Source organism: Vreelandella arctica, assembly GCF_037070215.1.
GTDB classification, from domain to species: Bacteria; Pseudomonadota; Gammaproteobacteria; order Pseudomonadales; family Halomonadaceae; genus Vreelandella; species Vreelandella arctica.
In genome coordinates this window covers 114,462-172,132 of sequence record NZ_JBANSN010000003.1, presented here as the reverse complement: position 1 = coordinate 172,132, position 57,671 = coordinate 114,462, and the positions used below count along the sequence as shown (strand labels likewise).

Below are 57,671 nucleotides of genomic sequence, written 5' to 3'. Positions count from 1 at the left end.
GGCTAACGTTGAAAAGATGCTGGAGTTGGTCGGCCTGCCCAAGCGAGCTGCCCAGCAATACCCAGGACAGATGTCAGGCGGTCAGCGCCAGAGGGTAGCGATTGCCCGAGCGCTGATTATGCGCCCTGACCTGGTGATTTGTGATGAACCCACTTCCGCGTTGGATGTGTCGGTTCAAGCCCAGATTCTCAACCTGCTGCTCGACCTGAAAGATGAGTTTGGCCTTACCTACCTATTTATTAGCCACGACCTCGCCGTGGTTGAGCATCTAGCAGACCGCTTGGCGGTAATGTACCTGGGCCAGATTGTCGAAGAGGGTACGCGTGAACAAATCTTCTCAGCCCCGCGCCACCCTTATACCCAAGCGCTACTCGCTTCCGCGTTGACGCCGGAGCCAGGTTTAGGCGTGCCCGACATTGGCCTGGGGGCAGGCCAGCCCGACCCCACCCAGCCACCCTCAGGCTGCGCTTTTCACCCACGCTGCCCAATCGCTCAACCGCAATGCTCAGAGCAGACACCAAAGCTAAGCGCTATTACTCATGCTCCCAATCAGGCTTCTGGACACAGCAACCAGGCGCGTGTCGCCTGCCATCTTGCCTAAATACATTTAACGTTAAAAAGGAATGCTTATGTCGCGCCAACACGCCTTAGACAATGCCAAATCTTACTTTGATAGCGGTGAATTTTATCAGCAGCTTGCGCCGCGCATTGCCATCCGTAGCGAAAGTCAGGAATCGAATAGGCAGGAAGAGCTTCACCGCTACCTTACCGAACAGATTATCCCAGATATCGAGCAGCTCGGTTTCACGTGGGAAATTGTCGATAATCCCGTGACAGGATTTGGGCCTTTTCTGCTCGCTGAACGCCTTGAGCCTGAGGCTACGTTCAGTGTATTAACCTATGGCCATGGCGATGTGATACGCGGCTATGACGACCAGTGGGCCGACGGGCTGTCACCTTGGCAAATTACCCAGCGGGGGGACCGCTGGTATGGGCGTGGCACCGCTGACAACAAAGGCCAGCACACGATTAACCTAGCCGCACTGGGCTGTGTGTTGAAAGCCAGCAACGGGCGCCTGGGTTATAACGTTAAACTGGTGTTGGAGATGGGCGAAGAGACCGGATCACCGGGGCTAAAAGAGGTCTGCCATCGCTATCGCGAGCGTTTAGCGGCCGACGTGTTCATTGGGTCAGATGGCCCCCGTTTGAACGCTGACTCGCCCACCCTGTTTTTAGGCTCACGAGGTTCATTCAATTTTGACCTTAAACTGCAGGCCCGGGAAGGGGCCCACCATTCAGGTAACTGGGGCGGCGTTTTAAAAAACCCGGCTGTACGGTTAACTAATGCGCTGGCCACGCTGGTGGATGCCAACGGCGTGATTCAGATACAGGGCTTACGCCCGGAACCTATTCCTGACGCCGTTCGCAACGCCCTGGCCTCACTCGAGGTGGGCGTCGGTGACAATGCACCGACGATTGATACGGACTGGGGTGAGCCAGGACTCTCCCCCGCTGAACGGTTATTCGGCTGGAATACCTTAGAAGTGCTCGCCATGAAGGCTGGAAACCCGGACGCTCCGGCCAATGCGATTCCGCCCCACGCCTACGCCCACTGCCAACTGCGCTATGTCGTAGGCAGCGATCAGGATAATTTTCTTGCTCATTTGCGCCGCCACCTGGATCAACACGGCTTTAGCGATATTGAGGTGAGCGCGGCGCGCATGTCTCAGATGAATGCTACGCGGCTGGATCCTGAGGATCCTTGGGTGGGCTGGGCGTTAACCTCAATACAACTGACGACGAATAAAACGCCAACGCTGTTACCTAACTTAGGCGGATCATTACCCAATGATGTATTTGCCGAGACACTGGGCTTACCCACACTATGGATCCCCCACTCCTATCCCTCATGTTCGCAACACGCCCCCGATGAACACTTGTTGGGTAGCATTGCCTCAGAAGCGCTTATATTAATGGCGGGGCTATTCTGGGATTTGACTGCCCAAGGTGCAGAGATTCATAAGGAGCGCGCTGCATGCAAGACCCACTAATACAACAAGCGTGTCATTGGCTAGAGGGGCAGCAGCAGGCGATGATTGCTTGCTTGGAGGCCCTGGTTAATATCGACTCCAACAGCTACGACAAAGCGGGCACAGATGCGGTTGCCGACCTGATTACCCAGTGGCTTGAGCAGGATGGAATCACGGTCATACGACACCCACGCCCAGACTCAGGCGATATTTTAGAAGCACAGCTGGGGGAAGCAGACCAAGGCCATGCGCTACTCATGGGCCACAGGGATACGGTTTTTCCTACCGGCACAGTGAAGAGTCGAGGCTATACGCAAAAAGAGAATCTAGGCTTTGGTCCAGGCGTAGCCGATATGAAAAGCGGTTTGGTGATGAACTGCTTTGTTCTGCGTGCGTTAAGCCGTTTGCCCGACTGCCCCCTACCCGTTCGCGCCCTGTTTACCGCCGATGAGGAGATTGGCTCGCCGAATGGCCGAGCCTTCATTGAAGCCGCTGCCCAAGGGGCTCGCGCCGTCTTGAACGTCGAGCCTGGGCGCGTCAGCGGCAATGTGGTCACTGGCCGAAAAGGAGGTGCTGGTTTTTTGATCAACGTTACCGGTAAAGCCGCCCACTCCGGCGTTAGCCATGCCGATGGCGCCAGCGCAATCGAAACACTCGCCCGCAAGATCATCAAGCTGCATGCGTTGACCGATTATGAGGCAGGGATCACCACCAATGTGGGCACCATCACCGGTGGGGTTTCACGCAACACTGTCGCGCCTTTCGCGTCTGCTCAGTTGGATATTCGCTTTGTAACGACAGCACAGCGTGACCAGCTGTATAAAGCCATTGAAACCATTATTGCCGAACCCGATATTCCCGACACCCAGGCAACCATCGAACAGACATCGGAGTTCTATCCTCTCGAAGAGTGTATGAGCAGCAAACTGTTTGCTCTCTACCACTCCCAGGCTAAAAACGTTGGTTTTGAAGTTGACGGTGAATTCACCGGCGGCTGTTCTGATGCTGGCTGGACGGCCAGCTTGGGCATTCCCACTCTGTGTGGACTTGGCCCGGTCGGCGCCAAAATGCACACTGATGAAGAGTACTGCTTACTGGATACGCTGGTACCACGTACTCAAGCACTCGCGGCTACTTTATTAAGCTTAAAAGATTGAATTTAAAAAGAGTGCTTTTACATCACATAACAGCTGCTTATGAGTAGCCGGGTGGCGAAGTACCTGCTCGGCAGCTACCTTAAATAAGCAACGCTGCTACAGCGTTTCCATGGATTCGGAAGGAGAAAACTCTATGCGCTATTCAACACCACTTACTGCTATTGCTGCCTCATTACTGCTCGCCACATCGGCGGCCCAGGCCAATGAAACCCTTGATGTGGAGATGCATAAAGTCAGCACCGAAGGAAGTGAAGAGTCTATTGGCACCGTATCACTTGAGCATACGGATCACGGTTTATTGCTGACACCCTCGCTGTCGGATCTTGAGCCCGGCGTTTACGGCTTTCACGTTCACCAGAACGCCAGCTGCGACCCAGCCGAGAATGACGATGGCGAGATGACTGCCGCCCAGGCAGCAGGTGGCCACTATGATCCTGAGGAAACCGGCACCCACCAGGGACCTTATGGTGAAGGCCACTTGGGTGATCTACCGGTGTTAACAGTGAATGAAGATGGTGAAGCGAATCTGCCTGTTCTTGCTCCACGCTTAAGCATGGAAGATATGCCTGGCCGCAGTATCATGATTCATGAAGGTGGTGATACCTACGAGGATGAGCCTCATCTTGGTGGTGGCGGCACTCGTATGGCCTGTGGTGTCGTGGAATCTTAATACCAGCACTCACGTAGAGCAGTAAAACGGGCGGCCGATGGGTTGCCCGTTTTTATTGATTGATTACCAACTAAAGTCTAGCTGTGCTGATCAGCCCTTATCTGTACATTCGATCCGGCTAAAAAAGTGCCTACTTTTGTGTTACTGGCACACTCGCCACTCTTGGCTAATCCCCTTCACTGCTCTAGGTACCTTCGATGATCACCTTTATTGTATCGATCCTGCTGCTGATTGCGGGCTACTTTACCTATGGGAAGTTCGTTGAGCGCGTGTTTGTGACTGACCGCAAACGACGTACGCCAGCATTCACCATGCGCGACAACATCGACTACGTGCCGATGAACACCACGCGTAACTCGCTTATTCAGTTACTCAATATTGCCGGTGTCGGCCCCATTTTCGGCCCCATTCTAGGGGCACTGTATGGTCCAGTGGCGTTTATTTGGATTGTGGTCGGCTGCATTTTTGCTGGTGCGGTGCACGATTACCTGACCGGCATGATCTCGATTCGCAACCACGGCGCCCACCTGCCGCAGTTAGCGGGCAAGTTTCTCGGCAAAGCAATGAAGCACGTGGTGAATGGCTTCGCAATTCTGCTGCTGCTTCTGGTGGGTACGGTCTTCGTGACTTCACCCGCAGCGCTGCTGGCCAATATGACGTCGCTGTCGTTAACGCTCATCATTGTCGCTATCTTTATTTACTACCTGATCGCCACCCTGCTGCCGATTGATAAAGTCATCGGCCGTATCTATCCCTATTTCGGTGCGCTACTACTGTTCAGCGCGGCGGGTATCGGTATTGGCTTGATTGTGACGGGCGCGCCCATCCCCGAGCTCTCCTTTCAAAACATGCACCCTGAAGCAGCCCCCATTTTTCCGCTGCTGTTTTTAACCATCTCCTGCGGCGCACTTTCCGGCTTCCACGCCACCCAAACGCCGATTATTTCGCGTACGACTGAAAATGAAACCAATGGGCGTAAAATCTTTTACGGCATGATGATCACCGAAGGCATCATTGCGATGATTTGGGCGGCGGCGGCGATGAGCCTGTTCTACGGCGACCAGTCACTCGCCGATGTGCTGGCGGCGGGTGGCCCTGCTGCAGTGGTGAGTGAGGTGTCTACCACCATGCTCGGCGCTGTCGGCGGCACCCTGGCCATACTCGGCGTTATTGTGTTGCCGATCACCTCTGGCGATACCGCTTTCCGCAGCGCACGAATGATCATTGCTGACTACATCAAGATCGACCAAAAGCCAATTATGAAGCGCGTGATGGTGGCTCTACCGCTGTTTGTAGTGTCCTATGCATTAACCCATATGGACTTCACGCTACTGTGGCGTTACTTCTCATGGGCGAACCAAACCACCGCCGTTATCGCGCTATGGGTAGGTACCATGTACTTGGTGTTGTCGCGTAAACCTCACTTAATCACATCAATCCCAGCCACCTTTATGACCATGGCTACCTTTACCTACTTGGCCTATGCCCCTATCGGTTTTGGTCTACCGCTGCACTTGAGCTATGTGGTAGCGGCACTGGGTACACTTATCTGCATCGCGCTATTTATGAAGCGTGTACGCCGTTTGAGCCGCACGACCTTTGCGGTTGATGAACCTGCAGAACAGGCGCTTGGTACAGGCAAGGCGGGCGATACGCTAGCCACCAGCTCATAGCGTGATTGAGAGGAAATACTAGCAATAGAAAACGGGCAGCCAAGTGGCTGCCCGTTTTCTATTCTGCACGTTTAGCTGAACTAAAAAGCCAACCAAACAGACTTGGCTAGAGAGATCACTCTTCGCCAGCCATCTGCATTTGGCGCTGCAGGTAGTTCTGAATACCGACCTGTTCGATTAGCTTCAGCTCAGTTTCGATGTGGTCAATATGACCCTCTTCATCGGCGAGCAAGTCACGCAGCATATCGCGGGTAACGTAATCTTTAACGCTCTCGCAGTAGGTGATGGCTTCGATGTAGTCATTGCGGCCGTCGTGCTCGATTTTCAGATCGCTTTCGAGCATCTCTTTGACGTTTTCGCCGATGTGTAGCTTGCCAAGATCTTGCAGGTTGGGGATGCCCTCTAGAAACAGGATGCGCTCAATGATCTTGTCAGCGTGCTGCATCTCTTCGATGGATTCATCGTATTCCCACTTAGCCAGCGCTTTCAGACCCCAATCCTTGTACATTTTGGCATGTAAAAAGTACTGATTAATCGCAACCAGTTCGTTGCCGAGCGCCTTATTGAGATGCTCAAGAACTTTAGTATCACCTTTCATGACGTCACCTTTTCTACTGTAATGCTAATGTATATGCCAATGGTTAAGTTGGCCTTTAATAACGCGATCAAGCAGTTACGTTTGGAGAGAGGTATAGGCGCACATAGCTATACTCCCAGCTTTCCTGAGAGTATAGATAAGGTATTTAAAAGTTCAAGCAAATCATATATTTGCTAAAGGCAACCCTAACAATAGTGATTCGCGTCACACGGCGTAGGCAAGGCCCATATCGGCTTCTTGGCGTGCTTCTTGTACGGCGTCGCGGGTAATAGATTTAGCATAGCACGCGCACTTACCGCACTGCGTTGCGCAGCCGGTTGCCTCGCGTACTTCTCGCCAGCTGCGCGCTCCGTCGCTAACGTGCTGGCGAATCTGATGGTCGGTTACTCCCTTGCACACACAAACGTACATGGCGACACCTCATAAAAGTCATGAGGTGAATGTAAATGATTCGCATAGGTCTTTTCAAGTAGAAATGACTGCTTGTTGGTATCTATTCGTCTTAAAGAATAACAAAAGCACGATAACCTATTGGCTTAGCAATGTTTTCTACCTTCATAAGGCATATCGCAAATGGCCATTATTTTTTCGGCAAAACCACCGTTTGCGTGTTGGAAGCAATATCTGGCCAGCTGCGCCGCTGTTTATCGAACAGTACCCACAAGTAGCCCAAACCAAATGCCAGCAGTGAGAGCCACGCCACTGCGCAGCGAATGAGGCATTGCCTCAAATTCAGCGAATAGCCATCCAGTGTTTGCACCCGCAACCGCCACGCCTGCATGCCCAAGGTCATTCCCCCACGCGACCAGGAGAAAACGAAAAACAGGGTGACAAAAAACAGCAGCAAGAGACGCAGGCTCCAGATATCACCGGCCGTAGTGCCAATCTCTTCTGGCTGCTGACCAAGCACATAGCGGAAAAAAACCATATGCGCGACGGTCACGGCTATCCAGATCGCGGTGACCAGAAAGCCGTCATAGAGCATGGCACCCAGGCGGCGTCCAAGACCCGCTGGCCATACGCTGTCCAACTGAGCAAAGCGTCGTATTCGCATAGTTCTCTCTTATTAGTTCTTGCTTGCCACTTGGCGGTGATGAAATTTTTTGGCTTAGCAAACTACGCCTAACCGTTGCGACGTAGAAAGTAGATCCCTACCCCGGCACACGCCAATGTTGGCACCAGCACGGCCCACACGGGGGAAAAACCAAAGATTGTCGAGGCGGGCGCCAGCAGATCTTGTACATACTTGAAGCTCAGCCCGGTGACCACGCCGTAAAACACGCGCGTACCTGCGGCCACGGTGCGCAACGGGCCAAACACAAAGGAAGCTGCAATCAGCACTAGCGAACCCATGGTGAGCGGCATCAGCATCTTCTGCCAAAAATACAGCAGCGCCTGGTCATTCTGCAGGTTCTGTTCCTCAAGGAACTGGGCATAGGCCCAAAGCTCGCTGGGTGCCTGGCTCTCAATATCGCGCAGCAATCGCTCCAGTTGGGTGGGGGTAAACGCAGTGTCCCAATCCATGCTGGCCGCCTGGTCCGACTCAGTGTGATCGTCGAAAATGCGCGTGGTAGCCACATTTTCCAACCGCCACGCATCGCCTTCCCAACGGGCACGCTGTGCGTAGGTGGCTTCGACTAGCTGGCGATCATCAAAGCGATAACGGGTTAAATCAAGCACCACGTTATCCGCACGGATCGCCCCAAAACGGTAGACACTATCACCCTCGATCTGCCAGCCGCTGCGGCTGGTCAGCATGGCGCCTTCGCCTTGGAGTTTTTCCAAGCGCCACGCTTCGGCGTATTGCTCGGTACGCGGGCTAACATACTCGGCGACCAGCAGCACCACGACCACCACCACTAGCACCGGCTTCATCACGCCCCAAACAATGCGCGCCAGCGAGCGCCCAGCGGCACGCATAACGGTGAGCTCATTGCTCGACGCCATGCTGCCCAAACCGATCAGCGCCCCAATCAACACCGCCACGGGGGCATACTGATAAAAACGCCAGGGCATGCGCATTAGCAGGTACAGCAACGCATCCAGAGCAGTGTAGCCTGCCTGTACATCGCCTAAGTCATCAATATAGGCAATGGTAATATCCAAACCGAGCAGCACAAACTGAACGACGACAATGGCCGCCAACACGTTGCGGGCGATATAACGATCGAGACGGTCAAGCACCATTAGCGCATCCCCTTACGTTGCGAGCGCCACAGCATTAGCAGGCCCAATCCCAAGAACAGCCCGTGTACCGGCCACACACCCAGCATACTGGACCAAGTACCGCTGCCAATCGCATCGACCACCGCCAGCAGCAGGCTGAGATACGCAACATATAAAAAGACCGCAGGCAGTAGTTTGCCGAAGCGCCCCTGGCGGGGATTGACACGTGAAAGCGGCTGCGCCATCAAAGCCAGCACAAACACCATTAAGGGTAGGCCCGCACGCCACTGCCACTGGGCCTGAGCACGGGGACTTGGATTATTCCATAGCTCAAGCGTGGTCGCGTACTCCAGAGAATCAAGCTCCTGCCGGTCGCGACTTAATCCCAGGCGCAGGGTATAGCGCTCAAACGTGAGCCGCTCGGCGCTCTGCTCACCTGGCGTCACCCCGTAGCGTTCACCATCATCCAGCACTAAAAAGCGGCTCCCCGTTTCGAGTCGGGTTTCCTGATAGCCCGAGACAGCGCGGGTAACGAAGTCGTGGGTTCCTTCGTCGCCCTGCTGGTTCTGTTCGTGCACCAGCACGTCTCGCATTTCCGTTCCGTCGCTGGAGAAGCCACCTATATACGCGGTACGACCACCCCCAAACTCCTGAAAGCGCCCCGGCGCCAACACGGAAACATCCAGGCGGCTACGCTGCTCTTCCAGCGCAGTTTCCGTTTGCAGCGCGCCATAAGGGGTCAGCCATAGGCTACAGATGCCTACCAACACCGCTACCACGCTGGCGGGTAGCAGGGTCACTTTCAACAGCCGCGTAGGGCTCATCCCGCAGGCGACCATCACGGTAATTTCGCTATTCATGTAGAGCTGCCCATAGGCCAGCAGGATGCCCAGAAAAAAAGACAGCGGTAAAATCAGTTCCATAAAGCCGGGCAGGTGAAACATCATGAGGCTGCCTAACATGGTGACCGGAATATCGCCTTCCGCTGCGTCCGAAAAGTAGCGGATAAAGCGGCTGCCCATGATCACCAGCAACAGGATGCCAGCGACCGCCGACATGGTGAGTAACACTTCGCGAGTTAGATATCGAAATAAAATCAACGCGCTCTCCGGCTAGTCGTGCAGGATGCCATGCAATAAGCGAATGGCTTGGGTACACTAAACAAATTATTCTCAGTCCCTTTTCACAATCAAAAGCAACGGGGCATTATCCCGATTCCCTCGCTGCTTGTCTTGTTGGAGCCGTCATGGAATTTTCCGTTCAGACTGCGAACCCGGCCAAAACCGAAACGGCCTGCCTTTTGGTACCGGTTTTCAAAGGTAGCGATCTTCTGCCCACCGTTGCCAAACTGGACGACGCCAGCGAGCGCCTGATTGGCCAATTGCTGGAACGCGGTGACTTTGACGCCGCGCTGGGCAATGTGCAATTGGTGCCCTTTGCACCGGGCCTGGGCGCTGAGCGCATCTTGCTAGTGGGCTTGGGTGAGCGCGAAAAATGCCAGGAAGCCGCCTTCATCAAGGCGCTGGATGCGGCCATGGCAGCGTTAGTCAAACTGCCTATCGATGAAGCGAGCGTGGTATTCGGCGATGTGCCACTCGCCGACCGCGACCCGGCCTGGAAAGCGCGCAAGGTGATGGAAGCGGCTGAGCGGGCCATTTATCGCTTTGATCAGTTCAAATCATCGCCCGCCCCGGCCCTCAGCCTAGCCAAGCTGACGTTAATGATCAGCGATGCCGACGCGGTTTCGCAGGTTAAGCAGGGCGCCTTAATAGGCAACGCGATTGGTCAGGGCATCAATTACACGCGCACCTTGGGCAACCTGCCTGCCAATATCTGCACGCCTCGCTATTTAGCCGATCAGGCAGAGCAGCTGGGCCGCGATTCAAAGGGCGCCCTTGAGGTCGACATTCTTGATGAAGAAGCGCTGGAAGCCCTGGGTGCAGGCTCGCTGCTTTCTGTAGGGCGCGGCAGTAAGGAACCGACACGCCTGATCGTTATGAAGTACCAAGGCGCCGACAACGTCGATGAAGCCCCACATGTGCTGATCGGCAAAGGCATAACCTTTGATACCGGCGGTATTTCGCTCAAGCCCGGCGAAGGCATGGACGAAATGAAATTCGACATGTGCGGCGCTGCCAGCGTATTCGGCACCGTCAAAGCAGTGTTGGATATCAAGCCGAAGCTCAATCTGGTGTTTATCGTCGCCGCCGCCGAAAACATGCCCGACGGCCGCGCCACCAAGCCCGGCGATATCATCAAAACGCTAAAAGGGCTGACCGTCGAAGTACTCAATACCGACGCCGAAGGCCGTCTGGTACTGTGCGACGCGCTGACCTACGCCGAGCGCTTTACTCCCGCCAGCGTGGTCGATATCGCCACTCTTACCGGCGCAGTAATTGTCGGCCTGGGCCATCACGCCACCGGCCTGCTCTCCAACGACGACGACCTAGCGCTGGATCTACTGGATGCAGGCGAAGGGGCATGGGATCGCGCCTGGCACCTGCCGCTGTGGGATGAATACCAAGACCAGTTGGATTCCAACTTTGCCGATCTGACCAACATTGGCGGCCGCCCCGCAGGTACGATTACCGCCGCGTGCTTTTTATCGCGCTTTGCCGATCATTTCCCCTGGGCACACCTGGATATCGCCGGTACCGCCTGGCACTCAGGCAAGCAAAAAGGCGCCACCGGTCGCCCCGTTGGGCTGTTAACCCAGTACCTGCTGGACCGTGAAACCGATGCCCAGGTAGAAAATAGCGACGACTAATATCACCACTCGGCATCACGATCCCTCGTTCAACGGTTGCCTTTCAGCGCGGCAACCGTTAAACCTGAACACATAAGCGTGCGCCCTGCCCTTGGGCACACGCTGTACTACACACATTGCTTACTTTTGCCCTTCGGGGTCTGGCTCTAGCGGAGACAACACGCCGTGCCCACAGCTTCAGATAACCAGTCAGAATCGCGTTTTGAAATACTGCCGTCCAACCAGCCGACGGCCGATGAGATCCGTGAAAATATCCTTAAAAACCCCGGTTTTGGTCGCTACTTTACCGACCACATGGCCCATATTCGTTGGACTGTGGACGCCGACTGGCACGGCCATCAGGTGCGCCCTTACGGCCCATTAACGCTCGATCCCGCCTCCTCAGTGCTGCATTACGGCCAGGAGATTTTTGAGGGCATCAAAGCCTACCGTCATGCTGACGGCTCGATTTGGACGTTCCGCCCCGAGAAAAACGCCGAGCGCTTCCGCCGCAGCGCCCGCCGATTAGCGCTGCCGGAACTGTCCGATGAGGATTTCATCGGCTCGCTGAAAGCGCTGCTCGCCCAGGATCAGGCTTGGGTACCTACGCCTGCCAGCGCGTCTGATGAATGTAGTCTCTACCTGCGTCCGTTCATGATCGCCTCGGAAGCCTTCCTGGGCGTACGTCCGTCACAGGAAGTCGACTACTATGTGATCGCCTCCCCGGCGGCAGCTTATTTCAAAGGCGGCATTGCCCCGGTGTCGATCTGGCTCTCCTCGAACTACAAGCGTGCAGCCGCAGGCGGCACCGGCTTTGCTAAATGTGGCGGTAACTATGCGGCCTCATTAGCCGCGCAGAAAGAGGCCGAAGCTCATCAGTGTGGTCAGGTTGCGTTTCTCGATGCCGCTGAAAACAAGTGGGTGGAAGAGCTGGGCGGCATGAACCTGTTCTTCGTCTTCAAAGACGGCCGTTTGGTGACCCCGCGCCTGACCGACACCATTCTCGAAGGCGTGACGCGCAACTCCATTCTCACGTTGGCCAAAGATGAAGGTCTAACGCCGGAAGAGCGCGCTATTAGTATTGACGAGTGGCGCGAAGGCGCGGCGTCCGGCGAGATCACCGAAGTGTTTGCCTGCGGTACCGCCGCGGTCATCACGCCGGTCGGTGAACTGGTCACTGAAAACGAGCGTATCAAGCTCACCGCGGGCGGCAACAATGAAATCGCCATGCGCATCCGTACCAAACTGCTCGACCTGCAGTACGGCCGCAGTGAAGATAAGTACGGCTGGCTAACCCAGCTGGTTTAAGCGGGTTTAAAACCCACGCTTCACCGTTCAACGCCGCCGCCACGTTTGCGGCGGCGCTGTTTGTAAGTAATACATTTATCTGCAATCGCTGGAGCCGCCGATGGCACGTATTGATTTCTATATTCTGCCCGATACGACCTTGGAGGCGCGCTTGCAGTTTGCCTGCAAACTGGCCGAGACCATCTGGCGTAAAGGCTACCGCCTGCATCTACACTGCGAAGACAGAGCCCTCGCCGAGCAGGCCGATAGCGCGCTGTGGAATTTTCGCCCGGATGCTTATTTACCCCACGCCCTGGAAGATAGCGAAATGGCCACCAGCGTACCGATCACGCTAGGCTGGCAGCAGCTGCCGGTGCCCACGGAAGAAACCGCCCTGCTTAATCTACACCCCGATATTCCCGAAGGTGTAGAACGCTACGCGCGAATCGCCGAGATCATTAATCAGCACCAACAAGTGCTGGTCGCCAAACGCGCCTGCTGGCAGCGCTATAAAGAAATGGGCCATGAGGTCGTGCCACATAAGCTGGGGTAAATGGCTGGGGAGACCATATACCATAAAGACGTGACCCCGCACTTGGCGGGGCCATCAACAGCATTAGGCAATCGCGGTCAGTGCGGCCAGGCGGTCAGCCTGACCTGCTCTCCATCACTGCTCTCGATTACCTGCAAGGCGTCTTCGCCTTAGCCGCCCTGTTGCTGCATCTGCTGCATCTGTTGTTGCATTTGCTCCTGCTGCTGAGCTATGGCCTCATCCGGTTGTTCACGCTGCTCCTGGGTGAATACACCTTCGATCTGAGACTGTATGATGGCGCTATCAGCGGTCATCTCGGCCGTTAGGTCACCAAGACGCTGCGCGTCCGCACGAATGGAAGCTTCATCGTAATCGGGCTTAACCTGCTCGCTGAGTTGCTGTTGAAGTTGCTGGGCTTCCTGCTCCTTGCCACTGATTTCATCTTGCATCTGGGTCAAGAGGTTGCTCATCTCTTCTTTCTGGCCTTCATCCAGATCCACCATTTCGTCGAGTTGATTAACTTGGTCATCGACGCTTGGGGTGCCGCCACCCATTTGCTGGGCCATGGCGGGGACACTGAATGCCAGTGCTGCGACTGCCGGAACGAAAAGCTTAGCTACGTGCATAAAGACTCCAATTACTTACAAATTTGTATTTCCTGCCCGACGAAATCCTGACGGGTCTTGTGGTCCGACAATGCTATTTTCAAAAAATTCGTCGTAACGGCAAATTGTTGATTACCATAAGCGGGGCCTTGCCGCGCTATTCGCATCCATGGAGACGTCAACGTGCTCACGCGCTACCCTTTAGCCGTTATTGTTATCGCCCAACTGTTTGGCACCTCACTGTGGTTTAGCGTTAATGGCGTTGGCTTAGCACTTCAGGAGGCCGTGGGCCTCAGCGAAAGCGATTTAGGTCTGCTCACTATCGCCGTTCAGGCCGGGTTTATTAGCGGCACGCTGCTGATCGCCACCACCGGCCTTGCTGACAGAATTCGTGCCAGCCACCTGTTTGCGATTTCTGCCGTGCTCGGCGCGCTGATCAACGCCGCCTTTATCGGCGTCGCAGAGAGCGTCACGCTGGCAGCCGTGGCGCGCTTTGCGACCGGCCTATGCCTGGCGGGCATCTACCCGCTCGGCATGAAATTGGTGGTGAGCTGGACCCCCCGCCACGCCGGGGCAGCGCTGGGTTGGCTGGTGGGCATGCTGACCTTGGGCATTGCCTCACCGCACCTGCTACGCGGGTTAACGCTGCACCTGCCCTGGCAGTGGCCGCTGCTGCTGGCCTCATTGTTGGCGCTGGTCGCCGCGCTAATGATTTTCAAACTGGGTGTTGGCCCGCACCTCCCGGCCACCGCCAAAAGCGGGCGCCCCTGGGCAGGGCTAGCCGCGTTTAAACAGCCGCGCTTTCGCGCCGCCGCGCTAGGTTATTTCGGCCATTGTTGGGAGCTGTATGCGCTGTGGGCGCTGGTGCCGTTTCTGGTCGCTAGGGAGCTGGAACGTCTTGGCGCTGCCAACGGCGCCCAGCCATGGCTAAGCTTTGCCGTGATTGCGTTGGGCTTGCCCGGCTGCGTACTTGCGGGCAAATGGAGCCGTCACATTGGCAGCGACCGCGTGGCCTGCGTGGCGTTAGCAACCTCTGGTGCGCTGTGTTTGGTATATCCGCTTTTGGGCAGCGCATCGCCCTGGCTGCTGCTGGCGCTTCTCGGCGTATGGGGCGTTAGCGTGATTGCCGATTCTGCTCAGTTTTCAGCGCTGGCATCGGCCACCGCCCCAGCCGAGCGACTGGGGGCAGCGCTGGCGATGATGAACGCTATCGGCTTCGGGCTCACCATTCCTTCGATTGCGCTGGTTACCTCGCTGTGGTCGAGCCAGTCTCTGGCGGTGATCTGGTGGTTATTGCCGGGTCCTATCCTGGGGCTCATCGCCATGCGCGGTTTTTCTTCGCATCAGCACCTTGCAAAGACGGTGCGAGGCAACCGTTAACATTAACAACGCGCGTGAGTAGCACCTGACGCCCCCGGCACTCACGCTGTATACTCTCGCGCTATACAATTTCACATTTTTTGCCAGCCGTGAGCCGACTCTCCATGGAAAAGACCTACCAACCCGAACAGATCGAAACCCGCTGGTACGAGCGCTGGGAGGCCGACAACCGTTTCGCCCCTTCCGGCCAGGGCGAGCCCTTTTCGATCATGATTCCACCGCCCAACGTGACCGGCAGCCTGCACATGGGTCACGCGTTCCAGGACACCATTATGGACACCCTGACGCGCTGGAAGCGGATGCAGGGCAACAACACCCTGTGGCAGGTAGGCACCGACCACGCCGGTATCGCCACGCAGATGCTGGTGGAGCGTAAAATTGCCGCCGAAGAGGGCAAAACCCGCCACGACCTCGGCCGCGATGCGTTTATCGATAAAGTGTGGGAGTGGAAAGAAGAGTCTGGGGGCCATATCACCCGCCAGCTGCGCCGCATGGGCGCCAGCGTGGATTGGAGCCGCGAGCGCTTCACCATGGACGACGGCTTCTATAAAGCGGTGCAGGAAGTGTTCGTGCGCCTGCACGAAGAAAAGCTGGTCTACCGCGGCAAGCGCTTGGTGAACTGGGACCCTACCCTGCATACCGCCATTTCCGACCTGGAAGTGGAAAACAAAGAGCAGCAGGGCAGCTTCTGGCACTTCCGCTACCCGCTGGCCGACGGCGTCAAAACCGACGACGGCAAGGATTACGTGGTGGTCGCCACCACCCGCCCGGAAACCCTGCTGGGCGATACCGGCGTGGCGGTTAACCCGGAAGACCCGCGCTACGCCTCCTTGGTGGGCAAATTCATTGAACTGCCGCTGGTGGGTCGCCGCATTCCTATCGTGGCGGACGAGCACGCCGATATGGAGAAAGGCTCCGGCTGCGTGAAGATCACCCCGGCCCACGACTTTAACGACTACGAAGTCGGCAAGCGCCAGAACCATCTGCTGATCAACGTCTTCACCAAAGATGCGACGATTCTTGAGCAGGCGGAAATTTTCGACCTGAAAGGTCAGCCGCAGCCCGATGAAGATGCCAGCCTGCCGGCCAAATACGCGGGCTTGGATCGTTTCGAAGCGCGCAAACAGATCGTCGCGGATATGGATGCCCTCGGCCTGCTGGTGCAGGTAGAGAGCGTTAACAACACCCTGCCCTACGGCGACCGCTCCGGCGATGTCATCGAGCCGCTGCTCACCGATCAGTGGTTCGTGGCCGTAGAGAGCCTCGCCAAGCCCGCCATCGAGGCGGTGGAGAACGGCGACATTCAGTTCGTGCCAAAGAACTACGAGAACATGTACTTCGCCTGGATGCGTGACCTGCAGGACTGGTGTATTTCTCGCCAGCTGTGGTGGGGCCACCGCATTCCGGCTTGGTACGACGCCGACGGCAATGTCTACGTGGCCAGAAGCGAAGAGGAAGCCCGCGAGAAGCATGGCCTGGGCGCTGACGTGGCGCTGACCCAGGACGAAGACGTGCTGGACACCTGGTTCAGCTCGGGCCTGTGGACATTTGGCACCCTGGGCTGGCCGGAAAAAACCCCAGAGCTGGAAACCTTCCACCCCTCCAGCGTACTGGTGACGGGGTTTGACATCATCTTCTTCTGGGTCGCCCGGATGATCATGATGACGCTGAAATTCACTGGCGAAGTGCCCTTCAAAACCGTTTACGTACACGGCCTGGTGCGCGACGGTCAGGGCCAGAAGATGTCCAAATCCAAGGGCAACGTGCTGGACCCTATCGACCTGATCGATGGCATCACGCTGGATGACCTGCTGGAAAAACGCACCGGCAACATGATGCAGCCCAAGCAGGCCAAGGCGATTGCCAAAGCCACCAAAGAGGAATTTAAAGACGGCATCGAAGCCCACGGCACCGATGCGCTGCGCTTTACGTTCCTTTCCCAGGCCACCACCGGGCGCGATATCAAGTTCGATATGAACCGCCTGGACGGCTACCGCAACTTCTGTAACAAGCTGTGGAACGCCTCGCGCTATGTGCTGATGAATGCCGAAGGCGAAGATTGCGGCACCAGCGGCGAAGAAGTGGAGCTGTCGCTAGCCGATCGCTGGATCATCTCCCAGCTACAGAAAACCGAAGCGCAAGTCACCAAAGCCATGGACGAGTACCGCTTCGACCACGCGTCCCAAGCGCTGTACGAGTTCGTTTGGAACGAGTACTGCGACTGGTATTTGGAACTATCCAAGCCCGTACTGTGGGACGAAAATGCGACGGCCGAAGCCAAACGCGGCACTCGCCGCACGTTGGTGCGCGTATTAGAAGCTATCCTGCGCTTGGCCCATCCGATGATGCCCTACATCACCGAAGAGATCTGGCAACGCGTCTCGCCGCTGGCAGGTGTGTTTATGGGTGACGACGCATCGATCATGCTGCAAGCTTGGCCAGAAGCCGATGAGAGCAAAATCGATGAGCAGGCCAGCCTGGATATCGAGTGGCTCAAAGGCGTCATTATCGCCGTGCGTAACATCCGCGCCGAAATGAACATCGCCCCTGGCAAACCCCTCGACGTGCTGCTGACCAAAGGTAAGCCCGAAGACGCCGAGCGCCTAGAGAGCAACCGCCACTTCCTTTCCAAACTCGCCAAGCTGGAAAGCGTCACTTGGCTTGAAAACCCAGACGACGCCCCGCTCTCAGCCACGCAGTTGGTAGGCGATATGGAAGTATTGGTGCCGATGGCAGATCTCATCGACAAAGACGCCGAAATCGCTCGCCTTAGTAAAGAGATCGACAAACAGGACAAGCTGATCGGCGGCATCGAGAAAAAACTCAGCAACGATGGCTTTATCGCCAAAGCACCAGTTGCGGTGGTGGATAAAGAGCGCGGCAAGCTGGCCGAGTTCCAAGCTGCCAAACAGTTGTTGGAAGAGCAACGGGCGAAGATCGAGGCGCTGTAATAACGCTTTTATAGCTTACAGCTAAAAAGGGCGGTACTTAGCGGTGCCGCCCATTAACGAATGTTATAAATCCTTTTTAATTAAGCAATTACCTGCCAAAAAGCATGCTTACCGCTGGAAACCCGAACCTCCTTTACTATGTTAATAGTGATGTCGGTTAATGCTGCATTGAATCGGCAGTTAAACCACTTGGCATATTAAGGAGGATAGCCATGCGCTTTATTTCAACTCGGGTACACGGGATGGTCGATTATCTAATGGGCCTGCTGCTTATCGTCGCTCCCTTCCTGCTCGGCTTCGCCACGGGAGGTGCTGCTCAGTGGGTGCCGATCATCTTGGGTGTGGTCATGCTGGCGTCAGCCATTATGACCAAGTATGAGCTTGGGCTTATGCACATGATCCCCATGCCACTCCACCTCACCATGGATCTGATCAGCGGTATTCTGCTGCTCGTTTCGCCTTGGCTGTTCGGCTTCGCGGATACGGTCTATTTGCCGCATGTGATTCTCGGTATCATCGAGATTGGCGCCAGTCTTACTACGGAAAAGCAACCGCGAAACGTGGTAGCTTCAACGAACCGAAGCTAAGTATTGCTGTTTTGTTTCCAGCGGCGACCCTATCGCCCTTGGATAGGCAAGTGAATAACGGTCTTTAGCTTACGCGCCCACCGCATCATAAGGTGGGCGCTTTGCGTTATGTGGCACTATGTGAGCTCTCTGTCTGGTATGTATAGCGCCTTCTGCTCTGTCTTAATCAGTCTTAATCACTTTTTCTTACGAAACGTGTAAGGTTGGTACAAGAACAGCCACTAAGTGGCATCGCTGATTCAGCAACGACACGGACTGCGCTATGCCGACACCTATTGAGGCGCGATTAGAAGCGCTGGCGACCGAACTTGAGCGGGCCGGGATTGCGTACCGCGAGCTTTCGCCAATGGCGGATACCGGGCTAGCTCATGATCATGTCTGGGTGCATCGCACCGATGGCGATGATTGGGTGGCGCGGCTGCCAAAGCAGAGCCAGATGAACCTGCCTCCAGAAGAGAACTTGGCGTATCAATCTGCCTGTTACCAGCGCTCAAGCCCTGGCGGGCACACGCCTAAGCTGTATGCCACCCTACCACCAAGCGAAGCGCTGCCCCGCGGTGGGCTCTTGGTGGAAGCTATTCGTGGACGCTTGGCACAATTGCCCGACGACCTCCCCGCCATCGCGGATGCCCTCGCCAGCCTGCATCGCCAACCGCTGCCCAGTGTCGCGAAGCAGGAACCACTGCTTGCTCCTAAAGACCCGTGGCAGGCGATGGTGGAGGAAGTGCGTCAGCAGGCTAACTGGCTAGGCGATGCGCAGCTTTCGAGTAAAGTGATTCAGCGGATTAAACAGGAGCTGGATTTACTTCCGCCCCGCTTACACGATGAAGCCGCTACACTGATTAGCTTTGATACCCACCCTGGCAACTTTTTGATCCGTGACGATGGTCGCGCGGTGCTGGTGGACCTTGAAAAATGCCGCTATGGCCTACCGGGGATCGACCTTGCCCATACCTCGCTTTACACCTCGACCACCTGGGACCTTAATAGCCAGGCCGTGCTATCGCTGGGTGAGGTGATTGACTTTTACCGCCGCTGGCAAGCCGCCATGGAAAAGTCGCCCGACACCGACACGCTGGTCGCCTGCCGCCGGGCTACCTGGCTGTGGTCGTTGACCTGGTGCGCTAAATGGCGTGCCCAACACTTAAATGCTAAAGATGCCCAGCAGCGTGGGGAGGATTGGTCGGCAGAACTTACCGACCCCGCGGTGATTGATCATGTTCGCGACCGGGTTGAGCACTACCTATCACTGCCCATTATTGATCACGTTCATAGCGAACTGCAGTGCTTGCAAGCCTCGCTATAACGTTTGCGCTTCCTATAGAAGAGAGATGCGATGCTCATTAAACGACACCCCTTACGCCTCACTATCGCGGCAACCATGTTTGCCATTGCGCTGCCTGCAGCCGCCGCCCCAGACCCAAATGAGTGGCAAAGTGTGCTGTCAGAAGCCGAAGGGCAAACCGTTTACTGGAATGCCTGGGGTGGCGATACGCGCACCAATCGTTATATCGACTGGGTAGCGGAGCAAATGCAGGCGCAGTACGGTGTCGATGTTGAGCACGTAAAGCTGGACGATACCGGCAGCGCGGTAGCGCGGGTGCTGGCTGAAAAGCAGGCGGGCAACAACGATGAGGGCAGTATCGATCTGATTTGGATCAACGGCGAGAACTTCGCGGCGATGCGCGAAAGCGACCTGCTGTTCGGCCCCTTTGCAGAGTCACTGCCCAACTTTGCGCTCACCAATGCTGACGAAAACCCTGAGGTGGTCACCGACTTTACGCTACCCACCGAGGGCTATGAGTCGCCCTGGGGTAAAGCACAGATCACCTTCTATTACGACAGCGCCCAAACCGAAGCCCCTCCCCAGGATATGCCGTCGCTACTCGATTGGGCCGAAGAGAATCCCGGCCAGTTTAGCTATCCGCGCATACCTGACTTCACCGGCAGCACTTTTTTAAAGCAGGCGTTGATTGAGCTTACTGAGCAAGATGAGGCGCTTTATCAGCCGGTGTCAGAGAGCGATTTCGATGCCGTAACAGCGCCGCTATGGGCGTACTTGGATGCGCTGCATCCGCACCTGTGGCGCAGCGGGCGAACCTTTCCCGACTCAGGCCCCCACTTGCGTACGCTGATGAGCGATGGCGAGTTGAGCTTAGCGTTTTCGTTCTACCCTACCGATGCCGCGGTGGCCGTCATGGAGTATGAACTACCGGAAAGCGTGCGCAGCTACGTGCTGGCTGGCGGCACGCTGGGTAATGTCCACTTTGTGGCCATTCCCTACAACTCGCCCCATAAAGCCGGTGCCATGGTACTCGCCGACTTTCTACTTTCACCGCAAGCCCAGGCCGAAAAACAGTCGCTGGCAATGTGGGGAGACCGCAGCGTTTTGGATATCGATCAGTTAGAAGCGGCTGACCAGGCCCTGTTTGAACAGGGTGACCGGCACCCTTCAGCGCTAGCGGCGGATGCGCTATCAAACACACTACCCGAGCCGCACCCCAGCTGGATGACCGCCCTGCAAGACGCATGGCTTGAGCGTTACGGCGTTAACTAGACCATGCTGCGACTGGCACCGGCACTCATCATTGCCCTGCTCGTACTGCCGGTAGGCGCAGGGCTGCTGATGGTTCTGCTGCCAGCATTTGGCTACCTGCCGGCGCTGGGCGGATATAGCGTTAGTTTAGCCCCCTGGCAGATGCTGTTCGCCCAGCCGGGGCTAGCGCGATCAGTAGCCATTAGCTTTGCCAGCGGGTTAGTGAGCACCGCCCTCGCGCTAATGATGGTGGTGCTGTTTTTGGCGGCCAGTCGAGGCACTTGGTTAGATCGTATTATTCGGCGGCTGGTCTCACCGCTGCTCGCCATTCCTCATGCCGCTATTGCCTTTGGATTTGCCTTTTTGATTGCCCCTTCAGGCCTTGTGGCGCGGCTGATATCGCCCTCACTAACGGGGTGGGAGCGTCCGCCGGATGCGTTGATCGTCAATGATCCGCTGGGGCTCTCCCTGATGGCCGGACTGGTGTTGAAAGAGGCGCCATTTCTTCTATTAATGAGTCTTGCAGCGCTGCCGCAGCTAGCACCTGAAAAGCGCTTAATGCTAGCGCGGTCGCTGGGTTACTCACCTACAATAGCTTGGCTAAAAACCGTACTGCCCTCTCTTTATCCGCTGATTCGCCTGCCGGTTTATGCGGTGATCGCCTATGCCACATCGGTCGTCGATATGGCGCTGATTCTGGGCCCGACACTTCCCCCCACGCTCAGCGTGTCGATTCTTGGCTGGTTTAACGACCCCAATATTAGCCACCGTTTTATGGCTTCGGCGGCGGCGGTGCTGCAACTTGGCATTACGCTCGCCGCGCTGCTCTGCTGGTGGCTGCTGGAACAACTTATCCGCACACTAACACGTGGCTGGTTGACCAACGGCAGTCGCCAGCGCGGCGAGACTGCACTGCGGCTGTTTGGCCGCTCGGCATTACTGATTTCCAGCGGTACGGCACTGGCTGCCCTGATCGGCTTGGGGCTTTTCTCTGTGGCTGGCTTTTGGCGGTTTCCTGAAGTGCTGCCGCAGATGCTGACACTCGATCATTGGCAGCGCAGTGGCTCAATGCTGGCGTCCCCGCTGCTCAATACAGCGCTGATTGGGCTTATTTCCACGACGCTGGCCACCGCGCTGGTACTCGCCACGCTAGAGAACGAGCACCGCCAGCACCTTCAGCCCAAACGGGCTCTGTGGCTGCTCTACTTACCGCTGCTGGTGCCGCAAATCGCCTTTCTTTTTGGGCTGATTGTCGCGGCTGAAAGCGTGGGCATTCGTCCTCAGCTAGGCCTCGTTATCGCGGGCCACTTACTGTTTGTACTACCTTATGTCTATCTTTCATTAGCCGAGGCGTACCGCCAACTGGATCCTCGCTGGCTGCAGGTAGCACGTTCATTGGGCGCGTCACGCAGCGCCGCATTTTGGCGCGTACGCCTGCCGCTACTATTAGCGCCGCTGTTAACGGCCTTTGCCGTGGGTTTAGCGGTCAGTATCGGCCAGTACTTACCCACTCAACTACTCGGGGCCGGGCGTGTCACAACGGTAACGACAGAGGCAGTTGCGCTTGCCGCGGGCAGCAACCGACGCTTAATCGGCGTGTGGGCGCTAGTACAAGCGGGTTTGCCATTAATCGGCTTTATGCTTGCCCTAACGCTGCCCCGCTTTCTGGGCGCGCAGCGCCGTGAACACGCTACCTAAGAGAGAGCCACCGTGACCGCTTTATCAACCGCGCCACTGCGCCTGGAACAGATAAAAATAGCCTTGGCAGGCCGCGAGCTATTAGCGGTAGACGCCACGATTGCCCCTGGCGAAGTGCTGACGGTAATGGGCCCTTCCGGGTCGGGAAAATCGACCCTACTGGCGTATATTGCCGGTTTTCTTGAGCGCGAGTTTAGCGCCAGTGGCGGCGTATGGCTGGGCGAACATCAGTTACTGGATCTACCTGCAGAGAAGCGTGGCATAGGGCTACTGTTTCAAGACCCGCTGCTGTTTCCGCACCTAAGCGTCGGCGGCAACTTGCGTTTTGGGCTACCTCGACATAGCCGTGATCAGCGCCAGCAGGTCACCCACGCGCTTGAACAGATTGGGCTGGCAGGCTTTGAAGAGCGCGACCCGGCCACCCTTTCCGGCGGCCAAAAAGCGCGGGTGGCGTTAATGCGCCTGCTGCTTTCAAAGCCCCGAGCAGTGTTGCTAGACGAGCCTTTTTCCAAGCTGGACACAGCGCTGCGCCAAGAGATGCGATCGCTGGTGTTTAGCCAGCTGCGGGAAGCTGGCCTGCCAGCGCTACTGGTCACCCATGACCACGCAGATGCCAACGCAGCGGGAGGACCTGTAATTGCGCTCGGCTGAAAAACCTCCGCGTCTTAGCATCGTGGTCCCCGTGCTTAATGAAGCGCTAACACTGGCTCAGCATTTAACCGCGCTGCAGTCGCTGCGTACTCATGGAGTAGAAGTGGTGGTGGTCGATGGCGAAAGCTGTGACGACAGCGTTCGCGTTGCCAAATCGCTGGCTGACCGTGTGCTCAGCAGCCCTCCAGGGCGAGGCGTACAAATGAACTTAGGGGCGCAACACGCTAGCGCTTCAACGTTGCTGTTTCTGCATGCAGATACTCAGTTGCCTGTGGGCGCCGTTGAGCAGATTATCCATGCTTTGAAGCCCTATGCCATGAAGCCCCATGCCTGGGGGCGCTTTGATATTCAACTCTCAGGCCGAAGCGGCTGGCTCCCGGTCATCAGCTGGATGATGAACCAGCGCTCGCGGCTTACTGGCATCGCCACCGGCGATCAGGGCATCTTTGTATGCGCCAGCGCATTCAAGGCCATAGGTGGCTTTCCTGAGCAGCCACTGATGGAAGATATCGAACTCGCTAAACGGCTCAAACGGGTGTCTCGACCCGCCTGTTTAAAGGCGAAAGTGGTAAGCTCAGGCAGGCGCTGGGATCACTACGGCGCGTGGAAAACGATCCGCCTGATGTGGCGGCTGCGCTATCGCTACTGGCGCGGCGTTAGCGCAACCCAACTCATTAAGGAGTATCGTGATGCCCGCTGAAACGCCGGTAAAGAGCAGGCTGTTGCCCCACCTCCATCTGCTGGCGAAGGCGCCTCTGGCAGGCCAGGCCAAAACGCGCCTGGCACCACTGCTGGGCAGTGAGGGCGCCGCTGAGGCGCATGCCGAACTGCTGCGCCACTGCGTCGCGACTGCGTGCAAAGCGCTACCCGCAGAACAAGTCACGCTTTGGACGGCGCTTGATCACACACACCCGCTGTTTATCGAGCTTCGTGAGCAGTTTGGCTTTATCTTAAACGCCCAGCCGGATGGCGACTTAGGAGCACGCGTTCGCTACGCCCTCAAGAGTACACCGGGGCCAGCCATGCTGATGGGCAGTGACTGCCCCAGTATTACCAGTGCGCTGATTACTACCTGTGCACAACAATTAACCCGCTACAACGTGGTCATTTTACCCGCCGAAGACGGCGGTTACGGCTTTATTGGCACCCAGCAAGACTACCCAACACTCTTTAAAGACATTCCCTGGGGCACCCAAAGCGTACTTACAACCACGCGGCAGCGCATTGAGGCGTTGGGGCTCAACGCGGCTTACCCAGCGACTATTTGGGATGTGGATCGACCCGAGGATTGGCAACGCTGGAAAGCGTTAACGATTCCCGTGTAAGGAAACTGGCTCTCTTACCACTCAGTTAGCACCACTCACTCGTTTACCCCCTGGCGCTGGAGCGTACCGTGACCCGACAACGTTTGATTATTGCAGCGCTACTCGCCATTGCCATTGGCGTGTTTTTTCTTAGCGGCGCCCATCAATGGTTCACGCTAGAGACCCTAAAGGCTTACCAAAACGACTTTCAATCGGCGTTTAACCAAAACCCGTGGCAGGTGGCTGGCCTCTTTTTTGCCGTCTACGTGGTGATGACCGCCCTCTCTTTGCCGGGAGCCACGCTGCTGACACTGCTGGGCGGCGCACTGTTTGGCCTTGGCTGGGGGTTGTTGATCATCTCCTTCGCCAGCGCAATAGGGGCGACCTTGGCCTTTTTGCTCTCTCGCTTTCTGTTTCGCCACCCGATTGAGCAGCGCTTTCCGCGCCAGTTTGAAGCCGTTAATCGCGGCGTAGAGCGTGACGGCGCTTTTTATCTGTTTATGCTGCGCCTGGTGCCGGTGTTCCCGTTCTTTATGATCAACCTGGTCATGGGGCTAACCCGGATTAAAACCGTTACTTACTACTGGGTGAGCCAACTGGCGATGCTGCCAGGTACAGCGGTTTATGTGAACGCAGGCGGGCAACTGGGAGATTTGGAAAGCCTCGCGGGTATCGTCTCGCCAACGCTATTAGCCTCTTTTGCATTGCTGGCGGTTTTCCCCTGGATTGCCCGGCGCATCGTGCTGCTGATGCAGAAGCGCAAAGCCTACACAGGCTTTACCCGGCCCGACCGCTTTGACTACGACATTGTGGTCATTGGTGGCGGTTCGGCGGGGCTGGTCACTAGCTACATCGCTAGCGCCGTGAAAGCCAAAGTAGCGCTGGTGGAAAAACACAAGATGGGCGGCGACTGCCTGAATACCGGCTGCGTGCCCTCCAAGGCGTTAATACGCGCTGCCCGCGCTGCTCATGAGATTCGCAACGCCTCACGCTTTGGGGTGACTGCCGGTGAACCCCAGATTGATTTTGCCAATGTGATGGGCCATGTGCATCAAGCGATTAGCGATATCGAACCCCACGATAGCGTCGAACGCTATCGCAGCCTAGGCGTTGAGGTGTACCAAGATCACGCCACGCTTACCTCGCCATGGGAGATTCAGGTGGGCGATAAAACCCTTACCGCTCGCCATATCGTTCTGGCCACGGGTGCTCGTCCTCGAGTGCCACCCCTACCGGGAATTGAGAGTGCGCCCGTTTTAACCTCTGAAAACCTTTGGTCACTAACGGAGCTGCCCAAACGCTTAGTAGTGCTCGGTGGCGGTGCCATTGGCTGCGAGCTAAGCCAAAGCTTTGCCCGCCTGGGCAGTCAAGTGGCGCTGGTCGAAGGGCTTTCTCAGCTGTTAGGACGCGAGGATCAGGAAGTCGGCGCACTGGTCGAAACGACCTTAGCGGATGAAGGGATCAAGGTGATGACCGACGCCAAAGCGCTGGAGGTTCTCAACGACGAGGCAGGCTATCAACTGGTGGTCATGCATCACGACGAGCGTAAGCTGCTTCCTTTTGACTATTTAATGGTGAGTGCGGGCCGCCAAGCCAATGTGGAGGGCTTGGGGTTGGAGGCGTTGGGGATCACGACGACCCAAGCGGGGACGTTAGAGCTTAACGAGCGTCTGCAAACCCGCCTACCTAATATCTGGGCCTGCGGTGATTTAGCGGGGCCTTACCAACTGACGCATGCGGCGGCCCATCAGGCGTGGCACGCTGCGGTCAATGCGCTGTTTGGAGAGCTCAAGAGTTTTGCCGTGGATTACCGGTTTATGCCTGCGGTGACCTACGTGCAGCCGGAAGTGGCACGGGTAGGATTGAATGAGAAAGAGGCCAAAGCAAAAGGAATCGCGTTTGAAGTCACCCGTTACGCCATGAATGAGAGTGACCGCGCCATTGCCGAAGGCGCTACCGCAGGCTTTATCAAAGTGCTCACCGTGCCCGACAAGGATAAAATCCTGGGGGCGACCATCGTTGCCGAGAACGCCGGCGAATGGCTGGGTGAGTTTACCATTGCCATGAAACATGGACTGGGGCTCAACAAGCTGCTGGGCACCATTCATCCTTATCCCACGCTTGGTGAGGCCGCCAAGGCCACCGCAGGCGTATGGAAGAACGCCCATAAGCCTGAACGGGTATTGAAACTGCTGAAGCGCTACTTCACTTGGCGTCGCGGCGAGGCAAAATGACCTGTCCTATCAAAAAGCTGTTACTCATTGGGGCGGGCCATGCCCACGCCTTTGTGCTGGAAGCCTTTGCCCAGCAGCCAGACTCGAATATCGCGATTACGGTGGTGAGCGATAGTCCGTTGGCGGCTTACTCCGGCAGTGTACCGGCCTGGTTGGCAGGCGAATGCACGCTACGTGAAACGCAGATTGATGTGGCGGCGTTATGCCAGCGGGCCAACGCGCTTCTCATTCTCTCTCCGGCGAAAGCCATTAACCTTCAATCACGCTGTGTGGAGCTGGCAGATGGCGAGTGCATCGATTTTGACGTTGCTTCGTTCAATATTGGCTCTACCCTGACCCTCCCTGAGCAGCATGGCGAACAGCTTCCCCACCTGCTGGCCATGCGTCCACTGAGTTCGCTGCATTATCGCTGGCAGGCGCTGCAAGAAACGGTCAACGCGCTTCCTCCTGGCGGCGACTTAAGGGTAGTCAGCGTTGGTGGCGGTGCCGCAAGCTGCGAAACGTTGATGAGCGTATTGGCTCAGTTGCGCCACCAGCGTCCCGATATTGACTGGCAGGGACATTTACTTAGCGCCTCGAATGAGCTGCTGCCCGGGGCAGGTCGCTTGCCACGCTGGTTAATGCGGCACGCCTTGTTACGCGCGGGCATTAACGTGTTCCAGCAGATACGTGGAGCGGCATTGGTAGACGGGGGCGTATTAACACACTGCAACGTACTCATGCGTGCCGATATCGTGCTGTGGGCCACCGGCGCTGTTGGCCACCGCTGGCTTTCTGAGACCGCGCTTCCACTGAATGATCAAGGCTTTATTCAGGTAGAAAAATCGCTGCAGGTGGTGGGCCAGCCGGTTATCTTCGCCGCGGGGGATTGTGCGGCTTTTGACCCGCCGCTGCCCAATGCGGGCGTATACGCGGTACGCATGGGTCCTCATTTGGCGGACAATCTTCGCCGGGCCTGCTGCGGTGAATCGTTGGCTGATTGGCAGCCACCCAAGCGCGTCCTGGCCCTGATTGGCACCGGTGACGGTCACGCGATTGCCAGTCGAGGAAGCTTTGGAGTATCAGGAAAGTGGGTATGGGAATGGAAAAAGCGGATTGATGCGCGCTTTATCGCCCGCTTCAATCCGCCTTTTGAGGGCTAACTGGCTACCTTAGTTACCTTCGCGCCAGCCGCCTAACACCCGACTATCCGGGCCAAAAAAGACCAAGCGGTCATGATCAATCAGGTAACGGTAAGCGGTTTCCATCATATCCGTGACGCGTTTGGCATCATCCATTTGCGGGCATGCCATACGTGTAGTGGCCAACTCGCTAAACTCGATGCGCTGATTTTCCCCTAGCGTCACCTTACCGGTAAGGCGGTTACAGCCATCATGGCCACTAACGCTACCATCACGAGATATCTGGAAAAATGGCGTTTCCGGCATCGACAGCCGCTCATCGGTGCCCACCAACAGTAAGTTCCAACGCTGATCAACAATGGCGCCGGAAAGCGAGGAACCGCTCGACCCTTGCGGCGATGTGCTTGGCCCTGGCGCACTGCTACAGGCGCTTAACAAGAGCACAGTGGAGGCGAGCAGTGGCAATAAACGCCAACTTTTCTTGGTCATGGTGAATCGTCCTTGTTTGCTAGCCTTTCTGGAATAGCTACCAGCTACCGGTATTTTCCATCGACGCCCAGGGTTCTTGCGGCTCGAGTGCATCGCCTTTTTGCAGCAGTTCAACCGAGATACCATCTGGTGATTTTACAAACGCCATGTGGCCATCGCGAGGCGGACGATTGATGGTCACACCGTTGTCTTGAAGCTTTTGGCAAAGCGCATAAATATCGTCGACGCGGTAGGCCAAGTGACCGAAGTTGCGACCGCCCGAATACTCTTCTGGATCCCAGTTGTAAGTCAGCTCTAGTTCAGGAGCGGTGAGACGCGCCGAGCGCGCTTCATCAAAGGAGGCGGCAAGGAACACCAGCGTAAAGCGGCCCTTCTCGTTTTCTTTACGACGGACTTCTTTAAGACCCAGCAGATCGCAGTAAAAACGTAGCGAAGCATCTAGGTCACTCACACGTACCATGGTATGTAGGTATTGCATATCGACTCCTCAAAAAACGACCGTAGCCATACTTTACAAAAACGTGACAGCGTACATAAAACGCCGCAACGCTGTACAATTAAACCATAACGTTTATCTTAGCTGGGTTTACCCGTCGGAGAAACCTGTGGATTCAGTCACGCAAGCTGCGCTTGGCGCAGCCATTGGTGGTGCCGTGTTGGGTCGGCGCTTGGGCCGAAAGGCCATTCTCATTGGCGCCGTGCTGGGCACTCTGCCTGATCTTGATGTGATAATCGATTACGGCGATGCCGTGGCCAATGTTACCGAGCATCGCGGCTTTAGCCATTCACTGTTTATGCTGACGGGCTTGGCCACGCTGCTGGCACTACTGAGCGCACGCTTTGTGCCTATCAAGGCGATTAGCCTGCCCCGCTGGTGGTGCTTTTATACACTTATTCTGGTCACGCACCCGCTGCTTGATGCCCTTACCACCTACGGTACCCAGCTGTTGTGGCCACTTGATGTAACGCCTGCGGCCTGGCCGATCATTTTCATTATCGACCCGCTTTATACCCTTGCCTTGCTCATCGCCCTGGGATTCGGTTTGGTCACTTTGCGGGTAAGAAAGGCCTGCACTTGGGGGCTGGCCATCAGCTGTGTTTATCTGACCATGGCGGCTGGGGCGAAAGTAATGATTGAACAACGTATCGCCCCAGTGCTGGCGGAGCAGGGGCTACAAAAGGCTCCCCTGCTGATTCAGCCAACCCCGTTCAATATTGTGCTATGGCGCGCCACGGTGATGGATGGGGATCGCTATTATGAAAGTTTGATCAGTGTGTTTGACGGTAGCAACCCGCCCCGCCTGGAACCGCTGATTCGTAACGCAGCGTTAGAAGCCCCTCTTTTGGCCAGCTTACAAGGGCAGCGCTTGGCGTGGTTTGCAGGGCCTTTTCTGCGCTATGAAGAGCGTTGGCTGGATGGTAAAGAGACGCTTATTGCCACCGATATACGGCTCGGTTTTCCGGGGTTTCATCCGTTTAGTTTCACCCTGGCTACGTTAGAAGAGGAACGCTGGGTACCGCTGGCGGTGAGCGAACAAGTGGAAAGTTCGCGCGGCCTTCATATGACAACGCTCTCCCGGCTTGCCGCTCGCGCCGCTGGCAACACCTCGGCCCTCTGCGCCAGCGACTTTGTGGCGCGAGAGTGGCGGGCCGAGCGTGTTATCTATCGTTGCTAAACCAAGTTACTCAACCAAGCTGCTAAACCCATTAGGGAGCAATGCCTTGGCCACAGCCACTATATTGCTCCCCACCGTAGGTCAGCGTGACCCTGGCAGGGAAAGGCTTACCGCTCATGTCGTCAAAGCAGGCGCCAGCTTCAATGCGAACGCGGAAGAAAGGTTCCACATCCGCGTTTTCAATGACGACCCTGCCTGCTTCGTTGTCCATCACGCTAATCATATAGGGTTGTTGAACGCGCTCTTCCCCATAGTTGAGTTCCATCGTCAGTGTTGGCGTATCGTTCGCCAAGGCAACCGACCAGCCGGGTTCATTGCCCTGCCCGCGGAACATTATCCCGGGGTGATCCTTCCGGGTTGAGGCATCACGGCTAGCGGCCAGCTCGCACTTGAGTTGACCACGAGGCGTTTCTACCAATGCCTGCTCACCGCGATTCCAGAAGCTGATTTCGCCGTCTTGATAGCGAGCACCGCTGGCCACCACCGCTTGCGGCAAGCGCCAGGCGCCATGCAGCGACCAAAGACGCAGCGTTTCGCCGTCGACAGCGGTGATTAAATTCTGGCGCGCTGGGCTACAGTGCCACGCATCGAAGCGCTGCGCCGAGCCGGGAAAAAGTGCCGAGGGTAAAAAAGGGGCTCGGTTCTCCAGTGTGGCCTGGTTAGCTGTCGTCGTTTCGGCGGAGGGCGTCGCTGCACAGCCTCCGATAACGACCGCCATGCCTGCTGCGACAATGGCGCCACCCCATGCGTGTAACCTCTTCATTCAGCGCGCTCCCTTTGTGTCTAGTGCTCTTGCTGTCTGTATCGTTTATCCGCGTTTGAACGCCTGCAGGTCATGGGTATCAATACGCTCCACCTGCGGGGGCAACCCCAGCGCTTCGCGTTTGATCTTAACCTGCATTTTTTCAGCCAGCCGCTCCGAATCGTCGTCGGTGGTACGCCCGTTAAGCTCTGCCAACTGCGCCATGCCTTGGTGATAGAAGGTGAGTAGGTCCAAGGCTGTGCGATTATTCTCTTCCACTGCTTTACGCAGCTGGGAAAGGTAACCGCTGACTTGCGACAAATGATGTTTGAGCTGCCAAACATAGCGTACTTCGGTCATCCACGGGCGCTCACGCAGCACGGCAAAAAGTGCACTGGTGGCCAGTAACCCAAGTAGTACGCCAAGGGCGTTGAGCCAAAGACTGCTGCCAAAGGTGGTCGTGAGCAGCATGGAGAACAGCAGGCCAAAAATAATCAGTTGCCCTGCCATGGCAAAACTGATCATGCGGGCTTTACGGCGGTAGGTCTCAGGGTCGTGATCTTCTAGGGCAAATACCATGGCCAGCCTCATCATCAAAATAAGTTACTTATGATACGGGGCTGGCCATGGCAAACAAGTACTAGTGTTAGCGAGGCTTAACTCAAACGCTCCGCGGCTGTTTTAAGTAAGTGCTCGGTAGTCTCCCAGCCCACGCAGGCGTCGGTCACCGAAACACCGTAGCGCATAGCACCTGGCTTGAGCGGCTGCTTGCCTTCGAATAAATGGCTTTCCAACATCAATGCCACCAGATTGGCTTCCCCCGACTGGCGCTGGGCGAGTACATCCAGCATCACTTCGCTCTGGCGACGGTGATCCTTACGTGCGTTAGCGTGGCTGCAATCCACCATCAGCCGTGGGTTTTGGCCCGCGTTACGTAGTGCGGTGGTAGCAGCTCGTACGTGCTGAGTCTGGTAGTTGGGTTCACCGTGACCACCGCGCAGTACTACGTGGGTGTGTGGGTTGCCAATGGTTTGCTGGACGATCGGGTGGCCTTGAGGATCAACGGCAAAGCGCTGGTGCGGGTGGGCCGCCGCACTCATGGCATCAATCGCGACTTGAACGTCGCCACTGGTAGCATTCTTGAACCCCACCGCCGCGGCTAAATCACTGGCCAGCTCCCGGTGCAGTTGCGATTCAGTGGTGCGCGCACCAATCGCGACCCAGCTCAGCAAATCGTCCAGATAAGGTGCCAGCATCGGCTGCAGAAGCTCGGTGGCCACCGGCAGGCCACGCGCCGCCACGGCGTGCATCAGTTCACGGGAGAGCGCCAGGCCACGGGGCATATCGCCACTGCCATCTAAATCAGGGTCGTAGGCCAGCCCTTTCCAACCCACGGTGGTGCGGGGTTTTTCAATGTAGACACGCATCACGGGTAATATCTGCCCGCTCACTTCTTCACTGAGCGCTGCCAGGCGGTCGGCGTACTCAAGCGCGGCATCAGGGTCGTGCACTGAGCAGGGGCCGACCACCACGAGTAGACGGTCATCGTGACCGCTTAGGATTTGCTGTACAGCGTGACGCTGGCGGGCAATTTGCTCACTTAGCGGGTCGCTTAACGAGACACGCTGACGCAGGTCGGCGGGGGTAGGCAGCCTTTTAGAGGTGGTAGGCGTAAGCTGCGAAGTGACCTGGGCAGTATTGACGGCTGGTTTATTTACAACAGAGCTGATGGGCGCATTCATGATTAATTCTCCGCAATCGTACATCGTTTGACTAGGTGACCACCCAGGCGCACGCGGTCGGAGGTGGCAGCTAGCACCGACCGCGCGTCGCTAAATCGCCAACCATAGCCATAGCCATAGCCATAGCCATAGCCATAGCCATAGCCATAGCCATAGCCATAGCCATAGCCATAGCCATAGCCCACATAGCCGGTAGCGAACGCGTTAGCCAGTCCACGATAAATCATGATGCTGCTCCTTGATGAAATAGTGATGAAAGTTAACCAAACCCGTTAGTAGCAGGGACTAAAAACGCCAAAAGCCCCGGCGGGGTTACCGACCGGGGCTTCTGTGCTTGCGGCAGGCAACCGAGTGGTGTGCCTGGTGGCGCGACGTTAGGCGTCGGCCAAGGGCACACCGTGGCTAAACCAATACCAATAAGAGCCTGCGCTACCCATGAGCACGCACACGCCATCAGCCATGTCTGGCAGTGGTTTCATCGTGTGTGGCGTGGTGAGTCGCTGCATGTCTCTAGTTTCCGTTAGTAATGGCTCGCCCGAAAGAATCGTCCGCTAAGGCTGCCGCAATGATGTTGTGGTTTTTATCCTGCCTGCAAGCGTTGCAAATGGCAACACTCAACCGCTAAAAGCTTGTACCCAGCCAATCGTCGCGGGCAGTGCTGCCATGCTAACCAATACCACTATGCCGAGAAAAATGGATAAAAAGCCAGATTCGTCTTTATAGTCTTCGTCGTGATGGGCCATGTTAGCCTCCTTTTTTATCAACGCTATATCAGGGGAGTCTCAAAAAACCTGCGGCCATATTAAGTAGTTCGAGGGGCGTAGGCAAACACATCCGAAAACACTCGCTCAAGCTTCACGCCTTTCGTCTCGAGCACATCCAAGCAGGCATATACCATGCCGGGTGAACCCGAGATATATACATCATGGGTGTCCAGCGTTATCTCTGCGTCTTTCAAGACTTGGTCAATACGCCCCTGGTGGTGGTTGATCCGCTCGCCCACTGCCATCGGCTCTTCTAACGGAAGCTCGGTCACTGCATGAAACGAGACGTTAGCATGGGTTTGCGCCCACGAACTCGCCAATTGCTCCAAGTACAGGTCGCGATGTTCACGCGCTGCCCACCATAGCGAAATTTCACGCTCTGGCTGCTCGTGGAGTACTGCTTCAATAATCGCTTTCATCTGCGAGAAACCAGTGCCAGCGGCTATCAGCATTAATGGCCGCTCGCTCTGACGATCCAACACGCAATCCCCATCCGGCAAACGCAAGGTAAGCTGGTTGGCCACCTGAAGCAGCTCACGTAACCGCGCGGAGTTATCTCGCTCTGGCCAATGTTGGATATGTAGTTCAATGATGCCATCACCCCGTTCAGCGCTGGCAATCGAAAACGGTACCCAGGTTGTGTCGTCTATCTTCAGTTCTAAATATTGCCCCGGCGCATGCTGCATGGCTTCGGCGCGCCCGGCTAGCGTTACGCCAAACACATCGGGGTTTAAGTTCTCAACCTCGGTGACTTGGCAAGTCAACGTCCTTGCACTCATGAAAGCCTCTTTTAACAAATTCGGTCAGCGATACGCATGATCAACGGCTGTCTTCAGTCTATCAAAGGCGAGAGGGCGGTAACGCCAGGCCTATGCCCAGTGCTTCCCAGCGTTCATCTACCCGCGCTTTAACCGCTTCGTCCATCATAATAGGGGTGCCCCATTCACGATCGGTCTCTCCCGGCCACTTGTTGGTAGCATCAAGCCCCATTTTCGAGCCAAGGCCTGAGACCGGCGAGGCGAAATCGAGGTAATCAATCGGCGTATTCTCGACCATGACGGTGTCCCGTGCGGGGTCCATCCGCGTGGTGATCGCCCAGATCACGTCTTCCCAGTTACGCGCATCCACATCGTCATCCAGCACGATCACAAACTTGGTGTACATAAACTGGCGGAGGAAACTCCAGACACCCATCATGACGCGCTTGGCGTGTCCGGGGTACTGCTTCTTCATCGTCACGACCGCCATACGATAAGAGCAGCCTTCCGGCGGCAGGTAGAAGTCGACAATTTCGGGAAACTGCTTGCACAGAATGGGCACAAACACTTCGTTCAGGGCCACGCCCAGAATGGCCGGCTCGTCCGGCGGGCGCCCGGTGTAGGTCGAGTGGTAAATCGCATCACGGCGCATGGTCATCCGCGTGACGGTAAATACCGGGAAGTGGTCGACCTCATTGTAATAACCGGTGTGGTCACCAAAGGGGCCTTCCGCCGCCATGTCGTCCGGATAGATAAAGCCTTCGAGGATAATCTCGCTAGATGCGGGCACATCAAGATCCGCATGACCGCACTTTACAAGCTCGGTGCGTGAACCACGCAGCAGACCCGCAAAGGCATATTCTGACAGCGAATCCGGCACCGGGGTCACGGCGCCCAAAATCGTCGCCGGGTCGGCACCCAGCGCTACTGCTACCGGAAAAGGCTCGCCAGGGTGGGCTTTTTGAAACTCCAAAAAATCCAAGGCGCCGCCGCGGTGGGAGAGCCAGCGCATAATCAGGCGATTTTTGCCGATTTTCTGCTGGCGGTAGATCCCTAGATTCTGACGCTTTTTATGCGGCCCTTTGGTAATCACCAGTGGCCAGGTGACCAGAGGCCCCGCATCGCCGGGCCAGCAGTGCTGAATCGGCAGTAGGCCAAGGTCGACCTCGTCGTCTTCATACACCACCTCTTGTACCGGCGCATGCTTGACGTTTTTGGGCCCCATGCTGAGCACTTGCTTGAAAATCGGCAGCTTGTCCCAGGCGTCTTTCAAGCCTTTCGGCGGATCAGGTTCTTTGAGAAACGCCAATAGCTTACCCACTTCTCTAAGCGCTTCTACCGAATCTTGGCCCATGCCAAGCGCTACCCGTTTGGGGGTACCAAACAAGTTGCCCAGCAGCGGCATGCTGTGACCTTTCACGTTTTCAAACAGCAATGCCGGGCCACCGGCACGCAGCGTGCGGTCGCAGATTTCGGTGATTTCCAGATAAGGGTCGACTTCGACGGAGATACGCTTGAGTTCACCCTGCGCTTCAAGCGCCGTGATGAACTCGCGCAAGTCTTTATACTTCAAGGAACGCTCCTTGGCTGGCGAATGCGCCGCTAGATGACATTAGCGGCGTTGATCATAGCGGCGGCTCTGCTAACGCTAGTCGCACTTGCGCTGTCAATTAGCGGCGCTTCATCGCTTCAAAGAACTCAAGATTGGTCTTAGTATCCTTCAAACGATCAATCAGGAATTCCGTAGCGGCGGTGTCTTCCATCGGATTAAGCAGCTTACGCAGAATCCACATGCGCTGCATTTCATCTTCAGAGGCCAGCAGGTCTTCTCGACGGGTGCCACTGCGACGGATATTGATCGCCGGGAATACGCGACGCTCAGCCAGCTTGCGATCCAAGTGGGCTTCCATGTTGCCGGTACCCTTGAACTCTTCGAAGATGACTTCGTCCATCTTGGAGCCAGTATCCACCAGCGCCGTGGCGATAATCGTCAGGCTGCCGCCCTCTTCGATGTTACGCGCCGCACCAAAGAAGCGTTTCGGCTTCTCAAGCGCATGGGCATCAACACCACCGGTGAGCACTTTGCCAGAGCTAGGCACCACGGTGTTGTAAGCACGCGCTAAGCGAGTAATGGAGTCGAGCAGGATAACCACGTCTTTCTTGTGCTCAACCAGGCGCTTGGCTTTCTCGATAACCATTTCAGCCACTTGCACGTGACGCGCTGGGGGCTCATCGAAGGTCGACGCCACCACTTCGCCACGCACGGTACGCGACATTTCGGTCACTTCCTCAGGGCGCTCATCGATCAGTAGCACGATCAAATGGCACTCTGGGTTATTACGCGTGATGGAGGTCGCGATGTTTTGCAGCATCAGCGTTTTACCCGCCTTGGGCGGCGATACCAGCAGACCACGTTGGCCTTTACCAATCGGTGCGGTCAGATCGATGATCCGCGCGGTAAGGTCTTCCGTGGAGCCGTTACCGATCTCCATACGCATACGATCGTCTGGGAACAGGGGTGTTAAGTTCTCAAACAGGATCTTGTGCTTGGCATTTTCCGGACGGTCAAAGTTGATTTGACTGACCTTCAGCAGGGCGAAGTAGCGTTCACCCTCCTTGGGCGGACGGATTTTGCCGGAAATGGAGTCACCCTTGCGCAGATTGAAACGGCGGATCTGCGAAGGCGATATGTAAATATCGTCGGGACCGGCGAGATAGGAGCTGTCAGCGCTACGCAGGAAGCCGAAGCCATCCTGAAGAATTTCCAGCACACCGTCGCCATAAATATCCTCGCCACTTTTGGCATGTTTCTTGAGGATGGCGAAAATGATGTCCTGCTTGCGCGAACGGGCCAAGTTATCAATACCCATTTCACGGGCGATATCGAGGAGCTCGGGAACGGTTTTTTGCTTGAGTTCAGTGAGATTCATCGGTGTGTTAGAAAATTGCTCATGGAAGCTGGGCGCCAGGCGCCGGGAGTAAGACAGGAGGCGTGAAAGTGACGCCGTGTGATGCGTTCAGACCCCGGTAAAGGCACGCGCTCGAAGATGAAAGGAACGGCGTTGGACTTAACTAACAACGCTGCTGCTAGTTGTTATTAAGACTCAACTCGAGGGTGCTAACACTTGTCTACTCTGGTTCACACAGGAAGAGTGGTTAAACCAGTGGGCTATCTGACGACTTGGAATTCTGGCTGACGCTAACGGGATAAACAATGAATAACGTCTGGGGCGACCAAGGTGCCGTACTTGAACGACGCATGCAAGATGATTTATCTAAACTGTCTATTTAAGCCTTCTATCTAAACGGTCTATCCAAACGATCTTAACAACGAAGTACTTGTGGACACACTAACTAACCAGGTCAGATCAAGCCAGTAGCTCGATGGTAGTCAAGCCCCGCGACAAACGCAAGCCTTTGCAATTGACAATAGATAAAGGTCACCGCAACCTTGGCACAGCCAACACGAAGGAAAGCTCATGCCCAAGGACATTTCGCTCCCCATTGCCGCCTCTTCCGCCGAGGTAGACAGCGGTGCGCCGCAGCGCCTAGCCGCTATCGACCTGGGCTCCAACAGCTTTCACCTACTGGTCGCCAACTACCAGCATGAACGCCTCCAGGTGGTAGCCCGCTTGGGTGAGAAAGTACAGCTCGCCGCGGGGTTGGACGATAATGGCCTACTTAGCGAAGCCGCCATGCAGCGCGCGCTGGACTGCCTGGGCCGCTTTGCACCGTTTTTAAGCGATATAACCCACGCCAACTTGCGCATTGTGGGCACTAACGCGCTGCGCGATGCTGATAATAGCCAAGCGTTTATCGAACGCGCCGAGGCTCAGTTGGGCCATGCCATCGAAATTATTGCCGGTCGCGAAGAAGCCCGTTTGATCTACTTAGGCGCCGCTCACGCCCTGGCCGAAAATGGCCGACGGTTAATCATCGACATCGGCGGCGGCTCGACCGAATTTATTATCGGCGAAGCCTTTGAACCTAAGGCGCTGGAAAGTCTACGCATGGGCTGTGTGACCTTCTCCCGGCGCTTCTTTCCCGATGGCGAGCTAAACGAAAAACGCATGCGCCGCGCCGAGCTTGCCGCCCTTTCAGAGCTTGCCAATATTCAGCGCCCCTATCAACGCCTGGGGTGGGACGACCCGGTGGGCTCTAGCGGGACGATTAAGGCCGCCGCCAGCGTGCTGCATGCTCATGGCGATACGCCCCACGAGGGGGTTATCACCCGCGATGGTTTAAAGAAATTGCGCGAACGGCTACTGAAGTGCAAGCAGCTGGATAAAGTCGCGCTCGATGGCCTCAAGGCTGACCGTGCCAGGGTATTCCCGGCGGGTATTGCCATTCTTGGGGCAATCTTTGAAGCCTTTGATTTAACCCAAATGCGCTTTGCCGATGGGGCGCTGCGCGAAGGCGTGCTCTACGACATGGCCGGGCGCAATACCGCCGAAGACTCGCGTTCGAAAAGCCTGGAGTCGCTACAGCGCACTTACGATGTTGATACCCGCCAAGGGCTTAACGTCGCCGACACTGCCGAGCGTTTGTTTAATCAGGTACGCCATGTCTGGTCGCTAAATCTTGATCAAGGCCGCTATTTGCAGTGGGCCAGCCACGTGCACGAAATCGGCCTGGCGATCTCCCACAGTCAGTTTCACCGCCACGGCGCCTACCTGCTGGAGCACTCGGATCTTGCGGGTTTTTCACGCCCAGAACAGCGTCAGCTGGCGTTTTTAGTGCGCGCGCACCGGCGTAAATTTCCGCTCAAGGAGTGGCAGGCCCTGCCGGAAGCGCAACGGGAGACTACCCAGAAGCTCGCCCGACTGCTGCGTTTAGCCGTTTTGCTCAACCATTCCCGCCCGGAAACCGCACCCGCGCTACCGGAAATAAGCGCTGACAGCGATAGCCTGACGATCACGCTGCCTGCCAGCGATGAACCCACCCTGCTGAGTACCGACTTGGAGCAGGAGCAGGCGTTTATGGAAGCCGCCGGTTTCAAGCTTTTGATACAGCAGGGAAAGTCTGACGGATGAAGCGCGCCCCCTCGGCTTGCCATAGCAGCTTGTCAGGGGGAGCAATCACTCCGATACACGCTGATGCCTGCATGATCACCACCAGCCGTCCGCGCTCCCAGGGCGGTACCTCTGCCTCCTGAAGAAGTCGCTTTACATCGCGCCTACCCCGCGTTGGCAGTTGAATGACCTCGCCCCCCTGTCGCCAAGTGACCCTGAGCAGTTGAGACGACGCTTGGGATGGCGTTGGTAACGAAGATACTTGCCAGCCCAGCGGCCCGATGGGCGTTTCCAGGGGCGTTTGACCATCCCAACTAACCTCCCACGCCGGTAGCGGCTCAAGAGGCGCCATCAGATAGAGCCGCTGACGCCACAGGCGCGCCTGAGCGCCCTGCCACTCGACGCATACCTGGGCATCCACCTTCGCTGTTAATTGATCCAGCAGGCTCTCTAGGCGCTTTTGCGGCGGCGTCGGCAACCCTTGCTGCTGGCAAAGCGTACGCACCAAAAGCCGCTGACGGGGGCGCAAACGCGCGCTTAGCGCTGCGGCGTCCAAGTATTGGTTATCGACGCATTGGCCATCAATGGTAAGTAACGCTTGCAGCTCTTGCTGGGCATACTCACTCAGCAAGGTGTCGGCTTCGCTGGCATGTTGGGCGCTACTCGCCAAGGCCTCATCTGCCGCTGGCCAACGTTCACGAAGCGCCGGTAGCACCCGGTGGCGCAGGCGGTTGCGATCAAGGCTGATATCGCTGTTGGTAAGGTCTTCGCACCAGCAGAGATCAAGTGACTGCGCGGCTTTCTCAAGCGCGGCCCGCCCCACCGTAAGCCACGGGCGCAGCAGCGTAATAGCGTGGGCATCACGCCGATAGGGCATACCCGCCAAGCCACGTACACCGCTGCCGCGCAGGGCGGCAAGCAGAAAGGTTTCCGCCTGATCATCCTGGTGCTGGGCCAGCCAAAGCGTATCTCCTGCTGGAATGGTTGCGAAGAAGGCCTCATAACGGGCATTGCGCGCCGCTCCTTCAATACCCTCGCCTTGCGTATCCACTACCACCTCGGCGACTGTGAGGGGAACGTTGGCACGCTCACAAAGCGCCCGACAGTGGGCTTCAAATGTCGATGCTGCCGCTTGCAGGCCATGATTGATATGAATGGCTCGCAGGGGGCGTTCTGCTTGTTCACAGACCTGTACGGCTAACGCGAGCAGCAAACAGGAGTCCAAACCGCCCGAGAGTGCCACCCAAATAGAGCGCCCCGGCGGGGTTTCCGCCAGGGCGTCATTAAGCAGGCCTTGAAGCGTACTACGCGGCTGAGGCGCCATAGCTCATCAAGCGCTTGTAGCGACGTTCAAGCAGCGCATCGGTATCCATTGCCTGCAAGCGCTCCAGGCTCGCAGTGAGCGCTTCCTTGACGCGCTCGGCGGTAGAGAGAGGATGGCGATGAGAGCCGCCTAACGGTTCTTTAATCAGCGAATCAACAAAACCCAGCTCCTTCAGGCGCTCGGCAGTGATCCCCATGGCCTGGGCGGCATCAGAAGCCTTGGTGGCACTTTTCCATAGAATCGAGGCGCAGCCTTCCGGTGAGATCACCGAGTAAGTGGAGTACTGCAACATCTGCAGCTCGTCACATACGCCAATGGCCAGCGCGCCGCCGGAGCCACCTTCGCCCACCACGGTCGAGATAATCGGCGTTTTCAGACGCGACATAACGGCCAGGTTATAGGCAATAGCCTCGGACTGGCCACGCTCTTCAGCATCGATACCGGGATAAGCACCGGGGGTATCGATAAACGTCAGAATCGGCATTTTAAAGCGTTCTGCCATTTCCATCAGGCGGCACGCTTTGCGGTAACCCTCGGGGCGGGGCATACCGAAATTGCGGCGAACTTTCTCTTTTACATCGCGGCCTTTTTGATGACCAATCACCATCACCGGCGACTCGTTCAAGCGTGCAATGCCACCCACCAACGCGGCATCATCGGCGAAGTTACGATCACCGTGCAGCTCGTCAAAGTCGGTGAAGATGTGTTCGAGATAGTCCAGCGTATAGGGGCGCTGGGGGTGCCGTGATAGTTGCGAAACCTGCCAGGGAGTCAAATCCTTGAAGATCGATTCCGTCAGCTTACGGCTTTTCTCTTCCAGCCGAGAGATCTCGTCGGAAAGGTTCACTTGGCTATCGGAACTGACTAGACGCAGCTCTTCAATTTTTGCCTGAAGTTCGGCAATCGGCTGTTCAAAATCGAGATAATTAGGATTCATCGGCGCTGCCTGTAAAAAAGAAGCCTGTTCAAAAACAAGAATGTAATAAAGCGCATTATCGCACCCTCACCCTGCCACGCAAGCTGGGCACCTGCTCTTTAACTTAGCGATAGCGTAGCTGTACACCTGCTTGGCCCTGTACATCCCGCAGCGCCAGCAGTAAATCGTCGCTCGGCGCGACTTTCCACTCATCGGCAAGTTCCAGCCAAGCGACCGCTGCCGGGTGGCGATACTGCAGCCGTACTGGAAGACCAGCTTCATCACGATACGGCGTCAGGCTGTCGCGCAGGGTTTCAATTAAGCGACCATTGATCTGACCCGCGTCCAGCGCCAGTTCCACGGCTTGGCCGTAGCGAATGCGCGCCGTCACCATGGGTGTCACGTCTTTACCACGCAGGCGCAGACCGCCGGAGAACTCATCGCTGGAAACCTCACCCTCAACGATCAACACTTGATCGGCCTCAATCTGACCGCGTAACTGCTCAAAAAGCTCCCCAAACAGCGAGGCTTCAATACGCCCGGTGCGGTCGTCAAGGGTAATAAACGCCATGGTGTCGCCGCGCTTGGATTTCATGGTGCGCACGCCGACCACCAGACCGGCGACACGCTGGGGATCGCGGGAGGGCTTTAAATCACTGATCCGGGTAGACACAAAGCGCTTTAATTCCCGCTCGTACTCGTCGATCGGGTGACCCGTTAGGTAAAGCCCCAGGGTGTCTTTCTCCCCAGAGAGGCGCTCGCGATCAGTCCACTCTCGGGCGTTGATATATTCGGCGTAAACGTTGCTATCGCTGTCGTCAGCTTCAACGAAGGCGTCACCGAACATATCCAGCATACCCAGGTTTTGATTGGTATGGTTCTGAGCGGCGGCTTTCAGCGCATCTTCCATGGCAGCGAATAGCACCGCGCGATTGGGACCGATGGTATCCAGCGCGCCGGAGCGAATCAGTGCTTCCAGGGTGCGCTTATTCATCCGTTTAGGGTCCATGCGACGACAGAAGTCGAAGATATCCTTAAACGGGCCGTCTGCCTCGCGAGCTTCAACAATGGCGCCAATCGGTCCTTCGCCCACGCCACGAATCGCACCCAGGCCGTAAACCACTCGGGCATCGGTATCGACGGTGAACTTGTAACCGCCCACGTTGACATCCGGCGGCGTCACGGTGAGCTTGAGGTTGCGGCACTCCTCAATCAGGGGTACCACTTTATCCAGGTTGTCCATTTCCGTGGACATCACCGCGGCCATAAAGGGCCCCGGATAGTGGGCTTTTAGCCACGCCGTTTGGTAGGAAACCAAGGCGTAGGCGGCCGAGTGCGACTTGTTGAAGCCGTAACCGGCGAATTTTTCCACCAGGTCAAAGATGTTACCGGCAAGATCTTTATCGATACCGTTGGCGGCGCAACCTTCCATAAAGCCATCGCGCTGCTTGGCCATCTCTTCGGGCTTTTTCTTACCCATGGCACGGCGTAGCATATCGGCCTGGCCAAGGCTGTAGCCCGCCATGACCTGAGCGATCTGCATGACCTGCTCTTGGTAGAGAATGATGCCATAGGTAGGTGCCAACACTGGTTTCAATAGCTCGTGCTGGTAATCCGGGTGTGGATAAGAGACTTCGGCCCGGCCGTGCTTACGGTTGATAAAGTCATCCACCATGCCCGACTGCAGCGGGCCGGGGCGGAACAGCGCCACCAGGGCGATCATATCGTCTAGTGAGTCAGGCAGCAGGCGCTTGATTAGCTCTTTCATGCCACGGGATTCGAGCTGAAACACCGCGGTGGTTTCAGCGCGTTTGAGCATCTCAAAGGTCGGCGCGTCGTCCAGCGGGATGCTGTCGATATTGAGCGGCCCCTGGCCATTGACGCTGCGCACCTTATCGACCATCTCCAGCGCCCAGTCGATAATCGTCAGCGTGCGTAGACCCAGAAAGTCAAACTTAACCAGCCCGGCCTCTTCGATATCGTTTTTATCGAATTGCACCACCAAGCCTGAACCGTCCTCGTCGCATAACAGCGGCGAGAAGTCCGTCAGTTTGGTCGGCGCAATGACCACACCGCCTGCGTGCTTACCTGTGCCCCGCGTGGTGCCCTCCAGCTTGAGGGCCATCTCCCAAATCTCTTCGGCCTCTTCGTCGTTGCCGATAAACTCTTTGAGCGCCGGTTCCTGCTCAATGGCCTTGGCCAGGGTCATACCCACTTCAAAGGGGATCAGCTTGGAGAGCTTATCCCCCAGCGAGTAGGGCCGCCCCTGAGCGCGTGCAACATCACGCACCACGGCCTTGGCGGCCATGGTGCCAAACGTCACGATCTGAGATACCGCATTGCGTCCGTAACGCTCGGCCACGTACTCAATTACCTTATCGCGTTTCTCCATACAGAAATCGACGTCAAAGTCGGGCATGGAGACACGTTCCGGGTTCAGGAAGCGCTCGAAGAGAAGGTCATAGCCGATCGGGTCAAGGTCGGTGATCTTTTGCGCATAAGCCACCAGCGAGCCAGCACCTGAGCCGCGTCCAGGGCCTACAGGAACGCTGTTATCTTTTGCCCACTGGATAAAGTCCATTACGATCAAGAAGTAGCCAGGAAAACCCATCTGGATAATAACGTTAAGCTCAAACTCCAGCCGATCGCGGTAGCGCTGGTCGATCGCCTTGTATTCATCGCTGTCGCGGGGATAGCGTTCAGCAGGGAAGAGAAAATCGAGTCGATCCGTCAGGCCATCGTGAGAGACCTTGCGGAAGAACTCATCCTGGGTCATATCCTCAGGAATTCCGAATTCGGGTAGGAAAATCTCGCCCAGACGCACGTCCACGCTGCAGCGCTCGGCAATCATCACGCTGTTTTCCAGCGCTTCGGGGATGTCGGCAAACAGCGCCGCCATCTCGTCGGGGCTTTTTAGGTACTGCTCTTCGGTGTAGCGGCGCTCGCGACGTGGATCGTCAAGTGCCTTGCCTTCACCAATGGCAACGCGGGTTTCGTGGGCCCAAAAATCTTCGCGCTCTAAAAAGCGTACGTCGTTGGTCGCCACCACCGGCGTGCCGGTTTCAATCGCTAGCTTGACGCTGGCGTGAACACAAGCCTCTTCCAGCGGGCGCCCGGTGCGCACCAGCTCTAGGTAAAAGCGATCAGGAAACGCGACCTGCCACTCTTCAAGCAGTTGCCGCGCTTCTCGTTCGTGGTCAGAGAGCAGATGGCGACCAATATCGCCCTCTCGCGCACCAGACAGCGCAATCAGCCCTTCACTCTGCTCCAGTACCCACTGCTTATCGAGAATGGCGCGCCCCTGGCGTTGACCATGCGTCCAGCCCTTCGAGATCAGCTCGGTCAGGTTGCGATAACCAACCTCATTCATGGCCAGCAGCGTTAACCGATAAGGGTGAGACTCGTCATGAGGGTTCTGCAGCCATAAGTCGCTGCCAATGATCGGTTTCAACCCCGCCCCCTGGGCGGCTTTGTAAAACTTGACCAGACCAAACAGGTTGGTTTCATCGGTCAAGGCCAGCGCTGGCATCGCCCGTTCAGCAGTCGTGCTGACCAGCGATTTGAGCTTAACCAGGCCGTCGACCAGTGAGTATTCACTGTGCAAACGTAAATGAACGAACGGGACCGTCATGAGACTCTCAGAAATACGCTAGATGAAGAAGAAATACGTTAAAGCAGCGCCAACTGACGCTGCACCGGCGCAAAGCTACGACGATGTTCGGCCAGTGGCCCGTGAGCTGCAAGCGCCGTCAGGTGCTCTTTGGTCGGGTAGCCTTTATGGCGCGCAAAACCATATTCAGGATAGCACTCATCCAAGGCAACCATTTGGGCATCCCGGGCAACCTTGGCCAGAATCGAGGCGGCGGCGATGGCCGCGTGGCGCGCATCGCCTTTCACCACGGCCTGCCCGGGCAGCAGATGCCCAGGTAATTTATTGCCATCCACAAGTAGATATTCCGCCGCCGGAGCCAGTGCATCAATGGCTCGACGCATGGCCAAGTGGGTGGCGTGGTAAATATTCAGCTCATCCACTTCGGCAGCGCTGGCTTCTGCCACGGCAAAGGCGAATGCCCGCTCGCGAATTTGGCTATCCAGCGCTTCACGCCTACTGGCAGTAAGCTTTTTAGAATCGGTAAGACCGTCAACCGGCTGAGCGGGGTCGAGAATTACCGCGGCGGCTACCACGCTGCCGATCAGCGGCCCACGTCCTACCTCATCCACTCCTGCCAGACGCTCACCACTGTAGGCAATTTCTAGCGGTTGAAAATCCTTGTGCTCAATCAACCAATGCGCTGTCACCCTATCTCTAACGGCCATCAACAGTCTCCAGTGGCTGACCTGCTGCTAGCTGGCTGATCGCCTCGGCGGCGCGCCGACTGGCGTTGCGCTGTAGCGTAGCGTGCATCTCGGCAAAACGTGCTTCCAACGCATGGCGGCTTGCCTCATCTGACAGCATGGCACTGAGCTGGTCGGCAATCGCCTCGGGTGAGGCGGCCTCTTGAATCAGTTCCGGCACCAGCGTCTCCTGAGCGATCAGATTGGGCAGCGACACCCACTGAGTTTTCACCATTCGCTTGGCTAGCCAATGCGTCATTGGTGCCATCTTGTAGGCCACCAGCATGCTGCGATGGCACAACATGGCTTCCAACGCGGCGGTACCCGAGGCCAGCAGCACGATATCGCTGGCTACCATCGCTTCACGGGCTTGTCCATTGAGCAGCGTGACGCGCTGAGCCAGCAATGGGTAGTGCGTCAACAATTCGCTAATTTCACGATGACGATCCACCGTCGCGGCAGGAACCACCACGCGCAGCGCTGGGTGGCGCTGGCAGAGCAATTCGGCGGCGGCAAGAAAGGTATCGCCCAAAAACCGAATTTCATTGGCCCGAGAGCCTGGCAACAGCGCCAACACCTGGCTATCAGGCGCCAGCTCCAACGCTTGGCGGGTGGCAACACGGTCATTTTCCAGCGGCATTTCGTCGGCCAGAGGGTGACCCACAAAGGCGACGGGGACACGGTGTTCGCGATAGAAGGCGGCTTCAAAAGGCAGCAGTGTCAGCATGCCGTCTACCGACTTGGCAATACCTTTTACCCGCCCCTGTCGCCACGCCCACACGGAAGGGCTCACGTAGTGGGCGGTCATAATGCCCGCTTCACGGAGCTGGCGCTCCAGGCCTAAATTGAAGTCAGGTGCATCAATGCCGAGCATAATGTCCGGCTGCCAGGCCAAGGCTTCGGCTTTCAGGGTACGACGCACACGGATCAATTCTGGGAGGTGCTTGAGCACTTCCACCAGCCCCATTACCGCCAACGTTTCGAGGGGGAAGCGGCTCGTCATGCCTTCGGCCTGCATGCGGGGGCCGCCGATACCACGAAACTCGACGCCGGGGTGGCGCGCTTTGAGCTCACGTATCAGCCCAGCGCCAAGAATATCGCCGGAGAGCTCTCCGGCCACGAGGTAAACGCGGTGCAGGGTCATCATTGCAAGATCACAGACGGTTTAGCATGGGTTAGCGGGTAATGCCGCGGGTCGAACGCTCAATAGAGGCGGCAAAATGCTCGACTTCAGGCAGTTCAAAGCGGCTGCGCATTTCAATAAGCGCCTGCTCTGTCGTCAGACCCTGACGATAGACCATTTTATAGGCGGCGGTTAATGCACTAATCGCTTCGCGGCTAAAGCCACGCCGTTTCAAGCCCACCAGATTGAGGCCACGTGCTTCGGCAGGGTTGCCATTGATCATGATATAGGCAGGCGTGTCTTTGGTGATGATCGAACCGCCACCGGCCATGGCGTGATCGCCAAAGTGACAGAACTGGTGCACTGCCGCCAAACCACCCAAAATGACATAATCGCCAACAGTAACATGCCCCGCCAAGGTGACCTGATTGGCTAAAATGCAGTCGTTACCGATCACGCAGTCATGCCCGACATGCACGTAGGCCATCAACAAATTGCGCGAACCAATAGTAGTTTCGCTGCGATCCTGAACGGTACCACGATGGATCGTGGCGCCTTCACGAATTACATTGTCATCGCCCATGACTAACCGCGTCGGCTCGCCTGCGTATTTTTTGTCCTGGCAGTCTTCGCCTACCGAGGCGAACTGAAAAATACGCGTTCGCACGCCTAACGTGGTGGGGCCTTTCACCACCACATGCGGGCCAATCACAGAACCAGCGCCGATAGTGACGTCTGGCCCGATGATGCTAAATGGGCCTACCTCAACATCGTCAGCAAGACGCGCCGTCGGGTCGACCAGTGCAGTAGGATGTATCAAGCCACCTTCCTCTCGGCACAAATAATTTCTGCTTCGCAGGCCAGTTCGCCATCCACCGTGGCACGGCATGCAAATTTCCAGATACCCCGCTTGCCTTTGATCACATCGGCTTCTAACGTGAGTTTGTCGCCCGGCATGACCGGACGCTTAAAGCGCACGTTATCACTGCCTACCAGATAATAAACATAACCATCGGCAGGCAGTTTATTAACCGTTTTAAAGCCAAGAATGCCACATACCTGAGCAAGGGCTTCAAGCACTAATACACCAGGCATAATCGGGTGATGGGGGAAATGGCCGTTGAAGAACGGCTCATTAATACTGACGTTTTTGTACGCAACGATGGATTCGCCGGTGGTTAATTGCGTTACTCGATCCACCAACAAAAAGGGGTAACGGTGGGGCAAGTACTCGCGAATTTCATTAATATCCATAACCATCGTAGCGACCTCTAAAATTACAAAAAACCTGGAACTCATGAAAAGAGTCAGGTAAACACCAGCACGCCTGCTGGTTAAAAGGCTGAGGATTATACCCCGCCGCTAACCAGTCTCAAGCCAGCAGCGGATAAATCATTCAGCGACGACTCACCACATAGACTAATCACGCTGCTTTTTTTCCAGTCTTGCTAAGCGCTTAGCAATGTCATCAAGCTGTTTAAAACGCACTGCATTTTTTCGCCACTGGGTATTGGCCATGGCGCCGGTACCGGAAGAGTAAACCCCTGGTTCATGGATTGAATTCGTGACCAAACTCATCCCTGTCACCTGAACCCCGTCGCAGATGGTCAGATGGCCTGACAAACCAACGCCACCCCCGAGCATACAGTGCTTTCCGACCTTGGTAGAGCCCGCAATACCTACACAGCCCGCTAAGGCACTGTGGTCGCCAATGATCACGTTATGAGCAATTTGTACCTGGCTATCGATTTTGACGTCATCGCCAATGACCGTATCACCCAGCGCGCCGCGATCAATGCTGGAACAACTTCCTACTTCCACATCATCACCGAGCACGACGCCGCCCAGCTGGGCAATTTTATGCCAGCCTGCGCCGTCGTGGGCAAAACCGAACCCATCACCGCCGATCACACAGCCGCTTTGCAAGATTCCCCGCTTGCCAATCACTACGCCATGACAGAGGGTGACGTTGGCGTGTAGCCGCGTTCCCTCGCCAATGATGCTGTCGGCGCCGACCACGCTGCCAGCCCCGATCACCACGCGATCACCCAGTACCACACCTGCTTCAATCACAGCATGGGCTTGAATGGAGACATCGGCACCTAGCTGAGCATCTTCCGCCACTACTGCCGTGGGATGTATTCCCATAATGTCGCGAGCAGGCAAGGGGTCAAACAGCTGCGATAGTTTGGCGTAGCCTAAATAAGGGTTATCAATCTCAAGGCGCGGTACAGGGCAGTGCTTGCCATGTTCAGGGTGCAGAAGCACCGCCGCCGCTTTAGTCGTCGCCAAATCTTTTAAATAAGCGCGATTGGCTAGAAAGGCCACTTGGTCCGGCTGGGCCTCTTTTAGCGTCGCCAAGCCACGTATCGGCTGCTGAGCATTACCGCTGACGGCGATGCCCAATTGGTGCGCAATGTCTGCGAGGGTAAGGTGATGAGAAGCGTGCGTCATGAGAACCCAGGGAAGCGTTGGTGTGGCTAGGCCACACCAATTATCGTTTAAAATTAGTTCAAGGTATCAAAAATCTGAGTGACTTCATCAGTCACGTTGGGCAGGTCTACCCCTGAGTGCAGTACGCCTTGTGGCTCAACCAGCACATCAATACCGTGACGTTCCAACACCTGAGCGACGGCTCGTTCCAGCTTCGGCTCTGCGCCCTCTAAAAACTGCTGTTCGGAGTTCTGCTGCGCTTGCATAACTTCTTGGCGAAGCTGCTCAAAACGACTGCCCTTCTGCTGTAATTCGCTGATCAGCGACTCGCGCTGGGACTGTGCCATGGTTTCGCCTTCGTTCTGAAGACGCTGCTGCAGCTGTTGCAGTTCATTGCCTAGATTCTGAGCTTCACGCTGCTGATTGCCAATCTGCCCTTCCAGGGTGCTCATTGACGCCTGTGCTGATTGAGTATTCATCAGCGCCGCGCGCCAATCCAACACTGCGACCTCTGCAGCATGAGCGGGCAAAATCATCGCGCCCAACAGGCATACAACTGCTGTCAGCTTACGCATTGTGTTAACTCCTTAGGTCACGCCAGCCGCGCGCCGCCATGGCACGCGATCTAGCAAAATTAGAACGTTTGTCGCTTAGAACGTTTGTCCTAATGAGAACTGGAAGAACTGTGTATCGTCCCCGCTCTCATCGTTCAATGGCCTGGCGACGCTAAAGGTGAGCGGGCCGACCGGCGTCAGCCAAGAGAGGCCAATACCAGCGCTGTAGCGTAGATCACCAAGATCAACACCGGAGTTACACTGCTGACGGGCAGCATCTTCTGCAAGCACGTCGTAGCACGAACTCAGGAAAGTGTTACCGCCATCCAAAAACAGCGAGGTTTGTAGCGCACGCTGATCTTCAATAAATGGCAGCGGGAAAATAATTTCAGCGCTACCTTCGATGGAAACGTTGCCGCCTAAGGTGCGATCACGGCCACCTTCATTAGCAGGCGTAGTGCGCTGCCCAAGTGTATTAGAGGTGTAACCACGAACCGAGCCTAACCCGCCCGCGTAGAAGTTTTCATAGAACGGGAACGGATCGTTACCACCCAACGTATCGGCATAGCCAACGTTACCGGTAAATTTGAATGCGAAGGACTCGTCATTATTGATCGGGAAAAACTGCTGAGCACGGGCACGCAGCTTGTAGTACTCCGCATCGCTACCCGGCACACCCGTTTCCACTGACAAACGCTGGTAATTGCCCGCTGTCGGCATAATCCCACGGTTAAGGTTATTACGCGTCCAGCTTGCCGTTAGCTTGAGACTTTGGGCATCTTCACCTTGATCTTCTACATAGCGGCGAATTTCTGAAGCAGTATCGAAATAAGTCTTAACCGTTTGGTCTTCAATGCTGGCGTCGAAGTTAAGCCGTGAAAGCTCGCTAACGGGGTAACCAAAGTTGATACCAGCACCGTAAGCATCGGTTGAGAATGTCGATATATCAGAATTGACATAGTCGGTTCCGCGATAGAACAGATTATAACCGCGCGATATGCCATCCAGCGTCCAGTAAGGGTCGGTGAAGCCAAAGTTCACGCTGGTAAACGTATCACTACGCTGAGCCCCTACATTGACGCGATTACCCGTACCAAGGAAGTTATTTTGCGACAGACCTACACCGTAAATAACGCCAGCACTTTGTGAAAAGCCAACACTGGCAGAAACCGAGCCGGATGGCTGCTCTTCAACGTTATAGGTAACGTCCAGCAAGTCTGGCTCGCCCGGTACAGGCTGGGTATCCACCTCGACTTGGCTAAAGAAGCCCAGCCGTTCAAGACGCTGACGAGACTGCGTAATGGCATCTGTTGACGCAGGGGCACCTTCTAGCTGGATCATTTCACGACGCAGTACTTCATCTTCGGTCGTGGTATTACCAAAGAATTCAATGCGGCGCACGTAAGCACGCTCACCGGGATCTACGGCAATGACGAGGTCAACCGTTTCACCGTCACCCGCCATTTCAGGCACGCCCTGAATATCAGCGAAGGCAAAACCTTCGGCACCGAGACGCTGTCGCAGCGCTTCAGTTGAGGCGTTCACATCCCCGCGAGAGAAAATTTCACCCTCTTCGACGGTAAGCAACTGACGCGCTTCATTCTCACTAATCTGTAGGTCGCCAGCAAAACGAATATTACCCACGCGGTATTGATTACCCTCATCAACATTCAGGGTAATAAAAATTTCGGATTGCTCGGGGCCAATCGACACCTGGGTCGAGGTGACGTCAAAGTTAACGTACCCTCGATCTAGGTAAAAAGAACGCAGCCGCTCAATGTCGCCAGACAACGCTTCACGTGAGTACTCATCACTAGAGAACCAACCAAAAATACGTCCTGGACGATCATTTAGTTCAAATACGCGGCGCAGCGTTTCATCATCAAAGGCTTCATTGCCAACAATGTTAATCTGTCGAATTTTAGCAACTTCGCCTTCATTGATGTTGATATTGACCTGTACGCGGCCTTCATCAACCTCTTCAACTTCGGTATCAATACTGGCGCTATAACGACCTTGAGCCTGGTAGACACCTTCCAATTCGCGCTGAATCTCTTCCAGCGTGGAAAGCTCAAGTACTTGGCCTTCCGAAAGCCCCGATTGGCGCAACCCGTCGCGCAAGTCTTCTTCGGATATTTGGTCGTTACCGCTAATCTGTAGCCGCGCGATGGTCGGTCGTTCGACCACTTGAATGACGAGAACATCACCCTCGCGTGCTAACGAGACATCATCAAACAATCCCGTTGCAAACAAGTCACGCGCAGCGGCAGCAAGCTGCTGCTCGCTGACGCGCTCATTGGCACTCACCGGAAATGCATTGAAGACCGAGGCGGCGGACACCCGCTGTAGTCCTTCCACTCGAATGTCTGAAACATCAAAGGATTGTGCTTGGGCGCCGCTGGCGCCTGCCAGCAAGAGTGCCGCCATTCCAAGGGTCTTGATTTTCATGCAGTCAATTCGCTCGCGTTGGTCTGCCGATCATTCCAGAAAGGCACCATATACATTTGTGCAGGCAGATGACAAGGCATCTTGCGCGCTACACGCGTCATTACCACAGGCGCATCAGATCAAAATAGAGGGCCATCAACATTAGGGTACCGACCATGGCAAGCCCAATGCGCAATCCTACGGCTTGAGTTTTTTCAGATACTGGCCGTCCACGTACGACCTCCATAAAATAATAAAGCAAGTGGCCACCATCGAGCACGGGGATAGGTAATAGGTTAAGCACCCCAAGGCTGATAGAAAGATACGCTAGAAAGCCGACAAACGCTTCCATCCCAGCACGTGCCGAATCGCCAGACACCTGCGCGATGGTAATCGGCCCCGATAAATTAGAAGGCGAAATAAGCCCGACCAACATTTTTCGTATAGCGTCGACGGTGAGTAGTGTCATCTCACCGGTGCGTGAAAGCGCTTGGCCTAACGCTTCGATGGGCCCATAACGTATTTCACGCTGAAACTCTGCCGGCCACTCAACCTGCTGAGCTCCAGCACCGATATAGCCAATCTCAACCCCTGTATCCAAGTTGTTACGCCCGGGAGTGAGGCCAACGGTTGATTGCTCGCCGTCTCGCTCGTAGGTAAGTTGCAGCGTTTCACCAGGACTACCCCGGACGATATTAACGAAATGCATCCAATCATCGACTGGTTCACCGTTAATCGCCACCATTGTGTCGCCCGCCACCAGGCCCGCCTGCTCAGCGGCCTCACCACTCACCACTTGACCCAAAATAGCCGGAAACTCAGGCTGCCAAGGCGTTATACCGAGCGTTTGTAGTGGCTGTGGCGGATCCTGACGAACCAAGTAATCAGTGACTGGCAGGGTATAGCGCTGCGCACCTGACGAATTTTCAGGCCGCACGGCGATAGCTAAATCGCCACTGAAGCCAATAATCGACACCAGCTTTAGGTTAACATCTTCCCAAGAGCGCATCTCATCGCCTTGAATGGCGATAATTTCATCACCCTGCACAAGCCCTGCCTCTTCGGCAGGTGAATCAGGTGCAACGCTCCCCACCATCGGCGAAACCACCGTGGTACCCGCGACAAACAGCGCCCAGTAAGCGACGATAGCGAGGAGAAAATTAGCGATCGGGCCTGCCGCTACAATAGCAATGCGCTGCCACACTGTCTTGCGATTAAACGCTTGGTCGAGCTGATCGTCCGGCACCGGCGCTTCGCGCTCATCAAGCATTTTGACATAGCCGCCGAGAGGAATCGCGGCAATCGCATATTCAGTGCCCTGACGGTCAACCCGTGACCATAACGGCTTGCCAAAGCCGACTGAAAAACGCAGCACCTTAACCCCGCAGCGACGCGCCACCCAAAAGTGGCCGAACTCATGAAAGGTGACTAACAGGCCCAGCACTACAATAACCGCTAAAATATTCTGTATCAGGCCCACACTGGACTCCTTTAACGCCCCACTCTACAATGCCCAGCTCAGCAAATGCTTAAGCGGACCACCTTGCCACCAACTCTTGCGCTTGCTGTCGCGCCCACTGATCGGTGGCTAATACGCTTTCAAGGCTGTCTACATGGCCATGAATGGGCCGCGATAGGACGTCAGCCACTAGTTGCCCAATCGCCATAAAACCGAGCCGACGCTGCAGAAAGGCGTCGACCGCGACTTCATTAGCAGCGTTTAATACGACAGGCGCCATACCACCCTGCTGCATGGCGTCACGTGCAAGCCCCAAACAGGGAAAGCGCGTTTCATCAGGTGCTTCAAAATCGAGCCTTGCCACCTGAAAAAGATCCAGTGTTTCGACTCCGGCGTCAATACGCTCAGGCCACGCAAGCCCGTAGGCGATCGGCGTGCGCATATCTGGATTACCTAATTGGGCAATCACCGAACCATCCTGATACGCCGCCATGGAGTGAATCACGCTTTGTGGGTGCACCACCACCTGGATCTGCTCAGGGGTTGCATCAAATAGCCAACAGGCTTCAATAAGCTCCAGCCCTTTATTCATCAGCGTGGCGCTATCCACCGAAATCTTACGGCCCATTGACCAGTTAGGATGAGCGCAAGCTTGCTCAGGCGTCACGTTATTAATATCAGCCTGGCTCCAGGTACGAAACGGCCCCCCAGAGGCCGTTAGCAGCAGTTGGCTAATGCCGTGGCGCGCCAAGCCGCCGCGATGTTCTGCTGGTAGACACTGGTAAATAGCATTATGTTCGGAATCAATCGGCAATAGCGTCGCACCTGAACGCGAAACAGCGTCCATAAACAGTGCGCCGCTCATCACCAGTGCCTCTTTATTGGCCAGCAACACGCGCTTTCCCGCTTCGGCGGCGGCCAGTGCAGGCAGCAAGCCTGCTGCGCCCACGATAGCCGCCATCACGCAATCGACACTAGCGTCACGGGCAACCTCACACAGCGCCTCTGGCCCTGCGTTCACCTCGGTTGGCAGGCCTGCAAGTTTGAGCTCTTGGCGTAGCCAAGCAGCATCAGCTTCATCATCCAGCACAGCGACCGCAGGGCGGTGTATTAAGCACTGAGCTAATAGTGACTCTTTCGAGGTGTGTGCAGTAAGTGCGTGGATGCTGTAGCGATCGGGATGGCGACCGATTACATCCAGCGTGCTAGTGCCGATGGATCCTGTCGATCCAAGCACCGTCACACGCTGCGTAGGTGGTTTAGTTTGTGGATGCTGCCGTTGGCTCATAGCGGCTGCCCCTGAACCAGCATCGGCATAAGCACTTCAAGATAAAACAGCGCAAATAGCGGAATCGCCGCTGTCAGGCTATCGATGCGATCCAGCACCCCGCCGTGGCCTGGCAGCAGCTGGCTTGAATCTTTGATATTGCGGTGACGTTTGAGCATGCTCTCCAGCAGATCCCCAAGCACAGAGGTCAATGTAACGACTGCTGTCACGAGGATAAGCGTGAGGCTACTGGCCATACCCAGTGATAGCCACACGGCAAACACAACGGCCAGAATAGCCGTTGCTGCTAAGCCGCCGTACACGCCCTCCCAGGATTTACCAGGACTGACGCGAGGTGCCAGTTTGCGCTTACCCCAGTTGCGGCCCACAAAGTAAGCACCGATATCAGCACACCACACCAGCAATAGCACAAACAATAGCCAAGCCACACCGCTCTCACGCAGTACGTTAAAACCTACCCAGCAAGGCAACAGCACCCACAGGCCCATCACTAATCGGCGCGGAGTGGCTTGCCACTGCTGACCAGCGGCGGGGTAGCGGGTAACCCAATAAAGATTGATCAGCCAACCAGCAGCGGCCAGCCAAAGCGGCCATGCCGAGGTTGCGGCATCTATTAGCCACATTATCAGCATTAACGCTGCCATGCCGGCCACTAGTTGAGCACGCTGCGCTATGCGGGTGATACCGGCTAAATTGGCCCACTCCCAGGTACCGAGTAGCACAATCAGCGCCGTAAACAGCGCAAAAGCGCCACCGTCTAATCCAAACAGACCAACCAACACCAGCGGTGCTAGCCAGGCTGCGGTGATAATCCGCTGTTTAAGCACCTTGCGCCTCTATTTGTTCGTCCGTCATACCAAAGCGACGACGGCGCTGACAGAAGTCGTTTAATGCCGCATCAAACGCCTCAGCACCGAAATCGGGCCATAACAGCGGTGAAAAATGCAGCTCGGCATAGGCCATTTGCCAAAGCATAAAATTAGATAGCCGCTGCTCTCCACTGGTGCGAATACACAAATCAATGGGCGGCACATCATCCACCCCCATCGCTTTATCAAAGCAGGCTTCGTCAATAGCCGAAGGCACCAACTCGCCCGCCGCGACTTGCTCAGCCAGGGTGCGCGCCGCGCGGGCGATGTCCCATTGCCCACCATAGTTGGCGGCAATCACCAAGTGCATGCCCGTATTCTGCGCCGTTAACGCTTCAGCACGCTGAATATGCTTTTGTATCGCGTGGGAGAAACCGCGCTGTTCACCAAGAATCGAGAGGCGAACATTGCGCTCGTTGAGCTTTTTGACTTCACGCTTGAGCGCCATCAAAAACAGCTCCATCAACGCATTCACTTCTGCAGCTGGGCGCTTCCAATTTTCGCTGGAGAAAGCAAACAGGCTCAGCGTTTTCACCTCGCGCTCGGCGGCTCGCTGTATCACTGCTCGAAGCGTTTCTACACCCGCGCGATGCCCACGTACGCCTGAAAGCCCACGTGCGCGCGCCCAGCGATTATTACCATCCATAATGATAGCAACGTGCGACGGCGGCGCCTCCCCGGCCTGAGAAAGCGCACCGGTATCGTCCGGCTGTTCTTCAGGAAACTGCGGTGAGGTCATGGTTTCTCGCACCAAAGATCAGTCATAAAAAAACCAGCCAGAGTGTGGCAAAACGGGCAGCCTAAGCTGCCCGCGGCTGAAGAAAGCACAGGTTTATACCTGCATGAGGTCCTGCTCTTTTTCAGTCAGCGCTTTATCGATCTCAGCGATATACTTGTCGGTCAGCTTTTGAATTGCGTCTTCACCTTCACGCTGATCATCTTCAGTGATGTCTTTATCTTTCAATAACGACTTGAAATCACCGTTAGCATCGCGGCGTACGTTACGCACGGCTACGCGGGCGTTTTCAGCTTCGCTACGCGCCTGCTTGATGTACCCTTTGCGAGTCTCTTCGGTGAGCATCGGCATCGGCACACGGATCACGTTGCCTGCACTGGCCGGGTTCAAACCCAGATCAGAGGTCATAATGGCTTTTTCGATCTTCTGCACCATGCCCTGTTCCCAGGGAGCAATCGTCAGCGTACGGGCGTCTTCAACGTTAACTGACGCCACTTGGCTCAGCGGCACTTGGCTGCCGTAATAATCGACAGTCACGGCGTCCAGGATGCTCGGATGAGCACGGCCGGTACGAATCTTATTGAAGTTGCTATGCAGCGACTCAACGCTTTTTTTCATGCGCGATTCGGCATCTTTCTTAATATCGTTAATCACGTCATTACCCTCTGTATATCAGCGTGCCTTCCTTGCCCCCTACTACCATATTCAGTAGGGCACCAGGCTTATTCATATCAAATACCCGCACCGGCATATTATGGTCACGTACCAGGCAGATTGCGGTCAAATCCATCACACCCAACTTTTGATCCAGGGCGTCATCATAAGAGAGCTGGTCATACTTCACAGCATCAGGGTGTTTTACCGGGTCTTTATTGTAGACGCCATCGACTTTGGTCGCTTTGATCACCACATCCGCATCCACTTCAATGCCGCGTAAACAGGCAGCCGAATCGGTGGTAAAGAAGGGGTTACCCGTGCCTGCAGAGAACAGCACTACGTCACCGGAGGTTAAATAACGAATAGCGGTTCGGCGGTCATAATGTTCTACCACACCGCTCATCGGAATAGCCGACATCACTCGCGAGCGGATATTGGAGC

Annotated in this window: 54 protein-coding genes (2 of these 54 cut by a window edge); 21 read left to right on the top strand and 33 right to left on the bottom strand. The window is 56.1% G+C overall.

The window, feature by feature from the left end:
• The 5 genes from V8L70_RS03865 to V8L70_RS03845 form a co-directional block, all read left to right on the top strand.
• Window positions 1–601, top strand: the 3' portion of a protein-coding gene (locus V8L70_RS03865) for an ABC transporter ATP-binding protein (protein WP_336268902.1). 413 nt of this gene lie to the left of the window's left edge; the window shows 601 of its 1,014 coding nt (coding positions 414–1,014); its start codon lies beyond the left edge, outside the window; the stop codon is at window positions 599–601.
• Between the two features lie 28 nt (window positions 602–629).
• Entirely contained in the window at window positions 630–2,051 is a 1,422-nt protein-coding gene (locus tag V8L70_RS03860; protein ID WP_336268901.1) for a M20 family metallopeptidase, read from the top strand.
• Complete coding sequence (locus V8L70_RS03855; protein ID WP_336268900.1) at window positions 2,036–3,187, top strand: M20 family metallopeptidase; 1,152 nt, start codon at window positions 2,036–2,038, stop codon at window positions 3,185–3,187. The genes V8L70_RS03860 and V8L70_RS03855 overlap by 16 nt, the downstream gene beginning before the upstream one ends.
• A gap of 133 nt (window positions 3,188–3,320) precedes the next feature.
• Complete coding sequence (gene sodC / locus V8L70_RS03850; RefSeq protein ID WP_101147370.1) at window positions 3,321–3,857, top strand: superoxide dismutase family protein; 537 nt, start codon at window positions 3,321–3,323, stop codon at window positions 3,855–3,857.
• Between the two features lie 197 nt (window positions 3,858–4,054).
• On the top strand, window positions 4,055–5,530 hold the full coding sequence (locus V8L70_RS03845; RefSeq protein WP_101147371.1) for a carbon starvation CstA family protein: 1,476 nt from the start codon (window positions 4,055–4,057) through the stop codon (window positions 5,528–5,530).
• Window positions 5,531–5,645: 115 nt separating this feature from the next.
• Here the strand turns inward: V8L70_RS03845 and bfr are convergent, their stop codons facing one another.
• The 5 genes from bfr to lptF all read right to left on the bottom strand — a co-directional run bounded on the left by bfr (window position 5,646) and on the right by lptF (window position 9,394).
• Entirely contained in the window at window positions 5,646–6,128 is a 483-nt protein-coding gene (gene bfr, locus V8L70_RS03840; RefSeq protein WP_008959829.1) for a bacterioferritin, read from the bottom strand.
• A gap of 204 nt (window positions 6,129–6,332) precedes the next feature.
• A complete protein-coding gene (locus tag V8L70_RS03835) occupies window positions 6,333–6,539 on the bottom strand; it encodes a (2Fe-2S)-binding protein (protein WP_008959830.1) in 207 nt (68 codons plus the stop codon).
• A gap of 169 nt (window positions 6,540–6,708) precedes the next feature.
• Window positions 6,709–7,182, bottom strand: coding sequence for an RDD family protein (locus V8L70_RS03830; protein WP_035564688.1), 474 nt, complete (start codon window positions 7,180–7,182; stop codon window positions 6,709–6,711).
• Between the two features lie 68 nt (window positions 7,183–7,250).
• On the bottom strand, window positions 7,251–8,315 hold the full coding sequence (gene lptG, locus V8L70_RS03825; RefSeq protein ID WP_336268899.1) for an LPS export ABC transporter permease LptG: 1,065 nt from the start codon (window positions 8,313–8,315) through the stop codon (window positions 7,251–7,253).
• Window positions 8,315–9,394, bottom strand: coding sequence for an LPS export ABC transporter permease LptF (gene lptF, locus V8L70_RS03820; RefSeq protein ID WP_336268898.1), 1,080 nt, complete (start codon window positions 9,392–9,394; stop codon window positions 8,315–8,317). The genes lptG and lptF overlap by 1 nt, the downstream gene beginning before the upstream one ends.
• A 146-nt stretch (window positions 9,395–9,540) precedes the next feature.
• Between lptF and V8L70_RS03815 the strand changes: the two genes are divergently transcribed.
• The 3 genes from V8L70_RS03815 to V8L70_RS03805 all read left to right on the top strand — a co-directional run bounded on the left by V8L70_RS03815 (window position 9,541) and on the right by V8L70_RS03805 (window position 12,880).
• Window positions 9,541–11,061: a leucyl aminopeptidase gene (locus V8L70_RS03815; RefSeq protein WP_336268897.1), complete on the top strand. Its 1,521-nt coding sequence runs from the start codon at window positions 9,541–9,543 to the stop codon at window positions 11,059–11,061.
• A 165-nt stretch (window positions 11,062–11,226) separates the two neighbouring features.
• Window positions 11,227–12,348 carry a branched-chain amino acid aminotransferase gene (locus V8L70_RS03810; RefSeq protein WP_336268896.1) on the top strand — a complete coding sequence of 374 codons (1,122 nt, stop codon included), beginning with the start codon at window positions 11,227–11,229 and terminating at the stop codon, window positions 12,346–12,348.
• Between the two features lie 100 nt (window positions 12,349–12,448).
• Window positions 12,449–12,880: a DNA polymerase III subunit chi gene (locus V8L70_RS03805; RefSeq protein WP_008959837.1), complete on the top strand. Its 432-nt coding sequence runs from the start codon at window positions 12,449–12,451 to the stop codon at window positions 12,878–12,880.
• A 149-nt stretch (window positions 12,881–13,029) separates the two neighbouring features.
• Here the strand turns inward: V8L70_RS03805 and V8L70_RS03800 are convergent, their stop codons facing one another.
• Window positions 13,030–13,485 carry a hypothetical protein gene (locus V8L70_RS03800; RefSeq protein ID WP_336268895.1) on the bottom strand — a complete coding sequence of 152 codons (456 nt, stop codon included), beginning with the start codon at window positions 13,483–13,485 and terminating at the stop codon, window positions 13,030–13,032.
• Window positions 13,486–13,647: 162 nt separating this feature from the next.
• Here V8L70_RS03800 and V8L70_RS03795 point away from each other — a divergent pair, with 162 nt between their 5' ends.
• From V8L70_RS03795 to V8L70_RS03745, 11 genes are all read left to right on the top strand, one after another.
• Window positions 13,648–14,844, top strand: coding sequence for an MFS transporter (locus V8L70_RS03795; RefSeq protein WP_336268894.1), 1,197 nt, complete (start codon window positions 13,648–13,650; stop codon window positions 14,842–14,844).
• A 104-nt stretch (window positions 14,845–14,948) separates the two neighbouring features.
• The gene (locus V8L70_RS03790; protein WP_336268893.1) at window positions 14,949–17,795 is read left to right on the top strand and encodes a valine--tRNA ligase; all 2,847 of its coding nucleotides are present in this window, start codon (window positions 14,949–14,951) and stop codon (window positions 17,793–17,795) included.
• Window positions 17,796–18,007: 212 nt separating this feature from the next.
• The gene (locus V8L70_RS03785; protein WP_008959841.1) at window positions 18,008–18,382 is read left to right on the top strand and encodes an SPW repeat domain-containing protein; all 375 of its coding nucleotides are present in this window, start codon (window positions 18,008–18,010) and stop codon (window positions 18,380–18,382) included.
• 262 nt (window positions 18,383–18,644) lie between these two features.
• The gene (locus tag V8L70_RS03780) at window positions 18,645–19,688 is read left to right on the top strand and encodes an aminoglycoside phosphotransferase family protein (protein ID WP_336268892.1); all 1,044 of its coding nucleotides are present in this window, start codon (window positions 18,645–18,647) and stop codon (window positions 19,686–19,688) included.
• A 30-nt stretch (window positions 19,689–19,718) separates the two neighbouring features.
• Window positions 19,719–20,939: an ABC transporter substrate-binding protein gene (locus tag V8L70_RS03775; RefSeq protein WP_336268891.1), complete on the top strand. Its 1,221-nt coding sequence runs from the start codon at window positions 19,719–19,721 to the stop codon at window positions 20,937–20,939.
• A gap of 3 nt (window positions 20,940–20,942) precedes the next feature.
• A complete protein-coding gene (locus V8L70_RS03770; protein ID WP_336268890.1) occupies window positions 20,943–22,616 on the top strand; it encodes an ABC transporter permease in 1,674 nt (557 codons plus the stop codon).
• A 12-nt stretch (window positions 22,617–22,628) separates the two neighbouring features.
• Entirely contained in the window at window positions 22,629–23,267 is a 639-nt protein-coding gene (locus V8L70_RS03765; protein ID WP_101147386.1) for an ATP-binding cassette domain-containing protein, read from the top strand.
• Window positions 23,254–23,967, top strand: coding sequence for a TIGR04283 family arsenosugar biosynthesis glycosyltransferase (locus V8L70_RS03760; protein WP_101147387.1), 714 nt, complete (start codon window positions 23,254–23,256; stop codon window positions 23,965–23,967). Before V8L70_RS03765 ends, V8L70_RS03760 begins: the two co-directional genes overlap by 14 nt.
• Window positions 23,957–24,592, top strand: coding sequence for a TIGR04282 family arsenosugar biosynthesis glycosyltransferase (locus tag V8L70_RS03755; RefSeq protein WP_101147388.1), 636 nt, complete (start codon window positions 23,957–23,959; stop codon window positions 24,590–24,592). The genes V8L70_RS03760 and V8L70_RS03755 overlap by 11 nt, the downstream gene beginning before the upstream one ends.
• 68 nt (window positions 24,593–24,660) lie before the next feature.
• Window positions 24,661–26,805, top strand: coding sequence for a dihydrolipoyl dehydrogenase family protein (locus tag V8L70_RS03750; RefSeq protein WP_101147389.1), 2,145 nt, complete (start codon window positions 24,661–24,663; stop codon window positions 26,803–26,805).
• A complete protein-coding gene (locus V8L70_RS03745; RefSeq protein ID WP_101147390.1) occupies window positions 26,802–27,947 on the top strand; it encodes an FAD-dependent oxidoreductase in 1,146 nt (381 codons plus the stop codon). Before V8L70_RS03750 ends, V8L70_RS03745 begins: the two co-directional genes overlap by 4 nt.
• A 9-nt stretch (window positions 27,948–27,956) precedes the next feature.
• Here the strand turns inward: V8L70_RS03745 and V8L70_RS03740 are convergent, their stop codons facing one another.
• Together V8L70_RS03740 and gloA are read right to left on the bottom strand one after the other, a co-directional pair.
• Complete coding sequence (locus V8L70_RS03740; protein WP_101147391.1) at window positions 27,957–28,415, bottom strand: META domain-containing protein; 459 nt, start codon at window positions 28,413–28,415, stop codon at window positions 27,957–27,959.
• Between the two features lie 37 nt (window positions 28,416–28,452).
• Window positions 28,453–28,893 carry a lactoylglutathione lyase gene (gene gloA, locus V8L70_RS03735; RefSeq protein WP_101147392.1) on the bottom strand — a complete coding sequence of 147 codons (441 nt, stop codon included), beginning with the start codon at window positions 28,891–28,893 and terminating at the stop codon, window positions 28,453–28,455.
• A 127-nt stretch (window positions 28,894–29,020) separates the two neighbouring features.
• On the opposite strand from gloA, the gene V8L70_RS03730 reads away from it, so the two are divergent.
• The gene (locus tag V8L70_RS03730; RefSeq protein ID WP_101147393.1) at window positions 29,021–30,091 is read left to right on the top strand and encodes a metal-dependent hydrolase; all 1,071 of its coding nucleotides are present in this window, start codon (window positions 29,021–29,023) and stop codon (window positions 30,089–30,091) included.
• Between the two features lie 31 nt (window positions 30,092–30,122).
• On the opposite strand, the gene V8L70_RS03725 is transcribed toward V8L70_RS03730, so the two are convergent.
• The 9 genes from V8L70_RS03725 to rho form a co-directional block, all read right to left on the bottom strand.
• Window positions 30,123–30,854, bottom strand: coding sequence for an MliC family protein (locus V8L70_RS03725; RefSeq protein WP_101147394.1), 732 nt, complete (start codon window positions 30,852–30,854; stop codon window positions 30,123–30,125).
• A gap of 45 nt (window positions 30,855–30,899) precedes the next feature.
• On the bottom strand, window positions 30,900–31,412 hold the full coding sequence (locus V8L70_RS03720) for a DUF3087 family protein (protein WP_101147395.1): 513 nt from the start codon (window positions 31,410–31,412) through the stop codon (window positions 30,900–30,902).
• Window positions 31,413–31,489: 77 nt separating this feature from the next.
• Entirely contained in the window at window positions 31,490–32,575 is a 1,086-nt protein-coding gene (locus tag V8L70_RS03715) for a 3-deoxy-7-phosphoheptulonate synthase (RefSeq protein WP_336268889.1), read from the bottom strand.
• A gap of 2 nt (window positions 32,576–32,577) precedes the next feature.
• Entirely contained in the window at window positions 32,578–32,802 is a 225-nt protein-coding gene (locus tag V8L70_RS03710) for a hypothetical protein (RefSeq protein ID WP_336268888.1), read from the bottom strand.
• A 147-nt stretch (window positions 32,803–32,949) separates the two neighbouring features.
• Window positions 32,950–33,081, bottom strand: a complete 132-nt coding sequence (locus V8L70_RS03705; RefSeq protein ID WP_269801109.1) for a hypothetical protein — start codon at window positions 33,079–33,081, stop codon at window positions 32,950–32,952.
• A 108-nt stretch (window positions 33,082–33,189) separates the two neighbouring features.
• The gene (locus tag V8L70_RS03700) at window positions 33,190–33,318 is read right to left on the bottom strand and encodes a hypothetical protein (protein ID WP_008959857.1); all 129 of its coding nucleotides are present in this window, start codon (window positions 33,316–33,318) and stop codon (window positions 33,190–33,192) included.
• Between the two features lie 59 nt (window positions 33,319–33,377).
• Complete coding sequence (locus V8L70_RS03695; protein WP_336268887.1) at window positions 33,378–34,118, bottom strand: NAD(P)H-flavin reductase; 741 nt, start codon at window positions 34,116–34,118, stop codon at window positions 33,378–33,380.
• 61 nt (window positions 34,119–34,179) lie between these two features.
• On the bottom strand, window positions 34,180–35,670 hold the full coding sequence (ubiD, locus tag V8L70_RS03690; protein ID WP_336268886.1) for a 4-hydroxy-3-polyprenylbenzoate decarboxylase: 1,491 nt from the start codon (window positions 35,668–35,670) through the stop codon (window positions 34,180–34,182).
• Window positions 35,671–35,767: 97 nt separating this feature from the next.
• Window positions 35,768–37,027: a transcription termination factor Rho gene (gene rho / locus V8L70_RS03685; RefSeq protein ID WP_007111700.1), complete on the bottom strand. Its 1,260-nt coding sequence runs from the start codon at window positions 37,025–37,027 to the stop codon at window positions 35,768–35,770.
• 549 nt (window positions 37,028–37,576) lie between these two features.
• Here rho and ppx point away from each other — a divergent pair.
• A complete protein-coding gene (ppx, locus tag V8L70_RS03680; protein ID WP_336268885.1) occupies window positions 37,577–39,130 on the top strand; it encodes an exopolyphosphatase in 1,554 nt (517 codons plus the stop codon).
• Here ppx and tilS read toward each other — a convergent pair.
• From tilS to pyrH, 16 genes are all read right to left on the bottom strand, one after another.
• A complete protein-coding gene (tilS, locus tag V8L70_RS03675) occupies window positions 39,093–40,433 on the bottom strand; it encodes a tRNA lysidine(34) synthetase TilS (protein ID WP_336268884.1) in 1,341 nt (446 codons plus the stop codon). The two genes, ppx and tilS, sit on opposite strands and share 38 nt — an antisense overlap.
• Window positions 40,414–41,370 (bottom strand): acetyl-CoA carboxylase carboxyl transferase subunit alpha, encoded by a 957-nt coding sequence (gene accA, locus V8L70_RS03670; RefSeq protein ID WP_101147401.1) that lies wholly within the window; start codon window positions 41,368–41,370, stop codon window positions 40,414–40,416. The genes tilS and accA overlap by 20 nt, the downstream gene beginning before the upstream one ends.
• 103 nt (window positions 41,371–41,473) lie before the next feature.
• A complete protein-coding gene (gene dnaE / locus V8L70_RS03665) occupies window positions 41,474–44,980 on the bottom strand; it encodes a DNA polymerase III subunit alpha (protein WP_101147402.1) in 3,507 nt (1,168 codons plus the stop codon).
• Between the two features lie 38 nt (window positions 44,981–45,018).
• Entirely contained in the window at window positions 45,019–45,666 is a 648-nt protein-coding gene (gene rnhB, locus V8L70_RS03660) for a ribonuclease HII (RefSeq protein WP_101147403.1), read from the bottom strand.
• A complete protein-coding gene (lpxB, locus tag V8L70_RS03655; RefSeq protein WP_336268970.1) occupies window positions 45,656–46,828 on the bottom strand; it encodes a lipid-A-disaccharide synthase in 1,173 nt (390 codons plus the stop codon). The genes rnhB and lpxB overlap by 11 nt, the downstream gene beginning before the upstream one ends.
• A gap of 31 nt (window positions 46,829–46,859) precedes the next feature.
• Window positions 46,860–47,627 (bottom strand): acyl-ACP--UDP-N-acetylglucosamine O-acyltransferase, encoded by a 768-nt coding sequence (gene lpxA, locus V8L70_RS03650; protein ID WP_336268883.1) that lies wholly within the window; start codon window positions 47,625–47,627, stop codon window positions 46,860–46,862.
• Complete coding sequence (fabZ, locus tag V8L70_RS03645; RefSeq protein ID WP_008959868.1) at window positions 47,624–48,067, bottom strand: 3-hydroxyacyl-ACP dehydratase FabZ; 444 nt, start codon at window positions 48,065–48,067, stop codon at window positions 47,624–47,626. The genes lpxA and fabZ overlap by 4 nt, the downstream gene beginning before the upstream one ends.
• Before the next feature lie 159 nt (window positions 48,068–48,226).
• The gene (gene lpxD, locus V8L70_RS03640; RefSeq protein ID WP_176302528.1) at window positions 48,227–49,261 is read right to left on the bottom strand and encodes a UDP-3-O-(3-hydroxymyristoyl)glucosamine N-acyltransferase; all 1,035 of its coding nucleotides are present in this window, start codon (window positions 49,259–49,261) and stop codon (window positions 48,227–48,229) included.
• Window positions 49,262–49,314: 53 nt separating this feature from the next.
• The gene (locus V8L70_RS03635; protein ID WP_336268882.1) at window positions 49,315–49,815 is read right to left on the bottom strand and encodes an OmpH/Skp family outer membrane protein; all 501 of its coding nucleotides are present in this window, start codon (window positions 49,813–49,815) and stop codon (window positions 49,315–49,317) included.
• Between the two features lie 75 nt (window positions 49,816–49,890).
• Entirely contained in the window at window positions 49,891–52,242 is a 2,352-nt protein-coding gene (gene bamA, locus V8L70_RS03630; RefSeq protein WP_431313212.1) for an outer membrane protein assembly factor BamA, read from the bottom strand.
• Between the two features lie 100 nt (window positions 52,243–52,342).
• Window positions 52,343–53,701, bottom strand: coding sequence for an RIP metalloprotease RseP (gene rseP / locus V8L70_RS03625; protein ID WP_336268881.1), 1,359 nt, complete (start codon window positions 53,699–53,701; stop codon window positions 52,343–52,345).
• A gap of 49 nt (window positions 53,702–53,750) precedes the next feature.
• The gene (gene ispC, locus V8L70_RS03620) at window positions 53,751–54,968 is read right to left on the bottom strand and encodes a 1-deoxy-D-xylulose-5-phosphate reductoisomerase (protein WP_336268880.1); all 1,218 of its coding nucleotides are present in this window, start codon (window positions 54,966–54,968) and stop codon (window positions 53,751–53,753) included.
• Window positions 54,965–55,795: a phosphatidate cytidylyltransferase gene (locus V8L70_RS03615; RefSeq protein WP_336268879.1), complete on the bottom strand. Its 831-nt coding sequence runs from the start codon at window positions 55,793–55,795 to the stop codon at window positions 54,965–54,967. The genes ispC and V8L70_RS03615 overlap by 4 nt, the downstream gene beginning before the upstream one ends.
• Complete coding sequence (gene uppS, locus V8L70_RS03610; protein ID WP_336268878.1) at window positions 55,788–56,576, bottom strand: polyprenyl diphosphate synthase; 789 nt, start codon at window positions 56,574–56,576, stop codon at window positions 55,788–55,790. Before uppS ends, V8L70_RS03615 begins: the two co-directional genes overlap by 8 nt.
• Window positions 56,577–56,669: 93 nt before the next feature.
• Window positions 56,670–57,227 (bottom strand): ribosome recycling factor, encoded by a 558-nt coding sequence (gene frr / locus V8L70_RS03605; RefSeq protein WP_336268877.1) that lies wholly within the window; start codon window positions 57,225–57,227, stop codon window positions 56,670–56,672.
• A 4-nt stretch (window positions 57,228–57,231) separates the two neighbouring features.
• Window positions 57,232–57,671, bottom strand: partial view of a UMP kinase gene (gene pyrH / locus V8L70_RS03600; RefSeq protein ID WP_088698827.1) — the 3' portion only. The gene runs 334 nt beyond the window's last position; 440 of the gene's 774 nt are visible here — the last part of the coding sequence; the start codon falls outside the window, past its right edge — the gene reads right to left on this strand; its stop codon occupies window positions 57,232–57,234.

Bases quoted from the DNA above. Each gene is read 5' to 3' on its own strand.
- V8L70_RS03845 (WP_101147371.1), top strand. From the start codon at position 4,055: ATGATCACCTTTATTGTATCGATCCTGCTGCTGATTGCGGGCTACTTT.
- rho (WP_007111700.1), bottom strand. From the start codon at position 37,027: ATGAATCTCACTGAACTCAAGCAAAAAACCGTTCCCGAGCTCCTCGAT.
- V8L70_RS03790 (WP_336268893.1), top strand. From the start codon at position 14,949: ATGGAAAAGACCTACCAACCCGAACAGATCGAAACCCGCTGGTACGAG.
- V8L70_RS03780 (WP_336268892.1), top strand. From the start codon at position 18,645: ATGCCGACACCTATTGAGGCGCGATTAGAAGCGCTGGCGACCGAACTT.
- gloA (WP_101147392.1), bottom strand. From the start codon at position 28,893: ATGCAATACCTACATACCATGGTACGTGTGAGTGACCTAGATGCTTCG.
- V8L70_RS03725 (WP_101147394.1), bottom strand. From the start codon at position 30,854: ATGAAGAGGTTACACGCATGGGGTGGCGCCATTGTCGCAGCAGGCATG.
- V8L70_RS03710 (WP_336268888.1), bottom strand. From the start codon at position 32,802: ATGATTTATCGTGGACTGGCTAACGCGTTCGCTACCGGCTATGTGGGC.
- V8L70_RS03770 (WP_336268890.1), top strand. From the start codon at position 20,943: ATGCTGCGACTGGCACCGGCACTCATCATTGCCCTGCTCGTACTGCCG.
- lptG (WP_336268899.1), bottom strand. From the start codon at position 8,315: ATGGTGCTTGACCGTCTCGATCGTTATATCGCCCGCAACGTGTTGGCG.
- rnhB (WP_101147403.1), bottom strand. From the start codon at position 45,666: ATGGCCGTTAGAGATAGGGTGACAGCGCATTGGTTGATTGAGCACAAG.
- V8L70_RS03695 (WP_336268887.1), bottom strand. From the start codon at position 34,118: ATGAGTGCAAGGACGTTGACTTGCCAAGTCACCGAGGTTGAGAACTTA.
- V8L70_RS03800 (WP_336268895.1), bottom strand. From the start codon at position 13,485: ATGCACGTAGCTAAGCTTTTCGTTCCGGCAGTCGCAGCACTGGCATTC.
- ispC (WP_336268880.1), bottom strand. From the start codon at position 54,968: ATGAGCCAACGGCAGCATCCACAAACTAAACCACCTACGCAGCGTGTG.
- V8L70_RS03835 (WP_008959830.1), bottom strand. From the start codon at position 6,539: ATGTACGTTTGTGTGTGCAAGGGAGTAACCGACCATCAGATTCGCCAG.
- V8L70_RS03860 (WP_336268901.1), top strand. From the start codon at position 630: ATGTCGCGCCAACACGCCTTAGACAATGCCAAATCTTACTTTGATAGC.
- V8L70_RS03785 (WP_008959841.1), top strand. From the start codon at position 18,008: ATGCGCTTTATTTCAACTCGGGTACACGGGATGGTCGATTATCTAATG.
- V8L70_RS03805 (WP_008959837.1), top strand. From the start codon at position 12,449: ATGGCACGTATTGATTTCTATATTCTGCCCGATACGACCTTGGAGGCG.
- V8L70_RS03705 (WP_269801109.1), bottom strand. From the start codon at position 33,081: ATGCAGCGACTCACCACGCCACACACGATGAAACCACTGCCAGACATG.
- lpxD (WP_176302528.1), bottom strand. From the start codon at position 49,261: ATGACGCACGCTTCTCATCACCTTACCCTCGCAGACATTGCGCACCAA.
- V8L70_RS03755 (WP_101147388.1), top strand. From the start codon at position 23,957: ATGCCCGCTGAAACGCCGGTAAAGAGCAGGCTGTTGCCCCACCTCCAT.
- V8L70_RS03635 (WP_336268882.1), bottom strand. From the start codon at position 49,815: ATGCGTAAGCTGACAGCAGTTGTATGCCTGTTGGGCGCGATGATTTTG.
- dnaE (WP_101147402.1), bottom strand. From the start codon at position 44,980: ATGACGGTCCCGTTCGTTCATTTACGTTTGCACAGTGAATACTCACTG.
- lpxB (WP_336268970.1), bottom strand. From the start codon at position 46,828: ATGACCCTGCACCGCGTTTACCTCGTGGCCGGAGAGCTCTCCGGCGAT.
- V8L70_RS03740 (WP_101147391.1), bottom strand. From the start codon at position 28,415: ATGACCAAGAAAAGTTGGCGTTTATTGCCACTGCTCGCCTCCACTGTG.
- fabZ (WP_008959868.1), bottom strand. From the start codon at position 48,067: ATGGTTATGGATATTAATGAAATTCGCGAGTACTTGCCCCACCGTTAC.
- ppx (WP_336268885.1), top strand. From the start codon at position 37,577: ATGCCCAAGGACATTTCGCTCCCCATTGCCGCCTCTTCCGCCGAGGTA.
- V8L70_RS03720 (WP_101147395.1), bottom strand. From the start codon at position 31,412: ATGGTATTTGCCCTAGAAGATCACGACCCTGAGACCTACCGCCGTAAA.
- V8L70_RS03700 (WP_008959857.1), bottom strand. From the start codon at position 33,318: ATGGCCCATCACGACGAAGACTATAAAGACGAATCTGGCTTTTTATCC.
- V8L70_RS03715 (WP_336268889.1), bottom strand. From the start codon at position 32,575: ATGAATGCGCCCATCAGCTCTGTTGTAAATAAACCAGCCGTCAATACT.
- accA (WP_101147401.1), bottom strand. From the start codon at position 41,370: ATGAATCCTAATTATCTCGATTTTGAACAGCCGATTGCCGAACTTCAG.
- uppS (WP_336268878.1), bottom strand. From the start codon at position 56,576: ATGACCTCACCGCAGTTTCCTGAAGAACAGCCGGACGATACCGGTGCG.
- V8L70_RS03815 (WP_336268897.1), top strand. From the start codon at position 9,541: ATGGAATTTTCCGTTCAGACTGCGAACCCGGCCAAAACCGAAACGGCC.
- V8L70_RS03745 (WP_101147390.1), top strand. From the start codon at position 26,802: ATGACCTGTCCTATCAAAAAGCTGTTACTCATTGGGGCGGGCCATGCC.
- V8L70_RS03830 (WP_035564688.1), bottom strand. From the start codon at position 7,182: ATGCGAATACGACGCTTTGCTCAGTTGGACAGCGTATGGCCAGCGGGT.
- V8L70_RS03775 (WP_336268891.1), top strand. From the start codon at position 19,719: ATGCTCATTAAACGACACCCCTTACGCCTCACTATCGCGGCAACCATG.
- tilS (WP_336268884.1), bottom strand. From the start codon at position 40,433: ATGGCGCCTCAGCCGCGTAGTACGCTTCAAGGCCTGCTTAATGACGCC.
- bfr (WP_008959829.1), bottom strand. From the start codon at position 6,128: ATGAAAGGTGATACTAAAGTTCTTGAGCATCTCAATAAGGCGCTCGGC.
- V8L70_RS03855 (WP_336268900.1), top strand. From the start codon at position 2,036: ATGCAAGACCCACTAATACAACAAGCGTGTCATTGGCTAGAGGGGCAG.
- sodC (WP_101147370.1), top strand. From the start codon at position 3,321: ATGCGCTATTCAACACCACTTACTGCTATTGCTGCCTCATTACTGCTC.
- bamA (WP_431313212.1), bottom strand. From the start codon at position 52,242: ATGAAAATCAAGACCCTTGGAATGGCGGCACTCTTGCTGGCAGGCGCC.